The sequence below is a fragment of the Sphingobacterium sp. NPDC055431 genome (assembly GCF_053644255.1).
The window spans coordinates 115,344-163,014 of the sequence record NZ_JBSHLH010000008.1 but is presented as its reverse complement, the minus strand read 5'-3'; the positions used below and the strand labels follow the sequence as shown (position 1 = coordinate 163,014).

Annotated in this window: 41 protein-coding genes (1 of these 41 running past the window's edge); 16 read left to right on the top strand and 25 right to left on the bottom strand. The window is 40.8% G+C overall.

The features are described from left to right. Positions 1 to 101 precede the first annotated feature (101 nt). Positions 102 to 767 (top strand): TlpA family protein disulfide reductase, encoded by a 666-nt coding sequence (locus ACWIB3_RS09740; RefSeq protein ID WP_185212886.1) that lies wholly within the window; start codon positions 102 to 104, stop codon positions 765 to 767. A 55-nt stretch (positions 768 to 822) separates the two neighbouring features. On the opposite strand, the gene ACWIB3_RS09735 is transcribed toward ACWIB3_RS09740, so the two are convergent. Then, complete coding sequence (locus ACWIB3_RS09735) at positions 823 to 1,644, bottom strand: SMP-30/gluconolactonase/LRE family protein (RefSeq protein ID WP_185212885.1); 822 nt, start codon at positions 1,642 to 1,644, stop codon at positions 823 to 825. Between the two features lie 130 nt (positions 1,645 to 1,774). Between ACWIB3_RS09735 and uxaC the strand changes: the two genes are divergently transcribed. After that, the gene (gene uxaC, locus ACWIB3_RS09730) at positions 1,775 to 3,187 is read left to right on the top strand and encodes a glucuronate isomerase (protein ID WP_454291482.1); all 1,413 of its coding nucleotides are present in this window, start codon (positions 1,775 to 1,777) and stop codon (positions 3,185 to 3,187) included. Position 3,188: 1 nt separating this feature from the next. Here the strand turns inward: uxaC and ACWIB3_RS09725 are convergent, their stop codons facing one another. The 4 genes from ACWIB3_RS09725 to ACWIB3_RS09710 all read right to left on the bottom strand — a co-directional run bounded on the left by ACWIB3_RS09725 (position 3,189) and on the right by ACWIB3_RS09710 (position 8,655). Beyond that, the gene (locus ACWIB3_RS09725) at positions 3,189 to 3,776 is read right to left on the bottom strand and encodes an LOG family protein (protein WP_454291481.1); all 588 of its coding nucleotides are present in this window, start codon (positions 3,774 to 3,776) and stop codon (positions 3,189 to 3,191) included. 264 nt (positions 3,777 to 4,040) lie between these two features. After that, positions 4,041 to 6,467 carry a TonB-dependent receptor domain-containing protein gene (locus ACWIB3_RS09720; protein WP_185212882.1) on the bottom strand — a complete coding sequence of 809 codons (2,427 nt, stop codon included), beginning with the start codon at positions 6,465 to 6,467 and terminating at the stop codon, positions 4,041 to 4,043. 58 nt (positions 6,468 to 6,525) lie between these two features. Beyond that, complete coding sequence (locus tag ACWIB3_RS09715) at positions 6,526 to 8,295, bottom strand: PspC domain-containing protein (protein WP_313262381.1); 1,770 nt, start codon at positions 8,293 to 8,295, stop codon at positions 6,526 to 6,528. 24 nt (positions 8,296 to 8,319) lie between these two features. Further along, positions 8,320 to 8,655: a PadR family transcriptional regulator gene (locus ACWIB3_RS09710; RefSeq protein WP_185212880.1), complete on the bottom strand. Its 336-nt coding sequence runs from the start codon at positions 8,653 to 8,655 to the stop codon at positions 8,320 to 8,322. 191 nt (positions 8,656 to 8,846) lie between these two features. On the opposite strand from ACWIB3_RS09710, the gene ACWIB3_RS09705 reads away from it, so the two are divergent. Then, positions 8,847 to 9,233 (top strand): VanZ family protein, encoded by a 387-nt coding sequence (locus tag ACWIB3_RS09705; RefSeq protein WP_185212879.1) that lies wholly within the window; start codon positions 8,847 to 8,849, stop codon positions 9,231 to 9,233. Positions 9,234 to 9,272: 39 nt separating this feature from the next. Here ACWIB3_RS09705 and ACWIB3_RS09700 read toward each other — a convergent pair whose 3' ends face one another. Continuing rightward, the gene (locus tag ACWIB3_RS09700; protein ID WP_185215766.1) at positions 9,273 to 9,911 is read right to left on the bottom strand and encodes a ComF family protein; all 639 of its coding nucleotides are present in this window, start codon (positions 9,909 to 9,911) and stop codon (positions 9,273 to 9,275) included. A gap of 207 nt (positions 9,912 to 10,118) precedes the next feature. Here ACWIB3_RS09700 and ACWIB3_RS09695 point away from each other — a divergent pair, with 207 nt between their 5' ends. Then, positions 10,119 to 11,150, top strand: coding sequence for an LLM class flavin-dependent oxidoreductase (locus ACWIB3_RS09695; RefSeq protein WP_313262378.1), 1,032 nt, complete (start codon positions 10,119 to 10,121; stop codon positions 11,148 to 11,150). Between the two features lie 101 nt (positions 11,151 to 11,251). Further along, positions 11,252 to 12,139 carry a DUF4349 domain-containing protein gene (locus ACWIB3_RS09690; RefSeq protein WP_313262376.1) on the top strand — a complete coding sequence of 296 codons (888 nt, stop codon included), beginning with the start codon at positions 11,252 to 11,254 and terminating at the stop codon, positions 12,137 to 12,139. Here the strand turns inward: ACWIB3_RS09690 and ACWIB3_RS09685 are convergent. Then, positions 12,123 to 12,551, bottom strand: coding sequence for a hypothetical protein (locus ACWIB3_RS09685; RefSeq protein ID WP_313262374.1), 429 nt, complete (start codon positions 12,549 to 12,551; stop codon positions 12,123 to 12,125). The genes ACWIB3_RS09690 and ACWIB3_RS09685 overlap by 17 nt on opposite strands. Before the next feature lie 149 nt (positions 12,552 to 12,700). On the opposite strand from ACWIB3_RS09685, the gene rlmN reads away from it, so the two are divergent. After that, positions 12,701 to 13,786: a 23S rRNA (adenine(2503)-C(2))-methyltransferase RlmN gene (rlmN, locus tag ACWIB3_RS09680; RefSeq protein ID WP_454291485.1), complete on the top strand. Its 1,086-nt coding sequence runs from the start codon at positions 12,701 to 12,703 to the stop codon at positions 13,784 to 13,786. 47 nt (positions 13,787 to 13,833) lie between these two features. On the opposite strand, the gene miaE is transcribed toward rlmN, so the two are convergent. Continuing rightward, positions 13,834 to 14,415: a tRNA-(ms[2]io[6]A)-hydroxylase gene (miaE, locus tag ACWIB3_RS09675; protein WP_093100108.1), complete on the bottom strand. Its 582-nt coding sequence runs from the start codon at positions 14,413 to 14,415 to the stop codon at positions 13,834 to 13,836. Between the two features lie 76 nt (positions 14,416 to 14,491). On the opposite strand from miaE, the gene ACWIB3_RS09670 reads away from it, so the two are divergent. Next, positions 14,492 to 15,709, top strand: a complete 1,218-nt coding sequence (locus ACWIB3_RS09670) for a glycosyltransferase (RefSeq protein ID WP_313262373.1) — start codon at positions 14,492 to 14,494, stop codon at positions 15,707 to 15,709. A gap of 1,303 nt (positions 15,710 to 17,012) precedes the next feature. On the opposite strand, the gene ACWIB3_RS09665 is transcribed toward ACWIB3_RS09670, so the two are convergent. Together ACWIB3_RS09665 and ACWIB3_RS09660 are read right to left on the bottom strand one after the other, a co-directional pair. Continuing rightward, a complete protein-coding gene (locus ACWIB3_RS09665; RefSeq protein ID WP_185215761.1) occupies positions 17,013 to 17,423 on the bottom strand; it encodes a hypothetical protein in 411 nt (136 codons plus the stop codon). Between the two features lie 219 nt (positions 17,424 to 17,642). After that, entirely contained in the window at positions 17,643 to 18,830 is a 1,188-nt protein-coding gene (locus tag ACWIB3_RS09660; protein WP_454291480.1) for an MFS transporter, read from the bottom strand. A gap of 99 nt (positions 18,831 to 18,929) precedes the next feature. On the opposite strand from ACWIB3_RS09660, the gene ACWIB3_RS09655 reads away from it, so the two are divergent. The 4 genes from ACWIB3_RS09655 (at position 18,930) to ACWIB3_RS09640 (ending at position 26,301) form a co-directional block, all read left to right on the top strand. Beyond that, complete coding sequence (locus ACWIB3_RS09655) at positions 18,930 to 19,715, top strand: helix-turn-helix transcriptional regulator (RefSeq protein ID WP_185212872.1); 786 nt, start codon at positions 18,930 to 18,932, stop codon at positions 19,713 to 19,715. A 65-nt stretch (positions 19,716 to 19,780) separates the two neighbouring features. Further along, positions 19,781 to 20,833 carry a sugar phosphate isomerase/epimerase family protein gene (locus tag ACWIB3_RS09650; RefSeq protein WP_454291479.1) on the top strand — a complete coding sequence of 351 codons (1,053 nt, stop codon included), beginning with the start codon at positions 19,781 to 19,783 and terminating at the stop codon, positions 20,831 to 20,833. A gap of 591 nt (positions 20,834 to 21,424) precedes the next feature. Then, the gene (locus ACWIB3_RS09645) at positions 21,425 to 24,913 is read left to right on the top strand and encodes a SusC/RagA family TonB-linked outer membrane protein (protein WP_454291478.1); all 3,489 of its coding nucleotides are present in this window, start codon (positions 21,425 to 21,427) and stop codon (positions 24,911 to 24,913) included. 17 nt (positions 24,914 to 24,930) lie between these two features. After that, positions 24,931 to 26,301 carry a RagB/SusD family nutrient uptake outer membrane protein gene (locus ACWIB3_RS09640; protein ID WP_185216108.1) on the top strand — a complete coding sequence of 457 codons (1,371 nt, stop codon included), beginning with the start codon at positions 24,931 to 24,933 and terminating at the stop codon, positions 26,299 to 26,301. A gap of 53 nt (positions 26,302 to 26,354) precedes the next feature. Here the strand turns inward: ACWIB3_RS09640 and ACWIB3_RS09635 are convergent, their stop codons facing one another. Continuing rightward, a complete protein-coding gene (locus tag ACWIB3_RS09635; RefSeq protein WP_454291477.1) occupies positions 26,355 to 27,551 on the bottom strand; it encodes a YCF48-related protein in 1,197 nt (398 codons plus the stop codon). Between the two features lie 12 nt (positions 27,552 to 27,563). Continuing rightward, entirely contained in the window at positions 27,564 to 29,372 is a 1,809-nt protein-coding gene (locus ACWIB3_RS09630) for a helix-turn-helix transcriptional regulator (protein WP_185212868.1), read from the bottom strand. Between the two features lie 302 nt (positions 29,373 to 29,674). Between ACWIB3_RS09630 and ACWIB3_RS09625 the strand changes: the two genes are divergently transcribed. From ACWIB3_RS09625 to ACWIB3_RS09610, 4 genes are read left to right on the top strand one after another with little or no spacing between them, the layout of a single operon-like run. Further along, positions 29,675 to 30,013, top strand: coding sequence for a hypothetical protein (locus ACWIB3_RS09625; protein ID WP_185212867.1), 339 nt, complete (start codon positions 29,675 to 29,677; stop codon positions 30,011 to 30,013). Position 30,014: 1 nt separating this feature from the next. Beyond that, entirely contained in the window at positions 30,015 to 30,437 is a 423-nt protein-coding gene (locus tag ACWIB3_RS09620; protein ID WP_185212866.1) for a DUF3592 domain-containing protein, read from the top strand. 10 nt (positions 30,438 to 30,447) lie between these two features. Then, complete coding sequence (locus ACWIB3_RS09615; protein WP_185215755.1) at positions 30,448 to 30,984, top strand: hypothetical protein; 537 nt, start codon at positions 30,448 to 30,450, stop codon at positions 30,982 to 30,984. Positions 30,985 to 30,988: 4 nt separating this feature from the next. After that, positions 30,989 to 31,879 carry a hypothetical protein gene (locus ACWIB3_RS09610; RefSeq protein WP_454291476.1) on the top strand — a complete coding sequence of 297 codons (891 nt, stop codon included), beginning with the start codon at positions 30,989 to 30,991 and terminating at the stop codon, positions 31,877 to 31,879. A gap of 74 nt (positions 31,880 to 31,953) precedes the next feature. On the opposite strand, the gene ACWIB3_RS09605 is transcribed toward ACWIB3_RS09610, so the two are convergent. From ACWIB3_RS09605 to ACWIB3_RS09585, 5 genes are all read right to left on the bottom strand, one after another. Beyond that, positions 31,954 to 32,211, bottom strand: coding sequence for a hypothetical protein (locus tag ACWIB3_RS09605; RefSeq protein WP_185212863.1), 258 nt, complete (start codon positions 32,209 to 32,211; stop codon positions 31,954 to 31,956). A gap of 206 nt (positions 32,212 to 32,417) precedes the next feature. Next, the gene (locus ACWIB3_RS09600; protein ID WP_185212862.1) at positions 32,418 to 32,822 is read right to left on the bottom strand and encodes a hypothetical protein; all 405 of its coding nucleotides are present in this window, start codon (positions 32,820 to 32,822) and stop codon (positions 32,418 to 32,420) included. After that, on the bottom strand, positions 32,806 to 33,558 hold the full coding sequence (locus tag ACWIB3_RS09595; RefSeq protein WP_454291475.1) for a class I SAM-dependent methyltransferase: 753 nt from the start codon (positions 33,556 to 33,558) through the stop codon (positions 32,806 to 32,808). Before ACWIB3_RS09595 ends, ACWIB3_RS09600 begins: the two co-directional genes overlap by 17 nt. Continuing rightward, a complete protein-coding gene (locus ACWIB3_RS09590; RefSeq protein ID WP_185212860.1) occupies positions 33,552 to 34,286 on the bottom strand; it encodes a DUF2071 domain-containing protein in 735 nt (244 codons plus the stop codon). Before ACWIB3_RS09590 ends, ACWIB3_RS09595 begins: the two co-directional genes overlap by 7 nt. After that, on the bottom strand, positions 34,279 to 34,680 hold the full coding sequence (locus ACWIB3_RS09585) for a DoxX-like family protein (protein ID WP_454291474.1): 402 nt from the start codon (positions 34,678 to 34,680) through the stop codon (positions 34,279 to 34,281). Before ACWIB3_RS09585 ends, ACWIB3_RS09590 begins: the two co-directional genes overlap by 8 nt. A gap of 183 nt (positions 34,681 to 34,863) precedes the next feature. On the opposite strand from ACWIB3_RS09585, the gene ACWIB3_RS09580 reads away from it, so the two are divergent. Continuing rightward, a complete protein-coding gene (locus ACWIB3_RS09580; protein ID WP_454291473.1) occupies positions 34,864 to 35,763 on the top strand; it encodes a helix-turn-helix domain-containing protein in 900 nt (299 codons plus the stop codon). Positions 35,764 to 35,813: 50 nt separating this feature from the next. Here ACWIB3_RS09580 and porM read toward each other — a convergent pair whose 3' ends face one another. The 8 genes from porM to ACWIB3_RS09540 form a co-directional block, all read right to left on the bottom strand. After that, on the bottom strand, positions 35,814 to 37,346 hold the full coding sequence (porM, locus tag ACWIB3_RS09575; RefSeq protein WP_185212857.1) for a type IX secretion system motor protein PorM/GldM: 1,533 nt from the start codon (positions 37,344 to 37,346) through the stop codon (positions 35,814 to 35,816). Positions 37,347 to 37,376: 30 nt separating this feature from the next. Beyond that, a complete protein-coding gene (gene porL, locus ACWIB3_RS09570; protein WP_313261312.1) occupies positions 37,377 to 38,189 on the bottom strand; it encodes a type IX secretion system motor protein PorL/GldL in 813 nt (270 codons plus the stop codon). 46 nt (positions 38,190 to 38,235) lie between these two features. Then, positions 38,236 to 39,423 carry a type IX secretion system ring subunit PorN/GldN gene (porN, locus tag ACWIB3_RS09565; RefSeq protein ID WP_185212855.1) on the bottom strand — a complete coding sequence of 396 codons (1,188 nt, stop codon included), beginning with the start codon at positions 39,421 to 39,423 and terminating at the stop codon, positions 38,236 to 38,238. A 33-nt stretch (positions 39,424 to 39,456) separates the two neighbouring features. Next, on the bottom strand, positions 39,457 to 40,743 hold the full coding sequence (porK, locus tag ACWIB3_RS09560) for a T9SS ring complex lipoprotein PorK/GldK (protein ID WP_185215747.1): 1,287 nt from the start codon (positions 40,741 to 40,743) through the stop codon (positions 39,457 to 39,459). Positions 40,744 to 40,795: 52 nt separating this feature from the next. Then, the gene (locus ACWIB3_RS09555; protein WP_454291472.1) at positions 40,796 to 41,485 is read right to left on the bottom strand and encodes an outer membrane beta-barrel protein; all 690 of its coding nucleotides are present in this window, start codon (positions 41,483 to 41,485) and stop codon (positions 40,796 to 40,798) included. Positions 41,486 to 42,059: 574 nt separating this feature from the next. Beyond that, a complete protein-coding gene (locus tag ACWIB3_RS09550) occupies positions 42,060 to 43,715 on the bottom strand; it encodes a RagB/SusD family nutrient uptake outer membrane protein (RefSeq protein ID WP_454291471.1) in 1,656 nt (551 codons plus the stop codon). Between the two features lie 21 nt (positions 43,716 to 43,736). After that, a complete protein-coding gene (locus ACWIB3_RS09545) occupies positions 43,737 to 46,898 on the bottom strand; it encodes a SusC/RagA family TonB-linked outer membrane protein (RefSeq protein WP_185212851.1) in 3,162 nt (1,053 codons plus the stop codon). A 464-nt stretch (positions 46,899 to 47,362) separates the two neighbouring features. Then, a protein-coding gene (locus tag ACWIB3_RS09540; protein WP_313261317.1) for a hypothetical protein crosses the window boundary here: on the bottom strand, positions 47,363 to 47,671 show its end. Its footprint extends 666 nt past the window's final position; 309 of the gene's 975 nt are visible here — the last part of the coding sequence; its start codon lies beyond the right edge, outside the window — the gene reads right to left on this strand; its stop codon occupies positions 47,363 to 47,365.

Genomic DNA, 47,671 nt, shown 5'->3' with positions numbered 1-47,671 from the left:
AATATAATTTTAAATAATTGACTCTATCTATGAGAATTTTACAAAAAATAATCTACTTGTTTGGTAGATTATTGATAATTTTGGAAATCATAATTCACAAAATGAAGAAATTAATATTTTTAATAGCATTTATACCGAGTCTTTTGTTCGCACAAACCAAGGAAGAACTCATTGCACAAGTAAAGGCAAATCCCAAGGAGGTAAGCTCAATCCGTCTAATCCAAAGAGTGGGTGGCTATTTCCCAGAATACCAGGAATTGGCCGATCTATTCAAGACGTTGGATAAAAAAGTCAAGAAATCCACCGAAGGTAAAATCTTTGATCGCTATTTGGACGCCCTTAAGAATACCCTGCCTGGCAAAAAATCGCCAAGCATCACCCAATTTGATTTAGCAGGTGAACCATATTCCCTATCGGATCTGAAAGGTAAATATGTACTCATTGATTTTTGGGCTTCCTGGTGTCCTCCCTGCCGTGAAGAAAACCCTAAGTTGGTCAAGACTTATGCTGAATTCAAGGATAAAAACTTCGAAATCTTAGGAGTATCATTTGACAAGGAATTTGAACCTTGGGCAAAAGCAGTAAAAGATGACAACCTGACTTGGAAGCATGTTTCCGATCTTCAGGGCTGGAACAACTCAGCAAGTCTAGCTTATGGCGTGAAAGCCATTCCGCAAAATATCTTGGTGGATCCTGAAGGAAAAGTTGTAGCACGAAACCTGCATGGCGACGAACTCAACAATAAGCTCAGGGAGATCCTGAAATAATAAAAAAGGATTCAAGTTATGGCTTGAATCCTTTTTTTATGTCTTAATTATTGTTTTAGTCTAACTTATACGCCACAACGCTATTGTTCAAGAAGGTTGGAACATACAAGATTTTCTCTTTTTGGTTGTATCCTAAATCCGCAGTTTTCATCTTATCCCTTACATCTAATAGTTCAGTTACAGTTCCGTTTGCTGCGATATGATAGATTAATCCTCCCCAACAAGTCACCAAATAACTGCCATCACCAACAGGCTCTAATCCATCACCACCCAATTGCAATCCTTTAGCCACAACAGTATGATTTTTATTGGCGTCAATTTTCCATAATTCAGGACCTGCCATCGCATACAACACACCATCAATAACACGTAGGCCATTGACATCCTTTACATCTTTCATGAAAAGAGATGGTTTATTATTATGGATCAGGTGAATCTCTCCTTTCCTGGTATCAGAGACATAGACCTTTCCATTGTTGTCCACAGTGACATCATTCAAGAATTGTGCATCAGGGATCTTAATTTGGTTGATGACATTACCGGTAATCATGTCGATCACCACGACTTCATCAATATCAGCAACATAAAGCAAGTCTTTATGCATGGCCAAACCTTTAGGAGCATTCAGTCCTTGCACCCAAGTCGCATCCTTTAGACTTCCGTCCAAATTCAAAATGGCCACTCCGCCCTTTCCATCCTTTGCAACGCCATCTCCGTCTATCAATGACACGTACAAAGCCGATTTCTCTGGCGAATATAAAACCGATTCTGGGGTAGGAAGCTGTTCCTTAGACTCCCAAAGTTGAGTCAATTTCGTCTGACTAAAGCCCAGTTGTGAGCAAAAGACTATCAATGTAATTAATAAGGTAGTTTTCATATTCAATGCTTGTGTTTATCCTTTTATTATAAATATAACATTTTTAATAGCTTTTTGTTAGCTTTTTGCGCAGAATTACTTATTTTCAAGCTCTGTCAATTCTAAACTTAAAATCTAACAATCATAGCGTATGAAACCATTCTTGGATGAAAATTTTCTTTTGCAAAGCCGAGTGGCAGAAGAGCTTTACCATGACTATGCAAAAGAACTACCTATTATAGATTATCATAATCACTTACCACCTAACGAGGTGGCTGCCAATAAACAATTTTCAAATATCACTGAAATTTGGTTACATGGCGACCATTACAAATGGAGAGCCATGCGCGCAAATGGGGTCGATGAAAAATTTATTACAGGTGCCGCAAGTGACCAAGAAAAGTTTCAAAAATGGGCCGAAACAGTCCCTTATACCTTAAGAAACCCATTATACCATTGGACCCATCTCGAATTGCAACGCTATTTTGGCATTCATGACCTCCTATCTGCCGACAATGCTGATGCCGTTTTCGAAAAAGCCAACCAAGATTTGGCACAACCCAATATGTCGGTCCATGGGTTATTGGAACAGATGAAAGTGGAAACCATCTGTACCACAGATGACCCTATCGACTCGCTGGAGTTCCATCAGGCTTATGCCAAGAACCCAGGTAAATTTGATATGTTCCCCGCTTTTCGACCTGATAAGGCTATGAGTCCGGAGAACAAAGAAGCTTTCAACCAATATGTAAACCGACTAGGAGAGGTAGCCAATAGCGATATCAACAATCTGCAAGATTACCTCGATGCCCTAAAATCCCGACATGATTTCTTTGCCCAGAACGGCTGTTGTGTTTCTGACCATGGCTTGAGTCACCTATATGCAGAAGATTTCACAGAGGCGGAAATCTCCAACATCTTCACTAAGGTTAGACAGGGGAATGATTTGACGCTAGAGGAAATCAATAAATTTAAATCCGCATTATTGCTTCATTTTGCAGAATGGGACAATGAAAAGAATTGGGTTCAGCAATTTCATGTAGGGGCTTTCCGTAACACAAATTCCGGCTCCTTGAAAAAACTGGGACCTGATACCGGATTTGATAGTATCGGCGACTATTCCCAAGGTTTGGGCTTGGTAAAATTCTTAGACCGCTTGGCTGCGAAAGAAAAATTGGGTAAAACAATCCTATACAATCTGAATGCATCCGACAATGACCTGTTTGCCGCAATGTGTGGCAATTTCAATGATGGAACTACAGCTGGCAAGATACAATATGGTTCAGCATGGTGGTACCATGACCAAAAAGACGGGATGACAAAACAGATCAACAGTCTTTCAAACATTGGGTTGATCAGCCGATTTGTAGGGATGTTGACCGACTCCCGTAGTTTCCTGTCATTCCCAAGACATGAATATTTTAGAAGGTTACTCTGCAATATTTTCGCAGAGGATATCGTCAATGGTGAATTACCGCATGATATGAAGTGGATTGGCAAGATCGTACAGGACATCTGTTATTACAATGCCAAAGCCTATTTCCCTTTCAAGAAACAAGGTTAGATCAAGATTTTTCCAGATTCAACCATTTTGGAACAGGTGGAGCTTCATAGGCCTCCATTTGTTCCAACAAGTCTTCGATCTTGTCCGAATACATGATCATCCTTTGGTTTTCCTCTTTCAACAGCCCCGTATCAACCATATGTTGGATAAATGCAATCAAATGATCATAAAAACCATCTACATTCAGGATCCCGATAGGTTTTTTATGCAGGCCCAATTGACCCCAGGTCGTCATTTCAAACAACTCCTCCATTGTTCCAAAACCACCGGGAAGCGCAATGACCGCATCACATAAGGCATTCATCTTCGCCTTCCTCTCATGCATGGTATCCACTTCGATCAACTGCGTAATCTCACTATGACCAATCTCCTTACTGTTCAAAAACTGAGGAATTACCCCTATAACCTGACCTCCGTTTTCCATGACCGCATCTGCAACCGCTCCCATCAAGCCAACTCTACCTCCACCATAAACTAAGGTTATCCCACGGTCCACAAAAACTTTCCCAACTTCCTCTGCAGCTTTCACAAAAGTCCCATCAAAGCCAGGACTCGAAGCACAAAAAACAACGATTTGATTTAGTTTCATGAAACAAATTTAGTATTTAGTAGCTAGTATTTAGTATTAAGACTGTTTTTCAGAGTAGTATTTAGTGTCTAGTATTTAGTAGTTAGTATTTAGTAGTTAGTATTTAGTATTTAGATTGATTTTCTTGCGTATTAAGTTGGAGTTGGGTTAGTAGCCCCAGGTCTAAATACTAAATACTTAATACTAAATACTACCAAAAAAAACCAAGGCCCCAGACTGGGAGTCTAGGACCTCATTAACTAAACATTGAAACAAAGTTCTTTATTAGTTGCCTACTCTGTCTTTTTCCTCGTTTCTCGAGTCGCTTTTTCGGATCTGTTGTTTTAGGTTTCCGAATTTGTAAGTGAAAGTAAGGCGTACTGTTTGATTGTCATGGTACTGACGGATCCTCGATTGAAACTCGTGGAAGTCAGTAGACAAGTTATTTCTATTGCTACGGAACACGTCGGTTACAGCCAGTTTCAATGAGCTTTTCTGGTCTTTGAAGTTATAGTTAGCCCCGATATCTCCTGAAACCCTTCCATGTATCTTAAACAAGTTGTATACAAAAGGTGTATTTCCGTTGATGGATGCTTCTAATGACCACTGTGGATTCAACTTGAAGCTATTGAAACTGTTTGCCTGTACGAAGAACGATCCATTATCCACCTCATGTCCTGCAATCGGACCCTTAAAGTGCATATAGATACCGGTAATATTGTTGTTCATGGTCCAGATCTTGCCAATTCTGAATGGCAGGTTCAAGTTTAAATAAGAAGTCAAGGATTTACCAAGGTTCTCCCTGGTTACCCAGGTTGTATTCGTAACGGAATCCTGCCCCATACTTTCAACCATCGCATCATTGGTTATATCGGTACCCAAAGTAAAGTTGAACATCTTCATCAAGGTATAGTTCAATGTAAATCCATGCGTATATTGCGGATTGATATAAGGGTTACCCTGTTGATAGGTCAATTTATCAATATAATACCTGAACGGATTCAAGAAACGATAATTTGGACGTGTGATCTTCTTGGCATAGCCTAAAGAAAAAATATGATTCTCACTTAGGTTATAACCGATATTTGCAGATGGGAAAAAGTCCAGATAATCACGCTTTACCCGATCATTATTGGTCACTGAATTACCATCAGAAATGGTGTATTCTGCACGCAGACCAACCTTCGCAGTCCATTTTCCAAAAGGTCGGCTATAATCTAAGTATCCAGCAGAGATTTGCTCTGTATAGATAAAGTGGTTAGACTTATTGGCTACATTTTCCCAAGTATCCCCATTCAATTGATCGAAAACCATATTGTTGTCGGATTTCACATTACTGTATTTCACACCGGCCTCTAGACTTCCTTTTTTGAATGGTTTTACGTAATCCAATTTACCCACATAGATATCGATATCCGTTGGCATATTGCTTCGCTCACGCTCCTCTGGTTTATAAAGTTCACCATCCAATTTCTCAGTCCTATAGGTATAGTTCATGTTCGAACGGTTTTCAAAGGTGCTCCAGTCAAGATCTAAAGTCAATTTCTGACCCAGTGTATCCATCTTGAATTCGTTATTGAAGTTTAAGGACATCCTATCCAAACTCATCTTATTGAAGGATGGCGATCTCAAAACCGAGTCAATACTTGTCGGTGTAAAGCCGATATCAGTTCTACTCCTGTTTTCAGAATCTTCTGCATATCTGTTTCCAGATAACTGAAGCATCATGGTATTGCGGTCAGAAGTCTTCTGCTCAATACCTAACCTATAGTTATGGTTGTTGTTGTCCTCGATCATCGATGCATTTTGATCGAAAAATGTGGTTTTGTTACCACCGCTGATCTCACGCATGATCTGGATTTCATTCTCCTCTTTATTATTGGTATACGCATAGGAACCAAATAAAGTGGTATTGTTCTTTTTATAGTTCAGGTTCAACGAGCTATTCCCTCTGAAATGCTTACCATGTGCCGCACTCGCCACAAATGATCCATTGAAACCTTCGGTCCTGTTCTTTTTCAGCACGATATTGATGGTACCTACCGCACCTTCTGCATCGTCTTTAGCAGACCTTGTCGTAGTCACCTCTACACTCTTGATCTGACCGGCATCGGTTGACTTTAAGAAGTTTGTCAATTGCTCTCCGGTCATAAAGGTCTGTCTGCCATCAATAGTGACATTCACCCCCTGCTGCCCCATCAATTGCAGATTATCATCCTTATCCACACTTACCCCAGGCGCACGCTTTACAACTTCCAAGGCATTGTTACCGGCCGCCAATGTTGAATTCTCTACGTTCAACACTAATTTGCCATTTACATTCTGGACCATTGGTAATTGTCCTTGAACGGTAACTGCCTCAATCGCTTGACTGCTTGTCCCCATCACGATATCTTCAACTTCATAGGTTTTATCGCCTAATTCAAAGACTGCAGATTTGCCCTTGCTGTAGCCTACTGAACTAACTTCGATATAATAGGATCCTTTCGGAGCTTTGATGATGGTATAAACCCCATTCTCATCTGTAACCGCACTTTTGATCAATACATTCGCCGTCGATGACATTAAATATACTGATGCTGAGGCTAATGGTTGTTTGTCCTGGTTCAGGACCCGCCCCTTGATATCTGTATCCTGCGCCTCAGGGCTGGCTATAGCTTTGCTAGCTACTGCCGCCAGAAAGAGGATCAGTATGGTAATTATTCTTCCCATTTTCTTAGGTATTAATGTAATTTTGATTAGTTTTTTTATGTTAGTATTCTATTGCCCCTTATGCGTTATTCTCCTCTGAAGACGATTCTTCTTCCTCAGAGGTTGCTTTCTTATCTTCTTTTTTTGTCTTTTCTAATTCTTCCTCCGCTTCCTTCTTCAACTCTTCTGCTTCCTTGGCTTTCTCCTCCTCTAATTTTAAGATGCATTTCAAGCCATTTTTCGTCATGATCCACTCAGAAAATTTAGATTCTTCTTTTCCGTGACATTCATTTGCCCATATATCGCGTACTTTCCACTCCATATTCTTGTTCAATAGAACTTTAGTTCCAACTGGCAAGTAAAGGTTCATTCTCACATGCTGATCACGGATCAATTGTTTGTCTTCCAGTGCAAAATGACTATCGAACATTAAGTTCTCTGCATTTTGGTTGACCCTATAAGAAATCTTGGAAGCTCTAGCCGATGCTGCTGCATAGGAAGATCCTTTTGCGATATAGTTATATTGTATATATGGTGTCTTCAAGGAGTCAATCGACTCAATGTGGACAGAAATATCATTACGCAAGTAATTACCGATCAACATCCCTCCTTTGTCCGGATTGATTTTATTCTTGCTAAAGTCCTCATCGGAAGCTTTGATGACGCGAACATCATTCTCTGAAATCACATAGGTGTCTTTTTTGTCCAATGTTTTCTCTACGGAAATGGTGCTCTCTTCCACAAAATCTTGATTGGTCACCACCACGAAGTATAAAATCATGACAATAGATACAATCCAAGCCGCCAATAGGGACATACTTGCATAGTTGTTCATTGGTTTTGTCTTGAAGACAACACGCAATAACAAGAAGAACAGCGCCAATAATGGGATGATGATGGCAAGGGTTCCCGCTAGGATGGCAAACAAGGCTGAAGCAGGGTCTAGCACCTCAAGTGGAGGGAAAAACATTGGGTTTTGGTAGCCCATAATATTCAACACGTTGAATACAAAGAACACAAAGAGACCAATGATGCTCAAGCCTGCCCAGATCAATACTAACACAGCTAAGATTTTTCCAATGACCGAGAAAAAAGATCCTAAAGAGTCTCCAACCGAACGAGCTCCTCGACTAATATGCTCGCCGGCTCCCGAAAAATTTTCGCGAACTCCTTTCATTTCTTCATCGAAAGACTTCTTGAAATTGTGCAGGTTGGCCTGTTCACCACGCATCGCCAATTTATCGGCACGTGTCACTGCCTTCGGCATTACTGCCCAAAGCACGAAGTACAATAGCACTCCTGATCCACCGAATAAGAAGAACAAAATAAAGATGATCCTTACCCACTTCGCTTCAATATTGAAATAATGCGATAATCCACTACAAACCCCGCTCAGCACCTTGTCGTCCATGTCACGCATTAACTTCTTCGAAGTCAAGTATTCTGTGAAACTAGGATCAGCTGCTTGCTCATGTCCTGGCTCTTGTTCAGCTTGTTGCTCAGATTGGAAGTTGCCCGCAGGATCAGCCTGATCTGCAAAAGCAGCTCTAGGTTCGTTTTCTACGCGTGGCTCATCGCCGATTTCAGACTCAAAGTCACTTACCCTTCCCATTTGCGCAATGACCTGATCGACATCCTCACGGTTGATCACTTCCTTGCGACCTGTTTGGATACGTTCAGAAAACATTTCCGCAATACGGTTCTCAATGTCTTCAAGAATCTCTCGGCTATCTTCAGAATTCCCGAAGTGCCTTTTGATTTCGATCATATAGGATCGAAGAATTTCATATGCATCTTCCTCGATATGAAAGACGATACTGTTTATATTGATGATTATAGTTTTGTTCATGGCTGTATTTAGTTAATGGTATAGTTAAATTTCTCTGTTTTCTAAGGATGTCTCCACCGCAAAGACCAATTCTTTCCAAGTAACATCCAATCGTTTCAATACTTCCATCCCCTCGGAAGTAATCTGGTAATATTTTCTTGGTGGACCTGAAGTAGACTCCTTCCAGATGTAACTTAATAGACCGTTATTTTTCAATCTGGTAAGTAATGGATATAGTGTTCCTTCAACCACCAACAATTCAGCTTTTTTTAATTCGCTGATAATGTCTGAGGCATATATTTCTCCCCGAGAAATAATTGAAAGAATACAGTATTCCAGTATTCCTTTCCTCATTTGGGTTTGTGTATTTTCAGCTATCATAACAATACAAAGATATATCCTTTGGATGGTACTTTGCAATACATAGTACTATATTTTTTCATAATAACACCATAATCAATTGATTTACAGCTAAATAATTTTTTATCAAAATATCTAACAGCTTGTTGGAAGACAAAAAAATTGATGCAAAAGCTTTTTAATCTGACATTTAAATACGATTTTTATCAACAATGAATTGGATAATAAACTATGCATGGGCAATTATTTGGGCAATTATAATGATGCTCCTCTTATTGTTGCCCGCGAATGACTTTCCAACGGAAGGTTTTTTTCAAGGATTTGACAAGCTGGTCCATACCGGTAGCTTCTACTTATTGACTACTTTAATCCTTTTTGGAAGAGTGGTTGATACCAAAAGAAGAGCAACAAAAGTTAAAACCTTTATCATCGTTTTCTGTGTGGCCTCTTTCTTCGCTTTCTTTACCGAAGGAGCCCAGATGTATTTTACAGATTCAAGACAAGCTGATTGGTGGGATATTTTCGCTGATTATGTAGGAATTGGAATGGCTCTTTTTAGCTATCTGTTATTATACAACAGAAAGTTTCAATATTCCTGATCCTGAAGCGTCGATGGTCTGGCCCTGCAATAAGCAAGTTTAGGCCCGACCGATGCTGACAATATAAATCTTACAATGGGGAATGTGGTTGATCAATGCTTCCGCAGCAGCCGCCATCGTCGCGCCGGTGGTCAACACATCGTCTACCAAAAGGATATGGCTATCAGCCCATTGCTCTCCATTTTTACAATAAAAGGAATCTGCAACATTGCCGATACGGTCTGATCGGTACATCTTGGTCTGACTTTTTTGATATCTCCCACGATGTAGCAATCGAGTATTGACCGGAACATCCATGCCCAGCGACAAACCCGCTGCAATGCATTCGCTTTGGTTATATCCCCGTTTCAGCAATCTTTTAGGATGGAGCGGAACCGGAACGATCATATCTATCTTAGCAAAGTATGGAGATTCCCGTAAGCTTGTTCCATACTTCGTCCCCAAATATTCCCCCACTTGAGGGTGATTATTATACTTCAGGTTATAGATCAATTTTTCCACAATGGAGCCTGATCGCAAATGCAGCATGCAGGCAGCAAATTCGAACGGAAACTTCCCCTTCAGTAATTGCATGGCTTCATTATTTGAATCCATATGGAATGCCGTATAAGGAAGATGAAATAAACAGGAGGTACAGATAATCTCTTCTTGTGCAATCAAGGCCGCGTTACAACCCATGCACAACTCTGGATAAAATAAATGGAGAAACGAACGCCAGTATTGAAGCATTTCAAGCAGTTAAGAGCTTAAAAATAAATCCCGTTCATTAAAAAATAACTGCAATTAGGTTAAGAATTCATTACACTTTCACTTCTTATCATAAATCAACAGTTAAGAACAATTCAGGTTGTATTTTTGTAGACTAATATAAGAAAGGAAAAACAGATGGAATTAGGAATAGGCATGTTTGGGGACTTGCAAATTGATACTCAAACTGGGAAAATACAAGCGCCGAAACAAAGGCTACAGGAAATAATAGAAGAAATCAAATTGATGGATGAAGTGGGTGTTGATTTCTTTGGAATGGGTGAACACCACCGTGCAGATTACGCCGTTGCGGCACCTGAAATTGTGCTTGCTGCAGCAGCAACCGTGACAAAAAGAATCAAACTGGGATCAGCAGTTTCTGTATTGAGCTCGTCTGACCCTGTCAAACTATACCAGGATTTTGCAACCGTGGACTTGATTTCAAATGGTAGGGCAGAAATCATGGCCGGACGTGGGTCTTTCATTGAATCATTCCCACTTTTTGGATATGACTTAAAAGACTACAGCACACTATTTGAAGAAAAACTGGACCTTCTGCTTCGTATCAACAATTCACAGACCGTCAACTGGACTGGTAAACACCGTGCTAGCTTGATCAATCAAAGCATCTACCCAAGAGCGGTCAATGATAAATTACCGATTTGGATTGCAGTGGGCGGTACGACCGAATCCGTAATCCGCGCAGGTAGATTGGGCCTACCGGTCATGTTTGCCATTATTGGCGGCTCGCCGATCAATTTCAAACCTCTATTTGAAATCTATGAACAAGCTTACCAAGATAATGGTCACGACATGAGCAAATACCAAGTCGGAGTGCATATGCACTCCTTCTTCGGAGAAAATTCCAAAGAAATCGCTGATTGGTATTATCCATATTATTCTGCACAGATGAACCGAATCGGAGCATCAAGAGGATGGCCTCCATACCAAAGAACACAATATGACTATGGACGTTCAAACCATGGGCACCTTATCGTGGCCGATGTCAATGAATCCGTAGACAAAATCTTGCAGATCCAAGAAACCTTTGGATTGACCAGGTTCTCTGCACATACAGATGTGGGTAGCCCAGATCACAGTAAAATGATGAAAGCCATTGAAATTTACGGAAACCAAATCATTCCAAAAGTGAAAGCTGCATTGAAATAAACTATTGTTAAAACAAATAAAAAAAGGGCCATGGCCCTTTTTTTATTTGTTTCAATTTATGGAATTTCCAAAATTCCTGCATCACCCTATAAACTTACAATATGAAAAGAAATTATTTTTGGCTCCTCGTTATGCTACTAGCAATGGGAGCATGCTCAAATAAACAGAATGAATCTCAAGCTAACGCTGCGAATGTAGAAATTGTAACCCTTGAAGATAACATACCTGCTCCAGAAGCCAGAATGTTGAAAGGCACTTCCGCTGATAGAAATGAAGCCCCACAAAATGAGCCGCTTCAGAATCAACAAAATTCAAAAGCCAAGATCATCCGTACAGGGAACATATCACTAGAATCCAAAAAAATTGAGCAAAGTAAAGCCAGTCTGGATGCGCTGTTAAAAAAACACAATGCTTATTACGAACAAGAAATCACGAATAACAACAATGATTTCACCTCCTATAACCTCAGCATCCGTGTCCCAGCAAATGCCTTTGACCATTTCTTGAATGAACTGGAAAATGGAGAGGATAAAGTAACCGAGAAAAACATCAGTGCAAGAGATGTTTCTATTGAATATTATGATATAGAGTCAAGGCTTAAAAGCAAAAGAGCATTCCTTGAACGCTATCAGAATATGGTCAGCAGTGCGAAAAATGTAAAGGACCTACTTGAAATCCAAGAACAGATCCGACAATTGCAGGAAGATATTGAGAGTAGTGAAGCGACCATGCGAAATCTGAGCAATCAGGTAAACTATAGCACAATTACCATCAATCTTTTCGAATACCAAGCTAATCTCCCAATGGGCAGTAATTCCTTTTGGGTAAAAATCAAGGATTCATTGGTTTTTGGCTGGAATATGATCCAGACCATAGCTTTAGGCATCATCAGCTTATGGCCAGTGTGGACAATTGTTATCCTCGTGTTGTGGGCAATCCAGAGAATCAGAAAAAACAGGAAAGCAAAGAAGATTAATTCTCAAGAATAATTGAGCTACAATCCTTCCTGTCCATGATCAGGAAACTTGCAGAAAAAGCTTTTTGGCGGATATAGGAACCGAGATCCAGATCCTGCTGCGAAATGGGAATGATCCTTTGGATATTTCTCCTCTCCAAAAATACCAAAAAGGCTTTTTCTGCATTTACACTGCTTAAATACCCCGGAATAACCAGACCAGTTTCTTCTTTGATCTGATCACTGTAATGATAGGGAGCCAAGATCATCAAGGTGTCCCAAGGAAAACAGTTCATCTGCTGGAAATCAATCTTCCCTTCGGATACACTCCGCCTAAATTCTTTCTTAAAATCTCGAATACAAAAATTGGTTCTCACCTGCTTACAAGACAGAATAAAGATGGGCAGCATGCACATCAAAATCCTGATTACCTTTCCTTTATCCATCAGCCAATGATTATATGCCCAATAATAAATATTCGGAAAGAAATTTAACGAAGCAAAGAAAAGAGATAACAAATTGATAATGATAATTTATTGCATAACACCTTGATTGGCTCTACAAGAATATTATTACTTCTAGCTTATAATTTTTGATGTATCTTTGTAACGTGGAAAAAGCAGTAAAAACGGTAGATATCAGGAGCTTGAGTTTAGCTCAATTAAAGGATGCACTTGTTGAAATGGGTGAACAGGGTTTTCGTGCCAAGCAGATTTACGAATGGCTATGGCAAAAATCCTGTACTGATTTCGATGAAATGAGCAACCTGAGCAAGTCATTGCGCGAAACCCTGAAGGCCAATTTTACCATCAACGCCGTTAAGGTAAAACAATCCCAGATCAGCTCGGATAAAACCATAAAAAGTACATTCAGCTTATACGACAACAACGTAATTGAAGGAGTCTTGATTCCTGCAGACGACCGCATGACGGCCTGTGTGAGTTCTCAGGTGGGCTGTAGCTTGACTTGCAAATTCTGTGCTACCGGTTATATGGACCGTAAGCGAAACTTGAATGCCGATGAGATCTATGATCAGGTCGTATTGATCGCAAAACAGGCGGAAGAAAAATATGGACATCCATTGACCAATATCGTCTATATGGGCATGGGTGAACCTTTGTTGAACTACAGCAACATGATGAAATCGGTGGATCGCATCACTTCCCCAGATGGTCTGAACATGGCGGCGAAACGAATTACAGTTTCCACTGCCGGAATCGCCAAAATGATCAAGAAATTAGGGGACGATGAAGTTCGCTTTAATCTTGCACTTTCACTGCACGCGGCAAACGATGACAAAAGGAATGAAATCATGCCGATCAATGAACAGAACTCATTGGCAGCACTGGCTGAGGCATTGAAATATTTCTATGCTAAAACAAAGAGCCCGATTACTTTCGAATACATTGTTTTCCATAATTTCAATGATGAACTACAGGATGCCAAAGAGTTGGCAAAATTCTGCAAGAATGTACCTTGCAAGGTCAATATCATCGAATATAACCCAATTGCTTTGGCAGATTTCGTGAATGCAGAAGCGGATAAGATCGATCAGTTTGCCACTTACTTACGTAGCCAAGGCGTGATCACCAATGTGCGCAGAAGTAGAGGAAAAGATATCGATGCGGCCTGTGGTCAATTGGCCATCAAGGATAAAGATAAAGAAGTCATCGAGGCATAAAAATAGAAAAAGGCATTTCGAAAGAAATGCCTTTTTTAATATCCTTATTATCCGTGGATCTGTTCTTTCTTACCGTAGGATTGGATAAGATTTCCTTCAAACTCCAACCATTCTTTCCAACGCTTATCTACATCCACATCTTTTGTGTATTTCTTGGCAAAATTCAGGAAGGTGGTGTAATGGTTCGCTTCCGAAACCATAAGATCATGATAGAACTTCGCCAGATCCTGATCCTTGATATTCTTGGACAATACCCTGAATCGTTCACAGCTCCTTGCTTCGATCATCGCAGCGAACAATAGCCTATCGATAAAAGCTTGGTTTCTGGAACCATCTTTCTTGGCAAATTTCATCAACTGCCCAACATAATCATCCTTTCTTTCGCGACCTAGTTCATAACCACGCTCCTTGATGATATCGATCACCATCTTGAAATGCTCCATCTCTTCAATGGCTATGGCAGTCAGCTCATGCACCAGATCCTCAAGTTCAGAATTCTGGGTAATCAATGAAATGGCATTCGAAGCTGCCTTCTGTTCACACCAGGCATGATCCGTCAAGATCTCTTCCAAATTAGATTCCGCGATATTGGCCCATCTTGGGTCTGTCAAAAGTTTTAGTCCTAACATAGCATTGAAAATTTCCACAAAGGTAATGAAAACAAAATCATCCCCCTAAATACATGAAATAATGCTAATTTGCAGCATGGGAAAAAGAATGTTTATCATCGGTTTGGTTTGGCCTGAACCGACCTCCTCTGCGGCAGGTTGGCGAATGCTGCAGCTCATCGATCTATTTAATTCCCAAGGATTTGAAATCACCTTTGCCTCAGCCGCCAGTAAATCTGAACATAGCTTCCCCTTAGAAGCCAAAGCTGTAGCTGAGGTTGAGATCAAACTGAACGACTCCTCCTTTGATGAATTTATCAAAGATCTAAATCCAGACTTTGTACTTTTCGACCGTTTCATGATCGAAGAGCAATATAGCTGGCGGGTTGCGCAGGCCTGTCCTCAGGCTATACGCATTTTGGACACCGAAGACCTGCATTTCGTTAGGCAAGCACGCCAAGAAGCCTATAAAAAAGGATTAGATTTCAACGCTGACATGCTCTATTCCGACCTGGCGAAACGGGAATTGACCGCCATTTACCGCTCGGATCTCAGTTTGATCATATCCGAATATGAAATGGAGCTCCTTCAGGAAGAGTTTGCCATCAATCCACAAATATTAAGCTATTTACCTTTCCAGATCCACCATCAAGAACAGAAACAATTAGGATTTGAGGATCGGGAACATTTTACCTTTATCGGCAATTTCCTCCATGAACCTAACTGGAAAACCGTACAACGCATCAAGGAAATCTGGCCTTCGATCCGAAAGCAATTATCTAAAGCAGAAGTGCATATCTATGGTGCCTATCCCAGCGATAAGGTTTGGCAACTCAACCAGCCAAAGCAAGGCTTCCGTATTATGGGAAGGGCCGAGCATGCAGTAGATACCCTAAAAAAATACCGCATTTTATTGGCTCCAATACCTTTCGGCGCAGGACTGAAAGGCAAATTTATCGATGGCTTGTTCGCTGGGATTCCATCAATCAGTAGCAAGGTCGGCGCAGAAGCCATGTTTAACGGCCATGAATGGCCAGGTGAAATTGCAGATGAAACCGATGAAATTGTTGACAAAGCCGTCTCGCTGTATAAAGACCAGCATGCATGGGAAAGTGCAGCAAATAGATCACAGCAGATTTTAGAATCCTTGATCGATCCAGATTGGGGTAAAGACTTCATAACCGACCTTGAAAAAATCCAACAAGCACCCGATACCCACCGTCGCAAAAACATGATAGGCCAAATTCTCTGGTCCAATCAATTCCTTTCCAGCAAATACCTATCCCAGTGGATTGAAGAAAAGAACAGGAAATAAGAACCGCAGCCGCTCTTTCAACGGGTTTTGAACCAGGATGCCCATCGGCTTCGCTCAGGGTACGGGATGAGAGGATGGACCAAGATCATGGAATGAACCAGGATGCAAAGGATAGGAGGATGGACCAAGATTTGAAAAAGCCACCCCCTCTAGAGGTTGTGCAGCGCAAAAAAATGTCCCTTTCTGTGTCACCCTGACGAAGGAAGGGTCTCGGAATTTTACAGAATTTATCCAAATAAGAAAGCTAAGAATGGTATTGGCGTACAGTTCCTGCACCTTCGGTGCAGCATGACACGCATAGTAGTAGAGAACCGTACAGATTCCTCACTGATCGTTCAGAATAAAAATGCGCTAAAGAGGGATTCAGAGTGAAACGAAGAATCTATTTTTTGTTTTTTTAGGATCGCCGTCATTTCGAAATCGTAAGATGAGAAAACTATTTCAAATGAAGTTTGGATAGTTCCGAGACCCTTCGGGGAGCCCTCAGGGTGACACAAAAAGGGTATAGAAAAATATTCCACCCCGCTAGGGGTTAGCCGGTTTAAACTATCAATTTCTATAAAGATGCCACCCCCTCTGGGGGTTGTATAGCGCAAAAAAATGTCCCTTTCTGTGTCACCCTGACGAAGGAAGGGTCTCGGAATTTTACAGAATTTATCCAAATAAGAAAGCTAAGAATGGTATTGGCGTACAGTTCCTGCACCTTCGGTGCAGCATGACACGCATAGTAGTAGAGAACCGTACAGATTCCTCACTGATCGTTCAGAATAAAAATGCGCTAAAGAGGGATTCAGAGTGAAACGAAGAATCTATTTTTTGTTTTTTTAGGATCGCCGTCATTTCGAAATCGTAAGATGAGAAAACTATTTCAAATGAAGTTTGGATAGTTCCGAGACCCTTCGGGGAGCCCTCAAGGTGACACAAAAAGGGTATAGAAAAATATTCCACCCCGCTAGGGGTTTTCTACAAACATTTCACCTTCCGAAGGAAGCTCTTTGTCCCCGGCTCATTTCCAATGGCGGAAAAATGGAAAGAATGCCGTTGGCCTGTGCGATGGGTTTGGCCTTGGATGCTTTCAAGAAATTCTCCCATCAAAAGGGAGAATTTTGAAGAACGGCATCCTCGACATCAAGGCATTCTTTTCATGTGTGATGGATGGTGCGAAAAGCCATCTTAAATGAGCCGAAGCCTTTTGGTTACTTTTGGGCTTCAAAAGTAACGAAGAAAACCATTTGGCTAGCCCTAAAATCAAAAAAGGCACACCCGTAAAACGCATGTGCCAGTTCTCAAAATTAAGTTTAACCTAACGTCTCGTAAATACTATTGTTCTAGTTGTTGTACCAGATACATTAACACCAGTGAATTTCTTGATTGAACCAATCAAGCTCTCTTGGATTTGATAAGTTACCCCATCAAAAACCAACGTTTTCTTTTCTGGCATTGAATAAGGGATTGCAGGAGCAAAATTTGCATCCTTCAGCATAATGTATGCGTTGTTGTTTGCCCTGAATTCGATGTATTGTGTTTCATCGTCACCTACCAAGGTATCTACCTCTGGTTCTTTACCCTCTTCTTTGGTCGTTTCCACTACAGAAAACCACTTGTTTGCACGAAGTAAATTCAATGCAGTATCACGTTCAGCATAGTTTAACGTCTCCTTGCTACAAGAAGCCAATCCTATTGCCATTAACCCCAAAATCATTAACTTTTTCATAATGCTTGTAAAATAGTTTCTATATAAATTTTCAATTTACTCCTCGGGCATACTTCCAATCATTATGCCAAGAACTGTTAAGAAAATGAATGAAGCCTTTGTAATAGAATAACATTCTATCGATTTTATGCTCATAACCAAGAGTTAAGGCTGAAAATTGGATAAAAAAAACACCTTTGAAAAATATTACCAAAGGTGTATCCATCGCTATTGAATTAATTAATTCGCTATTGAGGTCTGTTGTTTTCGATGATATAATAGATAATATAAAAGCAAGGTCAAGAGGATCAACCCGCTTACGATCATATACATTTTTGCATAGCCAAAATAGGATGCCACGACGGCCAGAGCAAAGGCTCCCAGTCCAAATCCACTATCGTAAAATAGAAAGAAGGTTGCTGTAGCTGAACCGGCTTTGTCCACAGGACTTAATTTGATGGTGATGGTCTGGAAACTTGGGAATATCGCACCGTAAGCAACCCCTAGAATCACACCAGAAAGTAAGATCTGAAACATGGAAGTAGCTGATCCCATGATCATCAGGCCAAGGGCAAATATGATCAATGAAGGAATGATCAAATAACTAGGTCCTTTGGAATCCAATAACTTCCCTATGATGGGGCGGGTTACCATGATGCTGATAGCGAAGGTGATAAAATAATACATAGCCGCTATCGGCATGCCTAACTCGGTCGTATAAACCGCCATAAAGGAGATAATGGAGGAATATGAGAAAGCAAACAACATCGCTGAAATGCAGACCGGGACGGCCTTCATTTCAATAAAGTTTGAAAAACTGAATTTCTGCTTTCCAACTTTGGCAGGTACTGCGTGTTTAACTGTTTCTGGATTTTTTATGAACAAGGTCAATAGCCAACTTATGACCGAGAAGATTGACGCCACAAGGATCAAGACCTCGAAGCCAAATGAATTTAAGATATACAGTCCCAAAGCTGGCCCAAGCACCATGGAGAGGCTCATCGCCAAGCCATAATAGCCAACTCCCTCGCCCTTTCTGCTAGTGGGAACCATAGTGATGGCCATGGCGGCATGTGCCGTTGTGGAAAGCGAATGGAAAACCCCGTGTATCATCCGAACAAGCAGCAATGGTACTATGGCATGAATCCCAAGATACATAAATGAACAGACCACAAATAAAAACATGGTAATAACGGAAATCTTTTTAGATCCGATTCGATCTGAAATCACCCCGGAAAACGGACGTAACAATACAATCCCCAACAGATAAACGGAAACAACCAAACTCATGTCTCGAGCAGTACCGCCCATATGCTGCTTGATCGCCAATGGCATGGATGATAACAGCATATAGAAGTTTACAAAAAGAAAGAAACAGCCTAAACAGGATAATACAAAATCCCTCGTCCAAATTTTATTCGTATTCATATTGAGGCACAAAGGTCCACAATTAACACTAGCTGTTTTTTATATAATGGGACATAAATTATATTTTTCTAGCCAAACCTTTCTATCTTTGACCTTACTATGGAAAAGGATTTCTTAAAATGGGTAAGTACAGAGGATCAGCAGGTCTTGACCTTTCAGATGAAACCCGAACATTTCGATTTCCATTCTCACGCCAAAGCCCAGCTTACCCTGTTGGAGGGTGGTCTAACCTATTTGCATACAAGAGAAAAGGCTTATTTTATTCCTTCCTATCACTATGTATGGATACCTCCACATTTGGAGCACAAATTTAGCCATCAGCGTGAACAACATGTACTGGTCCGGAACCTTTATATCCCATTAAGTAAGAAACAGCTCAAACCTTTCCATCAGGAAATCGGGATTTTCCCGGCACATCCCTTGATTATTGAAAGCCTAAAATTCTGCGGAACTTCGGTTTTCAACAAAGGAGAGGAACAACACAACTTTCTTCATTCCATGGTCCAGCTACTTCCTCAATTGAGTCCCATGCGGTTCAGTTTATCCTTGCCAACATCCAATCAACATCAACTCAAGCCCATACTTTCCTATATCAGCAATATGCTCCATACCGATCTGCGATTGGAAGTCGTTGCGAAAAAATTCAATCTCGGTGTACGGAGCTTGAGCCGATTGTTTGAGCAGCATCTACATACCTCATTCTTGCAATTTGTCAAGACCGCCCGCATAATCCGTTCCATTGAATTAATCCTTGCCAGAGAAAGGAGCATCAGCGAAATAAGTTATGCCGTAGGCTATAAAAGCATCGCTTCCTTTTCCAACACCTTTCTCCAGACGACGGGCAAAAGACCTACAGATTTTGCAAATGATTTGTTACTGAAATAGAATTTAGTGTTTCAAATACACTATATAACGGATTGAATTGTTATATTTAGTCAAACTATTTTTTTATGAAAACATTAAAAGGACCGGGCATTTTCCTAGCCCAATTTATAGCCGATGAAGCACCGTACAATAATTTAGAAACCATTAGTAAATGGGCGAGCTCATTGGGTTTTAAAGGTGTACAGATCCCGACTAATGACCCAAACTTCTTTGATGTGCAGAAAGTTGCGGAAAGCAAAACCTATGCAGATGAAATCAAGGGAAAACTTAAAGAACAAGGGGTTGAGATTACAGAGTTATCTACCCACCTTCAAGGTCAATTAGTGGCGGTTCATCCTGCCTATGATAAACTTTTTGATGGATTCGCTCCTGAAAAATATAGAAATAACCCTAAGGCCAGAACCGAATGGGCTATCGACCAATTGAAGTTAGCGGCCAAAGCTTCAGCTAACCTGGGCCTTAATGCCCATGCGACATTCAGTGGAGCCTTGTTATGGCATATGGTCTATCCTTGGCCTCAACGTCCTGCCGGTGCAGTCGAAACAGGCTTCAAGGAATTAGCAAAAAGATGGCTTCCAATTTTGGATGAATTCGACAAAAATGGCGTGGATGTTTGTTACGAAATCCATCCCGGTGAAGACCTACATGATGGGGTAAGTTATGAGCGCTTTCTAGAAGCGGCAAACAACCACCCAAGAGCTTGCATACTATACGATCCATCCCATCTATTATTACAGGGCATGGATTATTTAAGCTATATCGATCATTACCATGAGCGTATCAAGATGTTCCATGTTAAAGATGCGGAGTTTAACCCAACGGGTAAACAAGGTGTTTATGGCGGTTACTCAGGCTGGGTAGAACGCGCAGGAAGGTTCCGTTCATTAGGAGATGGACAGGTGGACTTCAAGGGAATCTTTAGTAAACTGGCTGCTTATGATTTTGATGGATGGGCAGTAATGGAATGGGAATGTGCCTTGAAAAATTCGGTTGATGGTGCAACAGAAGGTGCAGAATTTATCAAGAACCATATTATCAAAGTTACCGATAAAGCATTCGACGATTTCGCAGCAACTGGAGCTGATGAAAACTTCAATAGAGAAATATTAGGTATTTAATCGCCTATAAAATATAAGATCTGAAACAGTAGTAGCCCCAAGCTGCTGCTGTTTTTTTTATGTATATTGATCCGGTCAAGGAAATTTATTCAAGCATGAAATCTTTGGCAATAAAAATGACCAATTTTTAATCCAAGTAAATCCCTAAATAAGTTGTTGATCTGAATTGGACCTTATTCGAGACACATTCCGAATTTTAGCAATATGGCTCGAATATGGGTAAAACCATTCTCGAAGAATCTTCCCCAAACTCACTCCATTTTTCTTTAATCCCGAAAAAGTTTTCACAGAAAAATACAGCTTTTAAGTGAATTATTGGATGCCGTTTCTAGCCGGAATTCTATCCATTTTAGCTTAATTATTAAGCATTTAATCAAAGTATATTTTGTCTTAAATTGTTGTTATTTTAATTATTTCACATTTTTTAACAACAAAAAAGGTTTGTTGGCGTTTAAGTATTACGTATCAATGTAACAAACTTGATATAATGGTTGTCAAAAAAGCACTAATCCTTGTTCTCGCAACAAGTTTTGATAACCAACTTTTGAGCGGAATTCTATTAAGAAAATTACCCTGATAAATAATTAACATATGATGCAAATCCTTTACCGTTCGCTTTTCTTAGCATGTGCTCTCATGCTCTTTTGCCATCAAGGACGGGCAAGCGCCACAGAAAAGAATCACAAACTAGAAACAAACTTTAAAATCAATCCCCACCATCATTCCATTGATTCCTTAGATATCATTGGTAAGATTACTGACTCCACTGGAACAGCCATTGAGGGCGTAGTGGTAACAGAGCAGGGGACAACAAACAGTGTGCTATCCAATGAAAATGGCGAATACAAAATCGCGGCCAACCCAAATGGGATGTTGGTCTTTTTAAAATCGGGATTTGCCACACAGGAAGTTCATGTCAACAACCAAAAACAGTTGGACGTGAAGATGCTGGTTGCAACTCCAGAAACGGAAGCTGCTGAAACAGAAGGCACAGAACAAACCGATAGTTCGGCAACCCAAACGGACAGTACCCAAGTACAGACCGACAGTACACAGACGGCAGTTGCGACAGACAGTACCGCACAGACCGATTCGGCTGTTGCAGCACCTACTGGTCAAAATGTGATCACAGGTACAGTTAGCGGCCCATCAGGCCCTCTTCCGGGAATTACCGTGAAAGTAGTCGGAACGGATCTAAGTGCCAGTACCGATGAAAATGGTAAATTCCAGATCGCTGCCGATGCAAAAAGTAGGATCCGTTTTTCGTCCGTAGGCTACAAGACCATTACCCAGACTGTGGGAAACCGAAAGGATATCCAAGTTGTGATGGCGACAGAAACCAATACGATTGAATCCGTTCAGGTGGTTGCTGTAGGTTATGGTACGATGAAAAGAGCAACCCTACCAACGGCGGTATCCAGTATCGGTGCCAATGAAATCGAAGATGAGGTATTGCCTAGTGTAACCCAGGCCATCCAAGGTAAAGCCGGTGGTGTACAGGTTACCCAAAAATCGGGTTCACCAGGTGGTGGTATCAGTATCCGTGTTCGTGGTACAACCTCCATCAATGCCAGTTCTGATCCACTATATGTGGTAGATGGAATCCCCGTGAACAGTACGACCAACTTTACAGGTGGTTCCACGTTTGATTTCGGTGGTGGTACCCAAGGGATCAATGTGCTGTCATCCATCAACCCTTCGGATGTTCAATCCATTGAAGTCCTGAAAGATGCGGCCTCTTCATCCATCTACGGTTCCAGAGCGGCTAATGGTGTGGTATTGATCACTACGAAAAAAGGACTTGCTGGACAGAGCCAGTTTACATTCAACATGTATGAAGGTTTCTCCCAAGTTCCGAAAGAAAGATATTATGACTTCATGAATACGGCACAGTACCAAGATTACATGAAAGACTATTATAGAATCTTGCAAGAGCAAGATCCGTCAAAGCCTATCCCTGATCAAATCTTTGCTAACCCAGGTATCAATACCGATTGGCAAAATGCAATTTTCAGGACTTCTCCAACCAGGAACTACGAGCTTGCAGCAAGTGGTGGAAGCGATAAGACACAATATTATACTTCGGTTGGTTACATGAAACAAGGCGGTGTATTGCTTTCTTCAGATTTTGACCGCTTAAGTGGGCGCTTGAACTTAAATCACCAACACAGTGACAAGTTAAGGTTCGCGACCTCGATCAATTTGACCAGAGCGACAAACCATCGTGTACAGGAAGAGAATTCGAAAGAAGGATCGACCAAATCGGGGATCTTCTCTCCACCGAATATTCCGGTATATGGTGAGAATGGAAATTATTACTATGACCAAGTCAGGTTGACCAGGGAGAACCCAGTTGCCATGCTTGAATTGCCAACAAATAAGGCACAGACTTACCGCATCTTGGCAAATGCCAGTGCAGAATATAACATCATCCCTGAATTATTGTTGAAGACCAGTTTTGGTACAGATTTAAGCTTTATTGATGAGACTTTCTTCATGCCCCCAACTGGTTTGCGTTCATATGCCAGTCAGGGTGGTATAGGAGCAAGCAGAAGTACGCGTGACCAATTATGGATCAATGAGACGACCTTGACCTTTGACAAGACCATGGGAGACCATTATATCAATGCATTGGGAGGTTTCTCGGTTCAAGGTTCTCGTTTAGAATTTACCCATGCACAAAGGACCGGATTCCCGAACAATGATATCCCTTATGTAACTGCAGGGGGTGTGATCACCGGAGCCAATGCATATCCAGAAGAATGGGCCATTGCATCAGGTTTTGCAAGAGCATCTTATGTGTACAAAGACAAATATATTGTCAATGCGAATGTTCGTATGGACGGTTCATCACGCTTCGGTTCTGACAACCGTTGGGCAGTTTTCCCATCCATGGCTGCAGCTTGGAGGATTTCTGAGGAAGACTTCCTGAAAGACAACAGCACGTTCAGCGACTTGAAATTGAGAGCCAGCTGGGGTATCACCGGTAACCAGAACATCGGTAACTATGCCAGCCGTTCATTATACTCAAGCGGAAACAACTACATGGGCCAAGCCGGTTTTATTCCAAACGTACTTGGTGACAAGGGTTTGAAATGGGAAACCACAAGACAATGGAACGTGGGTGTAGATGCTGGTTTCTTCAATGATAGGATTTCCTTATTGGCAGATTACTACTACAAGAAGACCACGGATCTGTTGATCGGTCTACCGATCTTGACCAGTTCAGGATTTATCAACCGTTTCACCAACTCTGGAGATATTGAAAACAAAGGTTTCGAATTTGAATTAAGCAGCAAAAACTTAGTGGGCGAATTCAAATGGAGCACATCCCTGAACATGACTTTCAATAGAAATAAAGTTTTGGCTTTGCCAGAAGGACTGACTGAAATGCGCGGTGGTGTAGGTGATCTGAACAGAGCTGTTCCAGGAATGCCATTAGGTGTTTTCTATGGCTGGAAAGCTTTGGGTGTTAATCCAGAAACAGGTATGATCGATTACCTAGGCAAGAATGGTGAAGCTGTAGCACCTACAAATTATGAAGACCATGTGATGATCGGTGATCCGAATCCACAGTTCTTTGGTGGTATCAGCAATAACTTTGAGTACAAGAATTTTGACTTGAGCATTTTAGGTCAATTCTCTTATGGCAATGATATCTTCAACTACAACTTGGCATCGGGTTTAGAGGGCTTCAACCCGAGTTCTAACCAATTTGTTGATTTTGTAGACAGATGGCGCGAACCGGGAGACATCACGGATGTTCCAAGACCAGCACCGGGAAGCTTAGACAATGGAGCGGTATCCTCACGCTTTGTAGAAGATGGCTCTTTCTTCAGGATCAGAAATATCACCTTAGGTTATTCCCTTCCTAACGAGATTGCGGAACGCATCAAGATGAAGAGATTACGTTTCTACGTAACGGTTCAGAATGCCTACGTATTTACCAAATACAGAGGATATGACCCAGAGGTTAGTTCTAGCCACGGCGGAGCAAACACAGGTTTAATTTACGGTTATGACTATGGAAGTTATCCACAACCAAGGATTTTCACAACAGGTATTAACTTAACTTTCTAAGAGTCGCGAATATGAAAATGAAAAATAGAATATTATCCATATGTTTCGTTGCATTGACAGCGGTTTCACTGAGTTCATGCAACAAGTTTTTAGACAAAGACCCTTTGGGGCAGATTGCAGAAGATGAGTTTTTCAACTCGGAAACGAATGCAAATGCTGCCGTAATCGGTGCATATAGGACCATGACCAGTCCTTTTTCCTATGGTCAATCCACCTTGGTCGTTCCTGAATTTTCAGCGGTGCATGTAAGGCATTCTGCGGTCTATCCAGAGTATGAGACCTTCGCCAGCCATGAAATCCAAGCTATCAATCCTTGGACTTCCAATATGTGGCAGGCCTTGTACGCAACGATCAATGCGGCAAATAATGTGATCGATGAAGTTCCCAACATGGACGGTTCCATGATTTCGGAAGAAAAGAAAAAGATCTTTATCGGAGAGGCAAAATTCATCAGAGCCTTAAATTACTTTTTCTTGGTCAGAGCTTTTGAAAGGGTTCCCCTAAAATTAAAAGCGACGAAAGAAGGTGATGATATAAAAACTCCTCAGGCAAAGAAAGAGGATACCTACGCACAGATCGTCAAGGACCTAACTGAGGCTATCGCTGCCTTACCGAAGGAAAACCCTTATACTGGCGATGCAGGTAGAGGAAGAGCCTCGCATTGGGGTGCAAAAGCCTTATTGGCCAAGGTATATCTATACCAAGCTGCCTTTACCAATGATTACAAGAAAGCCGCTGACTTGGCCAATGAAGTGATTACTTCGGGAGGTTTCAGTTTGGTGTCAGATTTCAGTACCATCTGGACAACCCAGAATACAAACGAAGCAATCTTTGAACTGCAATTTGATGACCAGGTGACCAATCCATTGGCAGCAGTAGCCAATGATAATCCATCGGTTTTGTTCTTTGCAAAGGATTCAACGGTACTGGACCTGTATGAAGATGCTGATAAGCGAAAAGCATTTACCATCAAAAAAGGAAGCAATGACAACTACTTCATGGGTAAGTTTCCAAACTTTTCGCCCTCAAGCCAAAATGTTACGGTCATCCGATTGGCAGAACTGTATCTAATCCATGCAGAAGCGAAGGCAAGGGTAGACAATAGCGTAAGCCAGGCTGCTTATAATTCATTAAAGATGGTCCAGGATCGTGCCGGAGTATCCAAAGCAATTGGTTCCTTTGGCAGCCTTGCAAATTTCATCACTGCTGTTCAGGAAGAAAAAGAACGCGAACTGATGTTTGAGGGTGAGACCTGGTTCGATTTTGTTCGGACAAAATTGGCGATGAAAAAGTACAAGACATTAACCAAGGAGGAGTTTATGGTCTATCCAATACCTACAGCCCAAATATCTTTAGGTGGAGGATTGACACAGAATCCAGGTTATTAGTAAATAAATGATTCATGGGAAAGGAGGCTGAATGGCCTCCTTTTTTTATGTGCTTACCTATCCTGAACCCGATATAGTTTATCCCGGTCCAAGAGGTAAATATGCTCTTTATCTAAAGCATAAATGGCATGTGATTCCCCGATAAAGGTGGAGCTATCAGAACGCAATAATGGTTTCAATGTCATATCTCCTCGATCCAATTTATAGGCAAAGGCTGTACGTCCATCGTCATTATCCGAAGCCATGCTGGTCACATAGATATCTTGACCTAATCCGGTGATATCGGTAAGGGTTAAATAATCGCCTTCGTTATAGATCTCGATTGGGTTGAAAGGTTTTGGAAAATCCAGTCTTGTCCAGTTTTTGGCCAAGTCGGTCGATCTCCAAAAGGATCTGGAACCTGCTGCAAACAATTCATTGGGATTGACCGACCATAAGGATCGCAGCGTCGCATCCGTATTGTATTGCATATTGGAAGTGATATCCTGCCAGGTTTTACCAGCATCAGTAGTGATATAGGTTATCCCAATGGAATCATCCAAAATAATCCATGTCTTTTGGTCCAAGATAGATAGTTCAACCAAGGCATAATCCTTGAGAACCGACCCTTCCAAATCTATCGCTTCCCAGGTGTTCCCTGCATCTTTGGTCGACATCATGATAGGTCTTCCGTTGTCTTTCCTTTGACCTACAACTATTCCAAAACTATCATTTAAGAAACGGAGCTTATACCAAGCAATGCTTGCCTCCGAGGAGTATAAGGATTGGGAATTGAATACCTCCCATTTTTCAAGATTCTGGTCGGTCCTGAATACATATTTACTTTCTCCTAAAACAAAGATGTGCTCTTTGGTCTTGGCTATACTATGGAAAGCATTTGCAAACCTGGAAAAGTCTAAGGCCTTCCAGTTTTTCCCTGCATCGGTTGTAGCACGTATGCTGAGATTGGTACCACCTACAATCAGACCTTTTAGGGGGCTGAGAAACAATACGTCATTGAAAAAACTAAAGGAGAGATCATTATTTTGATATAGGATATCGGCTTCCGTTCCATTTGCAGCATTTTTTATCTTCGATGGCTGAAATGGAATATCGAAACTATAGTTTTCCTTTTCAGTCAATTCGGGAACTTTGTCGATCGAAATGTAATTTTCATTGACCTGAGCTTTGCAGGAGCTAAAAAATGAACAGCTAAGAACCGAAATCAGGATCGCTTTATAGCTCCATTTGATAGTTAGGGTGATTTTCATAGGCGAGGATTTTTAAGACCCAACTTCTTGCAGGAAGGATTCAAGGTCACTGTCTTTGGAAAGACCAAACTTCTGTTTCAATCTATATTTGAACATCCGGACTGATTGGGCTTCAATGTGCAGCACTTGGGCAATCTGCTTGGTTGACATCTGTAAATAGATGTATGCACAGTACCGCAGATCTAATGGAGTCAGTTTTTGGTTCGCTTTTTCAATCAATTGAGAGAAGAAAGTCGGGTGCAATTGCTGGATCTGCCATTTAATATCATCGAAATCTGCATTCAAGAGGGTTTCTTCACGCAACAAACGTTGAATATCGCGCGAATCACCATCCTGCAATTTGGATTGGATCTGCTTGAGCATATCATTTTTGTGCTCAATGATCAGTGAATTGGCAAGGGCTTCTTTTTGTAGCTGTTGATGTTTCAGCTCCAAAAGATCCTGCTCGGCCTTTAACCTAGCTTGCTCTTCCCTCTCCAACTTTACCTGCATTTCGGCATTCAACTCAGCATCTTCTTTTTCCATCGCCAATTTCTTTTCGCGTTCGATGGAATAACGAAGTTTGAAGTGATAGGACCTAAACATAAAGGCCAAGCCAAGGGTGGCCAGTATAGCCAATCCACCATAGAGGTAGTTCTGTCTCTGGCGCAAATCAGCCGTTTCTCCCAAAAGCTTTAGTTGTTGATCTTTTTTCTCGGTTTCATACTGGATTTCCAGCTTTTGGGTATTGGTAATCTGCTCCTGATCGAAGTTCTGTTTCAGGACGCTTTCCGACTTTTTCTGGTAATTCAGCGCAGAGGTGATATCACCCTTTTTCTCAGAAAGGTCTGCAAGATGCTTATAGAGCAGGTATTCCAATCGGAACAGGGAATTATCCCTTCGGGAGTCCAATCGGCTGACTCCCTGGATCAGATATTGTTCTGCCAAGGCAATATTTCCTTCTTTGATAGCAAAATCACTTTTGATGCCGTATATGTTGATCCATCTGCTGAACCTCGCGCGATCGTTTTTAAGTTCTATTTCCGCTTCATCCAAATACTTATAGGCTTGTTCCTTTCTCTTGGCAATCGGGCCATTATCAAACTCCAGATAATAGTTGGCCAAATTAATGGATGCCACAACAAAGGTATTGCTGCTCACCTCGGCAGGAAATTGCTCAAAGAGTTGATAGGCCTTTTCCAGGTGGTAGAAATTGCTGTCGATATCCTTTTGTTCATTGGTCTTCCTATATCTATTTAAGTACACGCTGGCAAAACCGAGATGGACATTGGCGATGTAGTTCTTATTGTTGGTCTTTTTGGCGTATTTATCACATTCTTGGATATAATGCTGCATTTTGTCGTTTTCATCCCAACCTGTGTAAGTCGCATAGATCAAGTAGTTGAAATAATAATTGAGATTATCTACGTTCTTTTCATTTTCCAAAAGCTTGAGGGCTTCCTTGGAATCCTTGATGACTTCATCAGTCAGGTTCAGGTAGCTATTTAAGAATGCTTTCGCTCTTAAAGCCATCGCTTTGCTGATGGGGCTATTGGTTTTGTCCTGTTGCTCGATGACGATATCTACGGCTTGACTTCCCAGTTTCAAGCTGTCCCTTTCCAATAGGATTCCGCTCTTGAAGGTATTCAGATAGATAAGATCATCGGGGCCATTGGCGGGATTCTTAAGGGCTTGGTTAAGGATTTCTAAAGATTTATCGTCCTGATTTTTCAGGTTTAGGAGCTCCACTTGCTTCACCACATCCTCAGTGCCATCGAGTAGGCTTTGTCCCCATACCGTAACCGTATTAAGCAAAAGAAAAAGGATCAGGATATTTCTCATATGGATAATTGAACAAAAATTGGAATTGGCAATCTATTATTTTTTTTTGATAGAATGGTTTCTTCAGGAAAGAATCAAAAACCTAGCCAAGGAATTATAGCGCTGTAAGCCAGATTGTTGCGTTTTCTGTATATACTTTGTATATACAGAGTTGGAGCCTGTATACAGATTGTGCTCAACCGTGTGCTGAAGTTTCCGAAAATGTTTAAGAAATTTAAATTGAAGAAAAGAGAGCTTTAGAGTTCCGTAATTAGGTTACAGAGAGAAAGGCTTCACACACATTATTAAATTCAGGAAGAAATATGAGTTCAAAAGCACAAGCAGTATTAAGTTATCTGGGAATCCTTTGGTTGCTGGCCTATTTTGCGGGGAAAAATAATAGGGATCAATTCAGCGCCTACCATTTGCGCCAAGGTCTGGGGTTAATCATCTCCTCCTTTTTGTTCGTGATCATTCTGTCCATATTAATGGCTGTAGCTCCATCTATTGCCTTTATTTTCAACTTATTTAGTCTGCTAATTTTTATTTTGATGATTGTTGGCATTCTTCATGCTATTAATAATGTTGAGAAGCCTCTTCCTTTTATAGGAGAATATTTTATGGATAAATTCCCTTTTATTGAAAACAACAAAGTAATTTGATATGTCTGCAATTATACATTGGTCATTATTATTTCTGGGTCTGATCCTATTAGGGTTTTCGATTTCCCTATATTTAAAGACAAAGAAAATGTTGGCAAAAGGTGTTTACGGGAGTGCTGTCGTGATAGAGAACAAATTAGTGCGCTCCACGGACGAAAAGGGTACTTCGATGATGTACCAACCTGTGATGGAAATAAAAGCGGGAGAAAAGACCTATCCCTTTAGCCCTAACTTCAGGTCCAATCCGCCTCAATATAAGGTAGGTGAAAAGGTTCCTGTGGTCTATGAAGCTTCAGATCCGCAGTCTGCAAGGATTGTATCTTATTGGGGATTGCATCTGGGCAGTATTATCCTCATGCTTTTTGCCCTGCCAATGCTAACAATTGGCACTGGCTATGTGTTATTCAAATATGGTATCATTTAAACCCTAAATTATGTCTGAACAATGTTCATTATATATCAAAGTAAGGATTTCGAAAGAAGACCTTGATGCTTTCCTAAAGGCAAGACCCATTGCAAGTACCATAAACAGTAACTGGCTGGAATGGTGGGACTCTAGAGTGATGCATTCCAAGATGGACCTCAAAAATGTCCCGGCATATATCGTTCCTACGAATGGAGACTTTCTTGAGGATATCTTGGAAGATAAATATATAGTTGCTAGACAAGCCTATAAAGATGGGTATTGGTATCTGTTAGGCCTACAGTTTTCGGAAAACTATACGGAGATCTTGCCAATGATCTCTTGGATCAAGGATCTGGCGGCACACCTAGAGCCAGACGCGAAAGGGGTGGCTTTTATTTATGATTATTTATGGGGCGATAAGACGGTCATGGCATACATAGAAATCTCTGAAAAATTAGGGAAATTGAGCCGTACTAGTCGTACAACGGAGATCAACCAAGAGGTCCTTAAGGAGGCTAATGAAATGTTCGAAATCTTATTAAACAGCTTAGAAGACAAAGATTAATACAATGAATGAGGTAAAAATATTCTTTATCATTATTGGGACTTTTTTTATGCGTGAGCAACCCAGCTTGGTTGCAGAGAAGGCCGTAATAAGTGTGGACCCTATTAAAAAGCAGGTGGTCATCGTTCAAAAGAACTTGATATCGACCGTCGAAGAGCAATCTGTTCAGAAAACGGAGGAGTTCCAAAAACTTAAGAACAAGGAGTTGAATTGGGCAAATGAACTCAGCATCTTTAAAAATAAAGAGATCAGCCTTCAAGAAAATGGAACCTCCGTAGCATTGACGGTTTCATTTAGCTATGATAAACCCGAAGATCTTAGCATCATTAACATCGATTATAATGAGTCACAATTTTCCACTTTCATCGATGAAAAAATAAAGGGCCTAACTGGAGATTTCCATGTGGAGGAGCCTTATTTGGTTTTTAAAGGGAATAAACCATTCTCCTTTGAGGTCAGCATTTATGACGAGTGGTTAGAATCCGACACGCCTCCTTTACAGTTTAGTAAAGAATTTCTTGGCCAACCTTTGGTCATGAAGAAATCTGATGCCGTCAAAGGAAAAGGCTTGATCCAAACTGCTAACCCATCAACTTACGGCTCTAACCCTTCCTATATGGATAAAGGTTTAAACCTGTTTTTTGCAGAAGATCAAGATTTTGTCCTGTTGAACGAGGAAACGGAAATTGAGGTCAGCTATTTTGACAATAACACCCTATTGATTCCAATCAATGCGGGTACTGCCCCTGTTAAAGGATTAAATAAAGGAGATAATTATTTTGTCTTCCAAATGGATGACATGAATAATAACCTGACGTTATTTCCTTCAGATAAAAACGGGAAAATAATGGAGGGTAAAACTCCCTTATACTTTAGCACAATGCCAAGGGAGTAAAATAAATGAGGTCCAAGGCTTAGCTTTGGACCAATTAGTTTTTTCCGAAATAATCAGGAATAATATCTTTAGAATTAGGACCTAGAAAGTTCCATTCCAGACTTTAAGATTGAATTGAGTTTGATAAGCTTTAATACCGCTGGAAGGATGACTAAAATCGAAGCAGCCACCAAAACAGAAAGTATTAAAGTTTTTTCTTGTTTAACAAAAAGCCCAACAGTAGTTATTAATAAGGTCATAGCCATTGCTCCGCCACAAATAATAGCGAAAGTAAGCTTGCGTTGTAGGTTCAAATCTCTGATAACCTCACTCATTTTCTTGTTGCTTCCCATAATGCCCAGTATTAATTAAGTATCCTAATCTTGTCAACTGATAGTAGAACAAAAGATGTTTTTCATTTTGTAGCTACAAGTTTACAAAAATAAAATATTAATAATGCAAGAAAAAAATAAAATTGTTTGAACAACAGTTGTTTAGGTAAATAATTACACGTCAGGTAGTTGTTAATTATCTGTGAATTAATAAAAGCGTTGTTTTCTTAATTCCCTTTGCTAAAATATCCCCATAAAAAGCTGTAACTGAGGAAAACCCAGAATACAATAGCAACAATATGGATTACAGTCTCCAATCTTCTTCCTTTCCATAAGGATGATGGGTATATAAAAAATTGAAAAAACAGCCTTATCAGCCAGAAAAGCCCTAAACCTAAGCAAATCTTCCTTCCTAATTCAGTTTGTAACAGATCTTCTGCAGATGTAACACAAAGCAGCCCCATCAAGAACACTGTAAGCGCAATAAAAAAGGTGTGCACTTTCATCATCGATCTATTGATCTGCTGCAGAGGGGCCAGGTCTTCCTTCCAGCCAAAGTACTTCGGGAATATGACATGGATGCAGGATAAGAGTATCAATAAGTAACCAATAATCTCAATTTGGAGTTCCATTCGGTTTAAGTTTAAATATGGAGACAAATTTAGTTGTTTTCAGTTCTTCCGTCACCTTTAATCCAGCAGTGGCAAAGCAGGTCTCCCAATTGCTTTTCGGATAAAAGTGCATAAATCCGATGTTATAGGCCAAAAAGTTTGGAACATCCCTTAAATGCTCCATAATAATAATTTCACCCCTAGCATCACAAACCCTTGCTAACTCTTTCAGAAAGGCTATCCGCTCATTCACATTCCTGATCTCATGTGCGGAAAAGATGCAGATAACCTTATCAAAGGAAGCCTCTGCAAAAGGAAGTTCTTCTGTCTTGACTATCAGTGTATCTTGACTGGATGGATAAGCCTTCCTCGCCCTCTTTATGGAGATCTCGGTATGTTGTAATGGGTCATAGAAATCCGCCTTCTGCAAGATAATGTCGGGGAATTGCTGCTTCAGGATGTCACTGGTCTCATCAAATCCAGCACTGATGTTTAGGACCTTCAAGCAATTTAGATCACCAACCTGTTTTAATTCATATAGGCCGGAAAGATCGTATACATAGTAGGAAACCAGTAAAGTGACCAAAACCTGTGCGAATGAAAGGAGAACAAGAACATAGATAATAAGCTGTAGCATTCCACTGCTCATTGCCCCCCATATAAGCAACAGCAGAGCGACAACAAATAATATGAAGTATTGATGCCAGTTAAAGCGTACGATATTCCAAACTCCTTGAAAATTTGTCCTTGTTAGCATGGATCAAATACTCCTTTCTTCCAATAATATGGAACATCACGGATCTCAAAGGCATTAGAGAGTTGAATATGCTGAAAGTTAAAACGATCAATGAAATCAAAATCGGCAGTGATTAATTCAATGGGTTGAGCAGTCCAGTTCTCCCTCACGCCTTCAATTATCAAAACTTGGTTCTTTGTTTGATCGATCTCAAATGTAAAGGGTAATGGCCCTACAAAACGTCGAGCTTCTTTCCATGAGGGAAATACAGAGTTGACGGGGAGTTTCATCTCGCCATCAGTTTTTCTTGAATACAGCAGGGTAAATTTTGATTTATCGGATTGTATTTCAACTTGATGACCTTCTATTTTTTGTGAAATATCAGTGGTGGTATAAGCATAACGGGTAAAGAGATTGCCTAAGAGCTCCATTTTCAATTTATTGGTTTCAGATTTAAGGATATAGAGACCGCGCAGGTTTTTACCGGTACTGGTCTGATATCTTACAAAGATTCTATAGCCTATCAGAAAGAAATCATTCCCTAGAAACTTGGGAAATCCCTTTGGTCTGAGATCCTTGGTCTTGACCATTGCTATCGTCAAAAAACCCCATTTATCTTCATATAGATCCAGTGTCAATGGCTTAGGAACATATTTTTCCAATTCTTCTTTAGCAACGGCAAAGGTCAGGATCGTTGAGCTCTCAAAATAAGCTTCAACCGCAAAGGGATGATTTTGGAAGTTAAGCAATTCGGTTACTCCTTTCTAAACCTGCTTGCAGAACAAATTCCTGGTAGTAAATCAATGCTGCCAAACAGAATGCAAAGACAATGTTGAACCTGCCCCAGAGCAACAAATGGGCTGCAAGAACAAACTCCATGATATTCATGCTTACAATCAAAAGGATCTGGGCAATAGCACTCAGCCGGCTATATTTCCTTGAAATTATCCAGATAGCCATGAACACTTCAGAAATTCCGATAGCAAAAGTCAGAGGTCTTGCATAGGTCTCTCCCAAGATCTCAGCGACGATCTGTTGATGCCTCGGTACCAGGTTCAATACCTTACAGAATAATCCGTTGATTAACCAAACCAACGAAAAGCAAAGGAACAGAACCTTATTCCAAAATCTAACTCTTTCCATGTATATCGCTTGTACTTTATCAGTATGATGTATAACAGTCAATTAAAAATAACATAATTTATCCTCCTCACCTATACACATTATATCTACTACGGTTTTTAATACCATTTTTACTGATTGAATAGCTACCTTGAACTAAATCATCCTAGGATTGTTATTTTCGAATAGAAAAACATGGTAGCTATGCAGGACATTCTAATATTTGACCATATCAGCGAATACAACGCTTTCAATAATAACAAAACCTTACATCCGTTGGTCAGTGTAATTGACCTGGATAAAGCTGATGTTAGGACCTTACGAAAAATGAGGTATGACTTTTATTTAGTTTTCCTGAAAAAGATCAAATGTGGCGATCTGCGTTATGGTCTGGAAAACTACGATTATGAGGAAGGCACCTTGATTTTTATTTCACCGGGCCAAGTCATCGGCGAGAATGGAACTGAAGCCTATAAACCTCAGGGATATGCCCTTGCCTTTCATCCGGACCTGTTGGCTGGTACAAGTCTAGCTAAACGCATGAAGGAATTACATTTCTTCTCCTATGCCGTGAATGAAGCTTTGCACCTATCCGAAAAGGAAAGAAATATCATCTTGGACTGTTTTTCTAAAATAGAATATGAACTGGAGCAGAATATGGACAAGCATAGCAAACAGCTCATCGTGTCCAATATCGAATTGTTCTTAAATTACTGCGAGCGCTTCTATGACCGCCAATTTATCACAAGGGAACATGTCAACAAGGGAATCTTGCATCGCTTTGAAGAGCTCTTGGATGAGTACTTTCACTCTGATAAACCAAAACTCTTGGGAATGCCTTCCGTATCCTTTTGCGCTGATCAATTACATCTATCCGCAAATTACTTCGGGGACCTGATCAAAAAAGAAACAGGTAAATCTCCACAAGAATATATACATCAGAAGTTGATCAAGGAAGCAAAAGATCTATTGTTTGATCGAAATAAGAGCATCAATGAGATCGCCTACGATCTAGGCTTTAAGTATCCTCAGCACTTTTCCCGGTTTTTCAAGAATGCCGTTGGAAATAGCCCGAATGAATTTAGATCTATCAATAGCAACTAAACAGCGTATAAAACAAAGATGCCCGATAATCTCGGGCATCTTTGTTTATGTTAGTTAGCTGTTAAAGCTACTGCATTCAATTGTCTTGGGGTACCATCTGGTCCTACGGCAATTATATTATCAAAAATAACGCGGGAACCTGGGGTGATACCATTCAAAGCTGATTTCATGGCAGAACTCAATTTCCCTCCTGAAGTAGAAAGGACAATGGCATCTGCACGTGGTTTAGCAATGATCAATGAGAATTTTGTCACTCTAAAAGAGGCATCAAAATCGAAGTTATCCAGTTTAGCGAAGATAGCATTCTGAGCTTTGATGGCCACAGTTGCCATTGCACCGCCCGTTTTACCTGCAAACTGCGCAATTGGATCTGGAATTCTTTTCACACGGAACTCCGTTGTACTCAAGGTCTGGGTTTTTCCAGGAGCAACCTCAGCGGAAACAGAAATCCTTGCTGTCCCCGGAGAACTCACCTTTACATTGTATTTTCCACCCGAACCACTGATGCTACCTCCAGCCATGCTGACCTTGATCTTATTGGTCGGAGTACCTGGAGCTGAAACCGAAATAGGGTTAGTTACTCCAATATATAGTACGTTCATTTTATCTGGCGATACCACAGCAGATGGTCTTGATACCTGATAAGTCTGTTGAGGGGTCCGGTATTCCTTGATCGAACCATCAGTCTGCTTCACCTTGATCACACCTGACCAAGTAAAGATCCCTTCCTGATTCGTAGGAACACGGTAAACACCTTTTCCATCCACTACCTCCAGATTATTTCCATTTACCGAAATTGCCGGTTGCGACTTGGAATCCGAAGCCGTCAAGAAGACTTCAGCTGAATAAGGTTGGCCTTGAACCAAGTAAGAAGTAGGAGCTACAGCTACCGCAGCAAACTTATCCAAGTTCACTACCGCCTGATCCATTTTCCCTAAGATCAATTTCACCACATCAGACTCCGCATTTTGTGCATCCGTTTGGATCTTCGTCAAAATGGTCATGGCTGCCGTCAAGGGAGTACCACTTCCAAAGTTGATCTCTTCCCATTTGCGCTTTCCGTTCACTGCTTTTTCAGGGTCACTGGCTTCCAGAGAGAAAGAAACAGATTTCTGTTCTTCCGGAGTCAATAGCGCCAATAACTTAGAACGGGTACTGTTGATCTTCTCTTTCAGTTCTTCCCCTTTTTTCTGGTTGATCATCAAACTAGGGGCGATATCTTCATTCTCGCGCATCTTCAGGTCACCGGTTTTTTCATCATAGCCGCCACCTTGTTTTACGAACTCCTCTTTGATACCGTTGATGTACTGGTTTAAGTCGTTGATAATTGCCTGTGCATTCTTAGCCTTATCGTAAATAGGTTTTGCCCTACCGGGTTCATCCTTTAACTTGGTGCTTTCAAATGCTGCGAACAATTGCTGGACAGAGTTATTTACGTTGGATTTTGAAGTCTCCAAACTGTTATTGATATTCTTAAAGGCATCCAATATTGAATCGGGTACATTTAATGCGAGCAAGGCAAGTAACACGAGATAAAGAATGTTTATCATCCGTTGCCTTGGCGTCTCTCTTCCTAATGCCATATTTCTTTTTTAAAATTTTACTTGGATGAATTACACTCGAGGCTGGTTCATAGCGCTCAACATATTGCCATACACGGCATTCAGTGCGTTGAGGTTTTTCGCTAATTTGTTTACCTCGTCTTTGAAAGCTTTGGAATCATCCAAAGATTCATTGAAGTTTTTCATTGTAAAACTTAAATTCTCGTAGAAATGGTTCATCGACTGCAAGTGAGAAGCCGAATCACGAAGTTCTTTTTCATACATCGTATTCAGCTGGCGCAAGTTGGAAGTCAGGTTCTGTACTTGCTCATGATAGCCGGTTGTATCCGTATTGGTATTAGCCATGGCTACCAGGTTAGCAGAAGCTTTCTCGAAAGCTACACCTAAGTTGTCAAATTTGCTGGTCGCAGATCTCAACTTCTGGGTAAACTCATCCGTAGCCAGGGAAACATCGCTGATCCTGTTGATGGCAGACACCTTTTCACCAAAATCGCGCAGACCTCTTCCAAGGTTCTCAATGGTAGCAGGCTCAATATTTGCATCTGCGAACATTTTATCCAAGGCTGCAGTTGCAGAAGGTCCTTGCGGAGCATTCACCACCTGTGCAGATCGCACCGGCAATTCACCTTGAAACTTTTCATCCAATTCAGGATACACTCTTGACCAATCTGGTTCTTGAGGTGGAGGATTGAAACCCATCAAAAAGAATAGAATTGCTTCCACCGTCAGACCTAATCCGATCATGTAATTTGCCCATGACCCTCCTAGATGAAGGATTTTAAATAATACACCGATAATTACGATACTTGCTCCCCAAGAAATGGCAACATGTAGCCATTTTGAATTGTCTTTCTTTCTACTCATAATGTAAATTTTGCTAACCCTGTATAAGTGGGATGTTTATTGGATTCTAAAATTGACTTTCTTCGTTATAACTTCCTTCTTCCGTGGAGGAGCCTTCCTCCGTGCTGCCTTCCTCGGTACCACTTTCGGTTTCTTGATTGTTCTGCTCACTCTGTTTCAACAATTCCTCCAACTGCTGCTCACTTTGTTGCTGCTGTTGGTTTTGTCTTTGTTGGTGCTGCTGCTCCATCAATTCCTTTTGTCTCTTCTGCTCTTCCTCAATCTTCAGGTCTTGTTCATGACCTTCCAGGTTTTCGGCTTTCACACCTTTAGGCGTAGTCCACAATTTCTTTTTATAAGAGTCGAGCTTGTCTTCCAGCACTTGGGAGTTATCGGTTTGCAAACTGTCCGTTCCCGCAAAGGTTGCCTGTTGCAACATGCCGGGAGAAGATTCACGGACAATCTTGCTGGCAAACTTACGCTGTACAAATAGGTCGTCCATGGTCATATCATAAAGGCCACGGTCGGGGTCAGAAATATCAACTTTGACTAGACTATAGCGCAACTGAGGGAAATACAACCAGAAAGCTGGTGTAGAACCTACCGAAGTCGCCAATTCCGAAGAAGTGGTAATGTCCATCAATGGAGCAACACCAATGATCCTAGTTTCTAGGCGACCACGCTGTTTATCAAAGAAGATGTCCTCCTTGATCCTGAATTTGGTTACACGTTCCGGATTAAATTCATTCAAGGTCATCCTTGAATCAATCTGGTTACCTTCATCATCAAAGATTGGCACCAATACGGAATCGGCAAACCTTGCCATACCCTCACTTGCCGAAAGCTTCCCTTTGAAGGAATCATCCTCAGGGTTGTACGGCGTCAGTTTACCTGTTTCTATACCTTTCATGATCACTTCCATCAAGGAATTCCCAGGAACGGCATAGATAAAGTTACGTTCATCCTTCAGGTCAATATCCCGCCATACCCTTTTGTAAAACCTGATGTTCTTCAGGTTTACCTCCGGATAGGCAAAAGGGACAGCATCTTCCAAGTTGTTCACTTGGTAAAAGCCATCTGTAGTCGGTATCGTGTCAGACAGGATCTCTCCCTGCGGTACTTGCATCGTAGAATCATCCCGCATTTGGATTACTGTCTGGTTAATTACGGTGCTATCAGGTATCGTATCGATACTTTGTGCCATTATTGGAGATATTCCAAATGCCATGGCCACTACCATCATCCAATTTTTCATTTTAATAATCTTTAAATCGTTCACAGATTGATGTTAATATTTACGGGTCTTGCTCTGTACTGTTGGCAACTCGAATGCCGACATCACACATCTAAACCCTATATATGAATGTGGTTCATAATCCACTGAATAGTTTCTGGTTTCGCTGTTCAATTGCTCACCATTGTCTTTCCAAGATCCACCACGAACAACTTTTCTCTTCAATGCATCGGCATCCTGTTCATCAGCATCATAAAGCAATACTGGGTTCAGGTCGTTCACAAACGCAACAGCCGAAGGCGAATATGCATCCAGGGTCCATTCTGAAACATTACCAGCCATGTTGTACACACCGAATTTATTAGGCGTATAAGATTTAACCGGCAAGGTAAATGTTGCACCATCCCTAGAATAGGTACCCTCACCCTGTTTATAGTTCACAGCCAGTTTCTCTTTTCCATCATTACCATCAATGGTCATTTTCGTCCCTGCAATCGTATCGCGAGGGTCGATTTTACCTTCCGCAGCGTATTGCCATTGGGCTTCCGTAGGAAGACTGAATGTCAGTTGGTAACCGCTCAAGTAGGAGTTTTTCATCAGGTTGGCCATCATTTCCTTTCCTCTCCAATCCGAATAGGCACGAGCCTGTCTCCATGAAACGCCGACTACGGGATAATAATCAAAAGATTGGTGGGTAAAATAATTGGCATCTAGGGAGGTTAATTGGGCATTTGGAAAGTCTCTCGACCAAATGTCTTCTGCTGTTACTACCGAAACTGTATCCGTCACATATTCTTTTTTCAGGTTGCCTTTGGTCTTCAAAAAGGAGAAACGGTATTTGATCACTTCCGGATTCAAGGCCCTCGTCGAACCTTTCATCTCCAACATGGGAGCAATGCGCTCGGCGATAGTAGGATCTGAACTCATCCAAATAGGAGAAATACTCCTTACCTTTTTCCAATTAATTCGCCTTCCTTCGCCACTTTCACTTGCGATATCCAGAAAATACTGGTCATCCTGCAAATAATCAGTAACTGCGATCGAATCCGCTACCCAGTTTACGAACTGGCGATATTGCTTGTTGGTAACTTCAGTCTCATCGATAAAAAAGGCACTCAAACTGACGTTCTTGCCCACATTTCCGCTGTCCAAAGAACCTTTGAACAAGATTGTTCCCGAAGGGATATACACCATCCCCGGAGGAGCTGGCAATTTTCCGCCACGGAATGCAGATACTTTTGGGGCTTTGTAAAAATTGTTTGAAGAGTTACAGCCTGTAATAGCAAAAACAAGCAATAAGCAAGCTGCAGTATATATTCGATTTAGGAATACGCTATTCATACTTTCCATTGTTTAATTTTATAGTAGTTGAAAATGATTGATTTAGGAATGCTTATTCACGCTGAAACAAAGCATATTTAACCCCTATTGAGATATAGCTATAGTGATCTTGTTTACTGTTGATCACACCGTCCAGATTGTCTTTGGTCGTGATCGTATGTTGGTAGTTCAAGTTGATTGCCCATTGCGGACCATACAAGCCTCTTCCAATTGGAAAATCAACCCCTAGGTTGATGGGAACCACAAATTGGAAACCATCCAGATCCTGTGAAATTTCACCACCCTGCCCAACAACAGCATTTGCATAATTAGGATCGATGTTGTTTTTAATGTTGTTTTTCACCACTCCAGCACCGGCACCTAAATAGATGTTTGCAAGGATTTTGTGGAAAGGATCTGATTGGAGATTATAATAGCTATAATTATCCGGTAGGTTCATAAATTGACCAATCCTAACCTTCGCATTCGCATTAAATGCATAGTAGTCATTCTTAAAAGTACTGGCATAACCATTCCCTCCTAAAGCACCTTTTTCTGCATGAATACCGGCCGAAATAAAGGGAGTAATCAATCCATCCACATCAATATGACCCGCTAAATTAGTTTCGACATTCGCCAAGTCGGTCAGATTGATCGTAGGCCCCGCTCCAACACCAACACTAATCGGACGAGAGAATTGTGCTTGCGCTGATTTAAAACCACAAACTGCAAATAATAGTAAAGAAAAAATAGTTTTTTTCATGTTAAGAATTCTTGTTAGCAATACAATACATTATTATTTAGACGAATTTTGAGGCCCTTTATTATAAGTTCAATAAAAATATAGGCTCAAAATTATTAAGTCGTAAAATTTTACCAGCCTTTCTTGTCACAAGAATCTTACCAAAAGATGTTAAACGAAAATTGCAACACCCGATTCATAGCAAATTTTTCCTTTCAGAAAAACGCAAAAATACGCACCACAAGTACACTCAGATGACATTTTGAAACATATACGTTTAAACATATATTGACCTAAAATTATTTTACTTTTTTTATTTAGGACAATGATTCACATGTTGGTTTTTAATATTAAAAATTTAAATGTTCAAACTGCTATCCATATATCGCTTGAGAATCGACAAATAAAAGATAGAAAAGCAATTCACATAAACATTGGGATTTTCGATAGGCTATGGACTCGATTTTTAATGCCATTCATATTGGATAAATTAATAGCTATTGGATAAACTTTTACCGATACACAACAAAAAAAAGAGGCGCCCATTCGGACACCTCTTTTGCATTATTTATTGATTAACTATTATTGACTACTCTTAGTAACCTGGGTTTTGAACAAGTACGCCGTAAGACAAGTCCATTTGACCCTGAGGTACAGGCATCAAATACAATTTATTGTCCCAGATACGCTCTTGCGCCAATGAGTTTTTCAGGTTATAGATATTCTTCATCACATCAGGTGCAGTTTTCCAACGACGGATATCCAAATAACGCATACCCTCCAATGCTAACTCCACTTTTCTTTCCTGACGGATTGCGTTCCTAAGGGCTTCCTTGCTAGCGTATTTTGTACGGTCTAGCTTTGGCATTCCCGCACGCTCACGGATCTGGTCAATGGCAGCATAAACCGTTGCATCTGGTCCAGTAGCCTCATTTTTCGCCTCTGCGTAGTTCAAAAGTACTTCAGCATAACGGATCAAGATCACGTTTGCATGGTTATCCAGGTTATCTCTATTCGCCTTCGTATCCACCATTTTCCTAAAGTTATAGCCCGTTTTGGACATATTGCTCGCTCCATCCACCCAAGAGTACTTATATCCACCTTCGATGGTCAAAGCATTCCAAGGCGCTGTTTCAAATAGAATGGATGCATAGAAACGAGGATCCCTGTTTTTGTATTCCTGAAGGAAAGCTGTTTTGTCCTTGTCTGCATATCGTTGAGCACGCTCTTGGTTGCTCGGTGCAGTAACTGCTTCCCCAGTCTTGAAGTTCTGGTAACTGTTCACCAGCTCCTGCGTCGGCGTCAAGGAACTCCATCCACCTACTCCACCTTCTAATAGATAGGTGTTTAAATAGTTTGGCTGTGCCTGTTGGATATATTGTCTTTCCAGGATAACTTCCGAATTACCTTCATTAGCTTGATGGAAAATCCCCTCATAGCTACGCAAAGCCAATCTGAATTTCTCTTGTTCTGCTGCATTAGCGAAATCCACCAACTTACTGTAATCGTCTTTTTGGTCAACCTCAGCTTCTTGCGAAGTCTTGAATAATTGATAACCTAGACCCATTACTTCCTGTGCCGCTGCAGCAGCTTCCGCATACTTCGCTTCATTCAGGAGAATTCTTGATTTCAAGGCCAATGCTGCACCTTTTGTAATTCTTCCTTTCTCATTGGATTTACCACCAGAATAAGAAGTAGGAAGGATTTTTGCAACCTCATCCAATTCTTTCAGCACAAAAGAGATTACCTCATCTTTGGAAGATCTAGGAACGTTCAGTTCCTCTTCCGCAAAGCCCAAAACCTTTGTAATCAATGGAACTCCGCCAAACTTGCTAGCCATATTAAAATAGCGGTAAGCACGCATAAAACGAACCTCTGCTTTAAAACGGTTCTTTAAGGTCTCGTCCATGGTAGCCTTGTCCACATTCTCCAAGAAATAGTTGGTCTTACGAACGGTCTCATAATCCCAACCTGCGTTCAAGGCTGTACTTACGATTCCTGAAGAAACGGACGTAGCAGTGCTCTCCCAAGGGTATTGTGCATGCGCAATATCTGATGCTCCATCCTCGTAGATGATGCCATCCCCTGGCAATGTTGCGTATATTCCGTTTACCGCTAGGTAAACATCATTTTCAGTTTTCCAAAAGGTCTCTTCCGATACGGAATTCAATGGAATCCTTTCCAAGAATTCATCCTTACAGGATGTTAATGTAAGGGCTGCAAATAGACCGATATATATAAATCTTTTCATTTTTCTATTAATAGTTGCTGGTTAAAAATTAGCATTCAAACCGATAGAGAAAGTTTTCACCCCTAAGAAGCTCGCTCTTCCTGAACCTGTTTCTGGATCATAATCTGATAATCTCTTATCCGCCATGAACGTAAATGGATTATTTGAGGACGCAAACAATCTTAGGTTAGACATTTTTGCCTTTTCGATCAATTTCTTGTCGAACGTATAACCTAAGGTAATGGCACGGATCCTGAAGTAATTTCCACTGAACAACCAGAAATCTGAAGTGATATAGTTTTGCTGAGCATCACCCGTTAATGTGATACGAGGGAATGGCGCAGTTGCCGAGTTGTTCTCCTCTGTCCAACCTTGCAACCATTCTTTTTTGATGTTACCACCGTTGAAGAAAGGATGTGCAGCCTCTTGCTCAAAGTATGTTTTCACACCTCCTACACCGTAGGTAAGTACGTTCAGGTCAAATCCTTTGTATGATGCATTCACGGCAAAACCGTAGTTGAACCAAGGCACATCATTACCTAAGATCGTTCTGTCTTTCGGATCTAATACACCATCACCATTCACGTCTACATATTTGATGTCTCCAATCTTGGAGTTACCAGCAATGCTTTTTTGGCTAGGGTGGTTGTCGATTTCCTCCTGAGAGGTGAATAGACCTGCTGATTTATAACCATAGTAATCACCAACTGATCCACCAACGCGGTTGATGTAATAACCACTCACGATTTCATCTCTACCTGTACCTAGGTTAATGATTTCGTTCTTGATCTTAGAGATGTTTCCTGAGATCGAGTATTTGAACTCCTCGCCAACTTGACCATTATAAGTGGCAATAACCTCAATACCTTTGTTCTTGGTTTCACCTTGGTTAAAGTAAGCTGCTGTTCCCCATCCTGAAGTAGCCAAGAAAGTAGGTTGCAACAAGATTCCTTTTGTGTTCTTGATATAGTATTCAGCAGTCAAATTAACCTTGCCATTGAATAAAGTAGCGTCCAAACCTACGTTTGATTGATATACTTTTTCCCAAAGGGCACCTCTGTTTACCGCTGCTGTCTGTAAAGCACCGTCAACCGGCACACCATCAAAGCTGTATAGTGAACTGATCCTGATCAAGTTGAAGTAGTTACCGATTGCAACCGCATCTTGGTTACCCAATGAACCCCATGAACCTCTTAATTTCAAGGCATCAATCCAGTTCACGTTTTGCATAAACTGCTCCTTATCAATACTCCATCCTGCTGAAATAGAAGGGAACACTGCTCTACGTACCTCTGGTGCAAAGCGTGAAGAATAATCTATACGAGCGTTTGCTTCGAATAGGTATTTCTCTTGATAGTTATAGTTGAAACGACCAAAGAATGAACGGATAGACCACTCATCTTGAATCGTTCTATTCGCTAGTCCGGTTCCATCGCTACTTACGTCAGTCTGTGCGGAAGAACCATTGATGATAGTTTCTAGATCGTTGTTCACAAAGTTTTTACGACCTAAGAATGCTTCTCTATATGTGTTAGACTCCTGGGTGACACCGGCAGTAATCTTACCATAGTGATCATCAAAACGTCTTTCATAATTTGCCAATGCCTGAAGCAATAATTCTTCACGTTTACCCCAGTATTCTTTCATCTCATTGATAGGAACTGCTGTAGACGGTAGAGGCTTTTGCGTTAAGAAGTCCGTCAATGGATCCAGTCTATTGATGAAATCCCAGCTATTGGTATTTGTATATTTCAAGGATACCAATCCATCCAATGAGAAACCTTCAAATGGAGTCAAAGAGGCATTACCTGCCAATTGCAAGTAATTGTCCCTGTTTCTTCCCTGTCCAGCTTCTTGGATATTTCTCAATTGGTTGTTCTTTGCGATGGTTGCATTGGTTACACCATTTGAAATGGTTCCATACTCCCCATTGGACTGCTGCATTACCGTCATAGGCAATGCTCTACCCATTTCAACCCAACTGATTTCACCACCTTGACGGTCATAATCCTGTTTTAAGAAAGAGATATTGGTTCCAATTTTCAATAGGTTTTCAATCACGTCACTCTGCGTATTCAACTTGATGTTGATACGGTCCTGTTTCATTCCGGGAACGATAGAGTTTTGATCGAAATAATTTAAGCCTAAATAGTAGTTGGCCAATTTTCCTGGCGCATTGACATTTAAGTTAACATCTCTTTGTGGAGCAGATTGGTCTATGATCTCGTCAAACCAATTGGTATTCGGATACATGTCCTTATCAGAACCTGATCTATATTTTTCAATGATATCATCGGTAAAGATCGTTTGCTTGCCGGCATTTTTCATAGCACGGTTGTACAGTTCGATATATTCCAATGAATTAGCAAAGTTTGGCAGGAAAGTCGTGCTTTGCCAACCTTGGTTTGCGGAAAATCCGATGATAGCACGTTCACCGCCACCACGTTTTGTCGTTACCAAGATAACGCCGTTTGCTGCACGGGAACCATAAAGAGAAGCTGATGCTGCATCTTTCAACACCGACATGCTGCTGATATCTGCAGGGCTGATTGCTGCAAATTCCGCTCCTGATGCAGGGATACCATCGATGATGTACATCGGTCCTGGAGAACCTAGGTTTGAACGTCCGCGGACGGTTAAGGTCGCATTGTTACCTTTTTTAGGAGCCATTGGTCTACTGATAACCGTAATACCTGGCGAAACCCCTTGCAATGCATTCTGTAATGAGGTTACTGGGCGCTCCGCTAATTGTTTTGGCGTTACGGAAGCCACCGAACCTGTTAAGTTCACTTTCTTTTGGGTACCAAAAGCAACCACGACAACCTCGTCAATATCTTGGTTAGAAGAGCTTAATTGTACATTGAGGGTAGTCGACTCTACTACTTTTTCTTGGCTTGCATAGCCTATTGCAGTAAAGACTAACGTCTCTCCGAGGGGTACTTGGATCGAAAACCTACCGTTTTCATCTGTTGAAGTCGCAACTCTGGAATTGTTCTTCAGTGTTACGGTGGCTCCAGCTAGTGGTCCGTTTTCATCCGAAACCGTACCATTTACAGTTTCTTGATTTTGAGCAAACAAAGGGCTTACGTCAAACTTAGGCGTTGTGGCAAATCCATAATTCGGCATGGTGATTCCGAGTATAAGAGCTGTAGCTAAGTGGTAAGATTTGTTTACTAATAATTGCTTAGTAAACCTTTTTTTCATTATTAACAGTTATTATTATAAAGTTTAGATTGGTTTAAAATAATTATTAAATTAATGTTGCTAAAATATTACCTGCACTCAAACGTTTGCGTATTTTATGCAATCGGTTGCTTTAATAATGAAATTAATTTAATTTTAAACTAAATATTATACATACCCCTAACTGCTAAAACCATAACCACCTATATATCAACAAAAAGCTGATTTATCGCGCTAGAATTCTGATTTTGAAAGAGAATGCTAAAAAAGAAAACTGAAAACTGCTAATTTGCTAATCTTTTGGGAAAAATAGTTTCATTTTTTGGGACTCATTCGAGACTCATTCGAGACATATTCGAGACTCATTCGAGACACGCTCGAACTGGTCTTTCCCAATCTCAGATGTTTCTCGAACATCTCTCGAATATGCCTCGAATGAAACCCCTATTTTTGACAAAAAAAGGCTTAGCAATACCGCCTTTTATTTACTTCTTATTGAAGGTTAATTCCTTGAAGGAATTCTCATTTTTAAAATGGTCATCCACCCAGGTAGGCTTCAGTTTAAATTGAGTTCCAGAAACAATATTGAGCGTTCCTTTCATGATGGAATTTCCCTTAAAGAACAATTCCATGGTTCCTGAATTTGAACTTTGACCGGTATATTTCCAAGATCCTAAGGTCTTGATGGTTTCCCCGTCCACTGGTCTCCATCCTGGGGTTGCTCCACCTGAGCCAAGATAGGTAATCGGATAGAAATTGATAGATCCATTCGAATTTAACTCATAGACTTGGCT

Excerpts from the sequence above, each read along its gene's own strand:
- ACWIB3_RS09555 (WP_454291472.1), bottom strand. The coding sequence starts at position 41,485 with ATGAAAAAAACTATTTTTTCTTTACTATTATTTGCAGTTTGTGGTTTT.
- ACWIB3_RS09670 (WP_313262373.1), top strand. The coding sequence starts at position 14,492 with ATGGGAAAAAGAATGTTTATCATCGGTTTGGTTTGGCCTGAACCGACC.
- ACWIB3_RS09615 (WP_185215755.1), top strand. The coding sequence starts at position 30,448 with ATGTCTGAACAATGTTCATTATATATCAAAGTAAGGATTTCGAAAGAA.
- ACWIB3_RS09720 (WP_185212882.1), bottom strand. The coding sequence starts at position 6,467 with ATGGGAAGAATAATTACCATACTGATCCTCTTTCTGGCGGCAGTAGCT.
- ACWIB3_RS09600 (WP_185212862.1), bottom strand. The coding sequence starts at position 32,822 with ATGGAACTCCAAATTGAGATTATTGGTTACTTATTGATACTCTTATCC.
- ACWIB3_RS09710 (WP_185212880.1), bottom strand. The coding sequence starts at position 8,655 with ATGATAGCTGAAAATACACAAACCCAAATGAGGAAAGGAATACTGGAA.
- ACWIB3_RS09640 (WP_185216108.1), top strand. The coding sequence starts at position 24,931 with ATGAAAAATAGAATATTATCCATATGTTTCGTTGCATTGACAGCGGTT.
- ACWIB3_RS09650 (WP_454291479.1), top strand. The coding sequence starts at position 19,781 with ATGAAAACATTAAAAGGACCGGGCATTTTCCTAGCCCAATTTATAGCC.
- ACWIB3_RS09605 (WP_185212863.1), bottom strand. The coding sequence starts at position 32,211 with ATGGGAAGCAACAAGAAAATGAGTGAGGTTATCAGAGATTTGAACCTA.
- ACWIB3_RS09655 (WP_185212872.1), top strand. The coding sequence starts at position 18,930 with ATGGAAAAGGATTTCTTAAAATGGGTAAGTACAGAGGATCAGCAGGTC.
- ACWIB3_RS09580 (WP_454291473.1), top strand. The coding sequence starts at position 34,864 with ATGCAGGACATTCTAATATTTGACCATATCAGCGAATACAACGCTTTC.
- ACWIB3_RS09645 (WP_454291478.1), top strand. The coding sequence starts at position 21,425 with ATGATGCAAATCCTTTACCGTTCGCTTTTCTTAGCATGTGCTCTCATG.
- ACWIB3_RS09610 (WP_454291476.1), top strand. The coding sequence starts at position 30,989 with ATGAATGAGGTAAAAATATTCTTTATCATTATTGGGACTTTTTTTATG.
- ACWIB3_RS09635 (WP_454291477.1), bottom strand. The coding sequence starts at position 27,551 with ATGAAAATCACCCTAACTATCAAATGGAGCTATAAAGCGATCCTGATT.
- ACWIB3_RS09695 (WP_313262378.1), top strand. The coding sequence starts at position 10,119 with ATGGAATTAGGAATAGGCATGTTTGGGGACTTGCAAATTGATACTCAA.
- porL (WP_313261312.1), bottom strand. The coding sequence starts at position 38,189 with ATGAGTAGAAAGAAAGACAATTCAAAATGGCTACATGTTGCCATTTCT.
- ACWIB3_RS09685 (WP_313262374.1), bottom strand. The coding sequence starts at position 12,551 with ATGGATAAAGGAAAGGTAATCAGGATTTTGATGTGCATGCTGCCCATC.
- rlmN (WP_454291485.1), top strand. The coding sequence starts at position 12,701 with ATGTATCTTTGTAACGTGGAAAAAGCAGTAAAAACGGTAGATATCAGG.
- ACWIB3_RS09630 (WP_185212868.1), bottom strand. The coding sequence starts at position 29,372 with ATGAGAAATATCCTGATCCTTTTTCTTTTGCTTAATACGGTTACGGTA.
- porK (WP_185215747.1), bottom strand. The coding sequence starts at position 40,743 with ATGAATAGCGTATTCCTAAATCGAATATATACTGCAGCTTGCTTATTG.
- ACWIB3_RS09725 (WP_454291481.1), bottom strand. The coding sequence starts at position 3,776 with ATGAAACTAAATCAAATCGTTGTTTTTTGTGCTTCGAGTCCTGGCTTT.
- ACWIB3_RS09595 (WP_454291475.1), bottom strand. The coding sequence starts at position 33,558 with ATGCTAACAAGGACAAATTTTCAAGGAGTTTGGAATATCGTACGCTTT.
- uxaC (WP_454291482.1), top strand. The coding sequence starts at position 1,775 with ATGAAACCATTCTTGGATGAAAATTTTCTTTTGCAAAGCCGAGTGGCA.
- ACWIB3_RS09550 (WP_454291471.1), bottom strand. The coding sequence starts at position 43,715 with ATGAAAAGATTTATATATATCGGTCTATTTGCAGCCCTTACATTAACA.
- porN (WP_185212855.1), bottom strand. The coding sequence starts at position 39,423 with ATGAAAAATTGGATGATGGTAGTGGCCATGGCATTTGGAATATCTCCA.
- ACWIB3_RS09705 (WP_185212879.1), top strand. The coding sequence starts at position 8,847 with ATGAATTGGATAATAAACTATGCATGGGCAATTATTTGGGCAATTATA.
- ACWIB3_RS09740 (WP_185212886.1), top strand. The coding sequence starts at position 102 with ATGAAGAAATTAATATTTTTAATAGCATTTATACCGAGTCTTTTGTTC.
- ACWIB3_RS09625 (WP_185212867.1), top strand. The coding sequence starts at position 29,675 with ATGAGTTCAAAAGCACAAGCAGTATTAAGTTATCTGGGAATCCTTTGG.
- ACWIB3_RS09700 (WP_185215766.1), bottom strand. The coding sequence starts at position 9,911 with ATGGGTTGTAACGCGGCCTTGATTGCACAAGAAGAGATTATCTGTACC.
- miaE (WP_093100108.1), bottom strand. The coding sequence starts at position 14,415 with ATGTTAGGACTAAAACTTTTGACAGACCCAAGATGGGCCAATATCGCG.
- ACWIB3_RS09690 (WP_313262376.1), top strand. The coding sequence starts at position 11,252 with ATGAAAAGAAATTATTTTTGGCTCCTCGTTATGCTACTAGCAATGGGA.
- ACWIB3_RS09620 (WP_185212866.1), top strand. The coding sequence starts at position 30,015 with ATGTCTGCAATTATACATTGGTCATTATTATTTCTGGGTCTGATCCTA.
- ACWIB3_RS09545 (WP_185212851.1), bottom strand. The coding sequence starts at position 46,898 with ATGAAAAAAAGGTTTACTAAGCAATTATTAGTAAACAAATCTTACCAC.
- ACWIB3_RS09660 (WP_454291480.1), bottom strand. The coding sequence starts at position 18,830 with ATGAATACGAATAAAATTTGGACGAGGGATTTTGTATTATCCTGTTTA.
- porM (WP_185212857.1), bottom strand. The coding sequence starts at position 37,346 with ATGGCATTAGGAAGAGAGACGCCAAGGCAACGGATGATAAACATTCTT.
- ACWIB3_RS09715 (WP_313262381.1), bottom strand. The coding sequence starts at position 8,295 with ATGAACAAAACTATAATCATCAATATAAACAGTATCGTCTTTCATATC.
- ACWIB3_RS09585 (WP_454291474.1), bottom strand. The coding sequence starts at position 34,680 with ATGGAAAGAGTTAGATTTTGGAATAAGGTTCTGTTCCTTTGCTTTTCG.
- ACWIB3_RS09735 (WP_185212885.1), bottom strand. The coding sequence starts at position 1,644 with ATGAAAACTACCTTATTAATTACATTGATAGTCTTTTGCTCACAACTG.
- ACWIB3_RS09665 (WP_185215761.1), bottom strand. The coding sequence starts at position 17,423 with ATGAAAAAGTTAATGATTTTGGGGTTAATGGCAATAGGATTGGCTTCT.